51 protein-coding genes and 1 pseudogene are annotated in these 57,671 nt (G+C 60.0%); 2 read left to right on the top strand and 50 right to left on the bottom strand.

Translation table 11 applies throughout. The features are described from left to right. Window positions 1–2,282 (top strand): annotated as a pseudogene (locus CKW17_RS30435) (hypothetical protein); the annotation flags it as partial. A 564-nt stretch (window positions 2,283–2,846) separates the two neighbouring features. Next, complete coding sequence (locus tag CKW17_RS26160; protein WP_095122671.1) at window positions 2,847–3,206, top strand: DUF6124 family protein; 360 nt, start codon at window positions 2,847–2,849, stop codon at window positions 3,204–3,206. Between the two features lie 168 nt (window positions 3,207–3,374). On the opposite strand, the gene CKW17_RS26165 is transcribed toward CKW17_RS26160, so the two are convergent. The 50 genes from CKW17_RS26165 to flgH form a co-directional block, all read right to left on the bottom strand. Continuing rightward, complete coding sequence (locus CKW17_RS26165; protein ID WP_095122673.1) at window positions 3,375–3,611, bottom strand: hypothetical protein; 237 nt, start codon at window positions 3,609–3,611, stop codon at window positions 3,375–3,377. 139 nt (window positions 3,612–3,750) lie between these two features. Continuing rightward, the gene (flhB, locus tag CKW17_RS26170) at window positions 3,751–4,890 is read right to left on the bottom strand and encodes a flagellar biosynthesis protein FlhB (protein ID WP_095122675.1); all 1,140 of its coding nucleotides are present in this window, start codon (window positions 4,888–4,890) and stop codon (window positions 3,751–3,753) included. A 3-nt stretch (window positions 4,891–4,893) separates the two neighbouring features. Beyond that, window positions 4,894–5,679: a flagellar biosynthetic protein FliR gene (gene fliR / locus CKW17_RS26175; protein ID WP_038363857.1), complete on the bottom strand. Its 786-nt coding sequence runs from the start codon at window positions 5,677–5,679 to the stop codon at window positions 4,894–4,896. Window positions 5,680–5,682: 3 nt separating this feature from the next. Further along, entirely contained in the window at window positions 5,683–5,952 is a 270-nt protein-coding gene (fliQ, locus tag CKW17_RS26180) for a flagellar biosynthesis protein FliQ (RefSeq protein ID WP_041072975.1), read from the bottom strand. Continuing rightward, window positions 5,949–6,707, bottom strand: coding sequence for a flagellar type III secretion system pore protein FliP (fliP, locus tag CKW17_RS26185; RefSeq protein ID WP_095122677.1), 759 nt, complete (start codon window positions 6,705–6,707; stop codon window positions 5,949–5,951). The genes fliQ and fliP overlap by 4 nt, the downstream gene beginning before the upstream one ends. Then, window positions 6,707–7,159 carry a flagellar biosynthetic protein FliO gene (gene fliO / locus CKW17_RS26190; RefSeq protein ID WP_095122679.1) on the bottom strand — a complete coding sequence of 151 codons (453 nt, stop codon included), beginning with the start codon at window positions 7,157–7,159 and terminating at the stop codon, window positions 6,707–6,709. The genes fliP and fliO overlap by 1 nt, the downstream gene beginning before the upstream one ends. Continuing rightward, window positions 7,160–7,609, bottom strand: coding sequence for a flagellar motor switch protein FliN (fliN, locus tag CKW17_RS26195; RefSeq protein ID WP_095122682.1), 450 nt, complete (start codon window positions 7,607–7,609; stop codon window positions 7,160–7,162). Between the two features lie 57 nt (window positions 7,610–7,666). Continuing rightward, window positions 7,667–8,635, bottom strand: coding sequence for a flagellar motor switch protein FliM (fliM, locus tag CKW17_RS26200; protein WP_007920032.1), 969 nt, complete (start codon window positions 8,633–8,635; stop codon window positions 7,667–7,669). A 9-nt stretch (window positions 8,636–8,644) separates the two neighbouring features. Further along, complete coding sequence (gene fliL / locus CKW17_RS26205; protein ID WP_007920033.1) at window positions 8,645–9,148, bottom strand: flagellar basal body-associated protein FliL; 504 nt, start codon at window positions 9,146–9,148, stop codon at window positions 8,645–8,647. Window positions 9,149–9,833: 685 nt separating this feature from the next. Next, window positions 9,834–11,204, bottom strand: coding sequence for a flagellar hook-length control protein FliK (locus tag CKW17_RS26210; RefSeq protein ID WP_095122684.1), 1,371 nt, complete (start codon window positions 11,202–11,204; stop codon window positions 9,834–9,836). Between the two features lie 104 nt (window positions 11,205–11,308). Next, entirely contained in the window at window positions 11,309–11,656 is a 348-nt protein-coding gene (locus CKW17_RS26215) for an Hpt domain-containing protein (RefSeq protein ID WP_095122686.1), read from the bottom strand. 31 nt (window positions 11,657–11,687) lie between these two features. After that, window positions 11,688–13,391, bottom strand: a complete 1,704-nt coding sequence (locus CKW17_RS26220; protein ID WP_095122688.1) for a fused response regulator/phosphatase — start codon at window positions 13,389–13,391, stop codon at window positions 11,688–11,690. Between the two features lie 5 nt (window positions 13,392–13,396). Further along, window positions 13,397–13,702 (bottom strand): STAS domain-containing protein, encoded by a 306-nt coding sequence (locus CKW17_RS26225; protein ID WP_095122690.1) that lies wholly within the window; start codon window positions 13,700–13,702, stop codon window positions 13,397–13,399. Between the two features lie 158 nt (window positions 13,703–13,860). Further along, the gene (gene fliJ, locus CKW17_RS26230) at window positions 13,861–14,313 is read right to left on the bottom strand and encodes a flagellar export protein FliJ (RefSeq protein ID WP_034153294.1); all 453 of its coding nucleotides are present in this window, start codon (window positions 14,311–14,313) and stop codon (window positions 13,861–13,863) included. A gap of 6 nt (window positions 14,314–14,319) precedes the next feature. Then, window positions 14,320–15,678 (bottom strand): flagellar protein export ATPase FliI, encoded by a 1,359-nt coding sequence (gene fliI, locus CKW17_RS26235; protein ID WP_095122692.1) that lies wholly within the window; start codon window positions 15,676–15,678, stop codon window positions 14,320–14,322. Beyond that, complete coding sequence (gene fliH, locus CKW17_RS26240) at window positions 15,668–16,474, bottom strand: flagellar assembly protein FliH (RefSeq protein ID WP_095122693.1); 807 nt, start codon at window positions 16,472–16,474, stop codon at window positions 15,668–15,670. The genes fliI and fliH overlap by 11 nt, the downstream gene beginning before the upstream one ends. Window positions 16,475–16,478: 4 nt before the next feature. After that, a complete protein-coding gene (gene fliG, locus CKW17_RS26245; RefSeq protein WP_007920042.1) occupies window positions 16,479–17,498 on the bottom strand; it encodes a flagellar motor switch protein FliG in 1,020 nt (339 codons plus the stop codon). Continuing rightward, window positions 17,491–19,278, bottom strand: a complete 1,788-nt coding sequence (fliF, locus tag CKW17_RS26250) for a flagellar basal-body MS-ring/collar protein FliF (protein WP_095122694.1) — start codon at window positions 19,276–19,278, stop codon at window positions 17,491–17,493. The genes fliG and fliF overlap by 8 nt, the downstream gene beginning before the upstream one ends. Before the next feature lie 15 nt (window positions 19,279–19,293). Further along, entirely contained in the window at window positions 19,294–19,623 is a 330-nt protein-coding gene (gene fliE / locus CKW17_RS26255; protein ID WP_095122696.1) for a flagellar hook-basal body complex protein FliE, read from the bottom strand. 128 nt (window positions 19,624–19,751) lie between these two features. After that, window positions 19,752–21,143 carry a sigma-54 dependent transcriptional regulator gene (locus tag CKW17_RS26260; protein WP_095122697.1) on the bottom strand — a complete coding sequence of 464 codons (1,392 nt, stop codon included), beginning with the start codon at window positions 21,141–21,143 and terminating at the stop codon, window positions 19,752–19,754. 5 nt (window positions 21,144–21,148) lie between these two features. Then, window positions 21,149–22,342 carry a PAS domain-containing sensor histidine kinase gene (locus tag CKW17_RS26265; RefSeq protein WP_176470123.1) on the bottom strand — a complete coding sequence of 398 codons (1,194 nt, stop codon included), beginning with the start codon at window positions 22,340–22,342 and terminating at the stop codon, window positions 21,149–21,151. A 127-nt stretch (window positions 22,343–22,469) separates the two neighbouring features. After that, the gene (locus tag CKW17_RS26270) at window positions 22,470–23,945 is read right to left on the bottom strand and encodes a sigma-54 dependent transcriptional regulator (RefSeq protein ID WP_095122699.1); all 1,476 of its coding nucleotides are present in this window, start codon (window positions 23,943–23,945) and stop codon (window positions 22,470–22,472) included. 172 nt (window positions 23,946–24,117) lie between these two features. Continuing rightward, window positions 24,118–24,414, bottom strand: a complete 297-nt coding sequence (locus tag CKW17_RS26275) for a flagellar protein FliT (protein WP_095122700.1) — start codon at window positions 24,412–24,414, stop codon at window positions 24,118–24,120. Window positions 24,415–24,425: 11 nt separating this feature from the next. Then, window positions 24,426–24,824, bottom strand: coding sequence for a flagellar export chaperone FliS (gene fliS, locus CKW17_RS26280; protein ID WP_095122701.1), 399 nt, complete (start codon window positions 24,822–24,824; stop codon window positions 24,426–24,428). Between the two features lie 129 nt (window positions 24,825–24,953). Continuing rightward, window positions 24,954–26,396 carry a flagellar filament capping protein FliD gene (gene fliD / locus CKW17_RS26285; protein WP_095122703.1) on the bottom strand — a complete coding sequence of 481 codons (1,443 nt, stop codon included), beginning with the start codon at window positions 26,394–26,396 and terminating at the stop codon, window positions 24,954–24,956. A gap of 82 nt (window positions 26,397–26,478) precedes the next feature. After that, entirely contained in the window at window positions 26,479–26,835 is a 357-nt protein-coding gene (locus tag CKW17_RS26290) for a flagellar protein FlaG (RefSeq protein ID WP_007920057.1), read from the bottom strand. A 73-nt stretch (window positions 26,836–26,908) separates the two neighbouring features. Beyond that, window positions 26,909–27,760 carry a flagellin domain-containing protein gene (locus CKW17_RS26295; RefSeq protein WP_093439686.1) on the bottom strand — a complete coding sequence of 284 codons (852 nt, stop codon included), beginning with the start codon at window positions 27,758–27,760 and terminating at the stop codon, window positions 26,909–26,911. Window positions 27,761–28,002: 242 nt separating this feature from the next. Next, the gene (locus CKW17_RS26300; RefSeq protein WP_095122704.1) at window positions 28,003–28,269 is read right to left on the bottom strand and encodes a hypothetical protein; all 267 of its coding nucleotides are present in this window, start codon (window positions 28,267–28,269) and stop codon (window positions 28,003–28,005) included. Then, entirely contained in the window at window positions 28,266–29,555 is a 1,290-nt protein-coding gene (locus CKW17_RS26305; RefSeq protein WP_095122706.1) for a motility associated factor glycosyltransferase family protein, read from the bottom strand. The genes CKW17_RS26300 and CKW17_RS26305 overlap by 4 nt, the downstream gene beginning before the upstream one ends. 87 nt (window positions 29,556–29,642) lie before the next feature. Beyond that, window positions 29,643–30,569 (bottom strand): ketoacyl-ACP synthase III, encoded by a 927-nt coding sequence (locus tag CKW17_RS26310; RefSeq protein WP_095122707.1) that lies wholly within the window; start codon window positions 30,567–30,569, stop codon window positions 29,643–29,645. A gap of 226 nt (window positions 30,570–30,795) precedes the next feature. Next, complete coding sequence (pseI, locus tag CKW17_RS26315; protein ID WP_095122709.1) at window positions 30,796–31,848, bottom strand: pseudaminic acid synthase; 1,053 nt, start codon at window positions 31,846–31,848, stop codon at window positions 30,796–30,798. Beyond that, a complete protein-coding gene (gene pseG / locus CKW17_RS26320) occupies window positions 31,841–33,346 on the bottom strand; it encodes a UDP-2,4-diacetamido-2,4,6-trideoxy-beta-L-altropyranose hydrolase (protein WP_095122711.1) in 1,506 nt (501 codons plus the stop codon). The genes pseI and pseG overlap by 8 nt, the downstream gene beginning before the upstream one ends. Beyond that, entirely contained in the window at window positions 33,343–34,038 is a 696-nt protein-coding gene (gene pseF / locus CKW17_RS26325) for a pseudaminic acid cytidylyltransferase (protein WP_095122713.1), read from the bottom strand. The genes pseG and pseF overlap by 4 nt, the downstream gene beginning before the upstream one ends. Further along, window positions 34,035–34,655 (bottom strand): pseudaminic acid biosynthesis-associated methylase, encoded by a 621-nt coding sequence (locus tag CKW17_RS26330; protein WP_095122715.1) that lies wholly within the window; start codon window positions 34,653–34,655, stop codon window positions 34,035–34,037. Before CKW17_RS26330 ends, pseF begins: the two co-directional genes overlap by 4 nt. A gap of 31 nt (window positions 34,656–34,686) precedes the next feature. Next, a complete protein-coding gene (pseC, locus tag CKW17_RS26335; RefSeq protein WP_095122717.1) occupies window positions 34,687–35,844 on the bottom strand; it encodes a UDP-4-amino-4,6-dideoxy-N-acetyl-beta-L-altrosamine transaminase in 1,158 nt (385 codons plus the stop codon). Next, a complete protein-coding gene (gene pseB / locus CKW17_RS26340) occupies window positions 35,841–36,842 on the bottom strand; it encodes a UDP-N-acetylglucosamine 4,6-dehydratase (inverting) (protein WP_095122719.1) in 1,002 nt (333 codons plus the stop codon). Before pseB ends, pseC begins: the two co-directional genes overlap by 4 nt. 23 nt (window positions 36,843–36,865) lie before the next feature. Next, entirely contained in the window at window positions 36,866–39,781 is a 2,916-nt protein-coding gene (locus CKW17_RS26345; protein WP_095122721.1) for a TIGR00180 family glycosyltransferase, read from the bottom strand. Window positions 39,782–39,835: 54 nt separating this feature from the next. Beyond that, window positions 39,836–40,573 carry a cephalosporin hydroxylase family protein gene (locus CKW17_RS26350; RefSeq protein ID WP_093439633.1) on the bottom strand — a complete coding sequence of 246 codons (738 nt, stop codon included), beginning with the start codon at window positions 40,571–40,573 and terminating at the stop codon, window positions 39,836–39,838. 17 nt (window positions 40,574–40,590) lie between these two features. Then, window positions 40,591–41,661: a class I SAM-dependent methyltransferase gene (locus tag CKW17_RS26355; RefSeq protein WP_095122723.1), complete on the bottom strand. Its 1,071-nt coding sequence runs from the start codon at window positions 41,659–41,661 to the stop codon at window positions 40,591–40,593. After that, complete coding sequence (locus tag CKW17_RS26360; protein WP_095122725.1) at window positions 41,658–42,509, bottom strand: NAD(P)-dependent oxidoreductase; 852 nt, start codon at window positions 42,507–42,509, stop codon at window positions 41,658–41,660. The genes CKW17_RS26355 and CKW17_RS26360 overlap by 4 nt, the downstream gene beginning before the upstream one ends. Next, entirely contained in the window at window positions 42,506–43,732 is a 1,227-nt protein-coding gene (locus tag CKW17_RS26365) for a class I SAM-dependent methyltransferase (protein WP_095122727.1), read from the bottom strand. The genes CKW17_RS26360 and CKW17_RS26365 overlap by 4 nt, the downstream gene beginning before the upstream one ends. After that, entirely contained in the window at window positions 43,729–44,289 is a 561-nt protein-coding gene (gene rfbC / locus CKW17_RS26370; RefSeq protein ID WP_095122729.1) for a dTDP-4-dehydrorhamnose 3,5-epimerase, read from the bottom strand. The genes CKW17_RS26365 and rfbC overlap by 4 nt, the downstream gene beginning before the upstream one ends. Next, window positions 44,286–45,368: a CDP-glucose 4,6-dehydratase gene (gene rfbG / locus CKW17_RS26375; RefSeq protein WP_095122731.1), complete on the bottom strand. Its 1,083-nt coding sequence runs from the start codon at window positions 45,366–45,368 to the stop codon at window positions 44,286–44,288. Before rfbG ends, rfbC begins: the two co-directional genes overlap by 4 nt. After that, the gene (gene rfbF / locus CKW17_RS26380; RefSeq protein WP_095122733.1) at window positions 45,350–46,123 is read right to left on the bottom strand and encodes a glucose-1-phosphate cytidylyltransferase; all 774 of its coding nucleotides are present in this window, start codon (window positions 46,121–46,123) and stop codon (window positions 45,350–45,352) included. The genes rfbG and rfbF overlap by 19 nt, the downstream gene beginning before the upstream one ends. Before the next feature lie 1,057 nt (window positions 46,124–47,180). Beyond that, window positions 47,181–50,774 carry a glycosyltransferase gene (locus CKW17_RS26385; protein ID WP_095122735.1) on the bottom strand — a complete coding sequence of 1,198 codons (3,594 nt, stop codon included), beginning with the start codon at window positions 50,772–50,774 and terminating at the stop codon, window positions 47,181–47,183. Window positions 50,775–50,882: 108 nt separating this feature from the next. After that, window positions 50,883–52,451, bottom strand: a complete 1,569-nt coding sequence (locus CKW17_RS26390; RefSeq protein WP_095122737.1) for a flagellar hook-associated protein 3 — start codon at window positions 52,449–52,451, stop codon at window positions 50,883–50,885. A 13-nt stretch (window positions 52,452–52,464) separates the two neighbouring features. Continuing rightward, the gene (gene flgK / locus CKW17_RS26395) at window positions 52,465–54,510 is read right to left on the bottom strand and encodes a flagellar hook-associated protein FlgK (protein WP_095122739.1); all 2,046 of its coding nucleotides are present in this window, start codon (window positions 54,508–54,510) and stop codon (window positions 52,465–52,467) included. Between the two features lie 24 nt (window positions 54,511–54,534). Continuing rightward, on the bottom strand, window positions 54,535–55,827 hold the full coding sequence (gene flgJ, locus CKW17_RS26400; protein ID WP_095122741.1) for a flagellar assembly peptidoglycan hydrolase FlgJ: 1,293 nt from the start codon (window positions 55,825–55,827) through the stop codon (window positions 54,535–54,537). An 11-nt stretch (window positions 55,828–55,838) separates the two neighbouring features. Continuing rightward, entirely contained in the window at window positions 55,839–56,927 is a 1,089-nt protein-coding gene (locus CKW17_RS26405; RefSeq protein WP_163013628.1) for a flagellar basal body P-ring protein FlgI, read from the bottom strand. 27 nt (window positions 56,928–56,954) lie between these two features. Further along, a complete protein-coding gene (flgH, locus tag CKW17_RS26410) occupies window positions 56,955–57,650 on the bottom strand; it encodes a flagellar basal body L-ring protein FlgH (protein ID WP_007920116.1) in 696 nt (231 codons plus the stop codon). Between the last annotated feature and the right edge of the window lie 21 nt (window positions 57,651–57,671).

The following is a 57,671-nucleotide window of genomic DNA, read 5'->3' on the forward strand; positions in this document are numbered from 1 at the left end:
TGACGGTGGTGTACACCGAAACGGTCAAAGGCGATGAAGTCTTCATGTTCTGGCACGGTTCGATCACCGGCGAATATACCGACTCGATCAAGCTGAACGAATTCACCGCCGGACAACCGGTGCCCTTTCCCATCGGTGCCGTGCTGATCAAGGGCAATGAAGGCGGATCGGTGATCGCCCGGTACGAGATCAAACGCGCCGCCGGCGGGACGAGTTATGCCGAGCCGTTGAAGTTCGATGTCGGGGTGGCGTTTGAGCTGAAGCCACCGCAACTATTGAAGTCGACGCAAGGTGTTTTCGATCCGATGGATAACGTAAGTGGCGGCATCGGCCGGATCGAGGTGCGAGGGCATCGCGCGGGCGACACTGTTCGTTTGATCGTCAAAGGCGCCGCGGGGGATGGATCGCCGACCCTGCCCGCCAAAGCGCCCGATGCCAACGGCGTCGCCGATTTCACACTGAACATCGCCTTCATTACGGCAAACCTGGGTCGGGACATTGTGCTCGGCTGTGAACTGATTCGTGAAGGCAAGTCAACTCCCGGCCCGGATCAACCCTTCAAGATCCTCAAGCTGTCGCAACGAGCCCTCACCACCAAGCCCTGGATTGTTCAGGCCGGTAACGACACCCATCTGGACGTCAGCACGTTGACCACCAACCTGGAGTGTCGCATGGGCGACTGGCCGTTTATCAAAAGCGGCCAACCGGTATGGCTGGCGGTGCAAGGCACAAACAATAATGGCTCACCCTTCCTGAAACTATTGTGGAACGTTCCAGGTGCAGCGGTGAATCCGACGTGGATCAGTCAACGGTATTATTCGGCACCACCTTTGGCATTGAGCGATGTCCGCAATCTCAAGGATGGCTGTGAGCTGACCCTGACCTTCAAGGTGGGGTCGGACCTGAGTCAGGTGGAGGACGAGGCGACGGTGGCACCTGTGCGAACCTACACGATCAAAGCTGTGGAAGACGTGAAACCGGAAATCACCTCGGTGAAAGACTCCAAAGGCGCAGAAATTGTGCACGACGGTGGTACGGTCGATCCCGTTGTAACCTTGACCGGTACCGCCGCGCCCAATCAGCAGGTCGAGGTATTCGAAGGCGCCGCGTCAAGGGGCAAGCACCCGGTCGACGGCACTGGCATCTGGACATATACCGCCACGCTGACCGCAATTGGGACTCGTACGTTCAAGGCCAAAGCAGATTATGGGTCCGGCCAGGAATCAGCCGGCAGAATCCTCACGTATTCGAATGCAGTGATCCCTGCCATTACCTCGGTGAAGGACTCCAAAGGAGTGGAAATACCCAAAAACACCGTGACCCTCGATACCAGCATCAAGTTGACCGGCACCGGGACGCCACGCCTGAACGTAGAGATTTTTGACGGGGCGGCGTCGAAAGGCAAAGCGCTGGTGAATGCCACCACCGGCAAATGGGAACTGGAAGTGAAAAACCTGAGCCTGACAGTGCACAACTTCAAGGCCAGGGCCTTGTATGGCACGGGTGTCGAGTCGGCGGTCTGGACGCTGACCGTCACCGCCGCCACCGCTCCGACGTTGACATCGGTCAAAGGCTCTCCTAGCGGTGTTGAAATCCCTCAAGCTGGGGACACAGTGGAACCGGCTGTCACCCTGAGCGGCAGCGCCGCCAAGGGTCAGAAAGTCGAAATCTTTGACGGCGCTGTCACCAAAGGTCCGGCAACTGCAGATCCCACAACCGGTGTCTGGACGTTGCTCGTCAGTGGCCTGGCTCTGGCCGCGCACAGCTTCAAAGCCAAAGCGCTGTATGGTCCGGGCGAAGAATCGGCTTCCAGAACGCTGACTGTGAGAGCACCGGTATTAAGTGAGGATTTTGATGGCCAACCCCCCAGCAGCATTACCATTGGCCAGAGCATCAGCATCCCGAGCATGACCATCACACTCACTTCCGGAGCGGGTACAATCGGCATTGGAACTTACCATCTTCCTATAACAGGGATGCTCACCGGCCCAGCTATCTTCACAGGCTCCGCCAGCGGAGTTCCGGTAGGGCAACAACTGATCACTCTCAGTTTCAAATCAGCCTACTCTCGAGTCAGATTTGCATACACCTATCAAAACGAAGCTGTAGACATCATCTTTTCCGACAACGCTGGAAATGTGGGATCGAAAAACCTTCCTGCGCCCACTCCCAACCCCCATAACTGGGTTGATTTCTCTGCACCCTCCGGCAGGAAAATCACTTCAATGAAAATCGTCTCAAGGGACTGGGCTTACCTGGATCACTTTCAATTCTGGCTTTGAATCCTTGCCGGCGCGGAACTGGCGAGTAAGAAAAGGGGACGGTTTTATTTAACCAGTGAGTTAAACAGCGGGACTTGATCGAGGGTTTTTCTGCTGACCCAGATGGCCCTTTCGCGAGCAGGCTCGCTCCCACAGGGAAATGCATTCCAAGTGTGGGAGCGAGCCTGCTCGCGAAGGGGCCAGTGAAGTCAGCGCAAATCGCCTTTTAAACTCTGGCGTTTAAAAGACACCTTCAGACACGCCTTCCAGGCTACAAATTCTTGCGCCTTTGCCTACAGCTACGCCAGAATCCGCCGGCTTGTGCGCTTTGGGGTCGGGTTCTATTGTGGATCGGTCGCTGACGAATCAGCGATCGGGTTTCGCAGCCCGGATCAATCAAGGCGCACAGCGCTCCAGTGCATTGCCATCAAGATTAATGGCAATGATGCTTCATGGCGGCTGTGCGCGGGATACCTTTGGGTATGCCGGGTTCCTTGATTCCCGGTCTGCGAACCTGCGTACAGCTGCCACCTCTTTTCGTTTCGCAGCGAAATGTGGCAGCTCCAGCAATCAAGGAGCTTCACCATGATCAAACCAACACCCAACCCACCCGAAACCGACGCCACCTCCCCCTACGAATCCCTCGATTCAAAAAAACTCCACGAAGCCGCCGACCGCGCCCTCGATCACTACCTCTGCCCACCCGGCTCCACCCCACCGCCACGCAAAACCCGCCGGATGTACGCCGTCACCGCCGATTTCAAAAACGAGGAACTGCTGGCCGATGCCAGCGAAACGCTCGCCTCAGCCAGAACCATCGCCCATGACTTCGCCCATCTCATACCCGCGTCGCAACGCAGGACGCTGTTGGGGATCGCGCAATTGATCATGCTGGGGGAGCTGGCGGTGAATCGGGTGATGGATAATCTGGAGTTGCCGGAGTAGCGACACGCGATGATCGTTCCCACGCTCCTGCGTGGGAACGCCTCAACGGACGCTCCGCGTTCGGCTTTGGAAGGGACGCGGAGCGTCCCGGGCTGCATTCCTTTTCTGCGCGTGGGAACGATCATAAAAAACCGCCGCCCCGTTTTCAGCGGCTTAGCGATCAATTGCTCAATACCGGAGGATTTTTACTTTTCCATTCTTGCTCTTGGGCAATTCGAACTCGACCTCGTTGCCGACTTTGACGTTCGCCTGCAACGCATCGGGCAATGGAATGCTGAATCGGTATTCTTTGGCCGTCAGAAAAAAACCTGTGGCTTCGGCAAAGGAAAGGGATCGTCCCGATTGCTTCGGCGTGATGGTGCCTCTTCCGGTTTTTTCATCGTAGCTGCTGAAAATACCTTTCATTGCCTTGCTCCCATGCACTCGCCTGCCTGACCGCGTCAGTGCGCGGCCGCACCTTGCATCAAACTGCAAAATCACGGCGACTGCACCTGTCAGAGTTGACAGTCATGGGGGAGCGCAGACAAATGGCTTCGCCGCGACGTCAGGAATCGCGGCGCAGATCCGGCGGAATCGGCAAGTCGTCCTTGAGCGGATCCGGGCGTTTGCCCTTGCCCGCGCGGTACTGGCGGATCTGGTAGACGTAGGCAAGTACCTGAGCAACCGCCAGGTACAGGCCGCCGGGGATTTCCTGATCCAGTTCGGTGGAGTAGTAGATCGAACGCGCCAGCCCCGGCGATTCGAGGAGCATGACGTTGTTGGCCACGGCGATTTCGCGAATCTTCAGCGCGAGGAAATCGCTGCCCTTGGCCAGCAGTATCGGCGCGCCGCCCTTCTCCGAATCGTATTTGAGTGCGACGGCGTAGTGCGTCGGGTTGGTGATGACCACGTCGGCGTCGGGAATCGCCGCCATCATCCGCCGTTGCGACATTTCGCGCTGGGTCTGGCGGATGCGCTGTTTGACCTCCGGGCGACCTTCCTGATCCTTGTGCTCGTCGCGCACTTCCTGCTTGGTCATCAGCAGTTTCTTGTGGGCTTCCCAGAGCTGCACCGGCACGTCGACCGCGGCGATGATGATCAGGCCGCAGGCCAGCCACAACGTGCTCCAGCCGACCAGCGTGACGCTGTGAATGATCGCCATTTCAAGCGGCTCGTGGGCGATCCGCAAAAAGTCATCGACGTCTGCCGACAACACCGCCAACGCCACGCCCAAGGTGATCAGAAACTTGGCCAGGGCCTTGAGCAGTTCGACCACCGCTTTGAAGGAGAACATCCGTTTCAGGCCCGCCGCCGGGTTCATCCGGCTGAACTTGGGCGCCATGGAGCCGGCCGCAAACAGCCAGCCACCGAGGGAGATCGGCCCGATCAGGGCTGCCAGCAATAGCGTGATCATGAACGGCTGGATGGCCACCAGCGCCATCTGACCCGACTTCAACAAAAATGCGCCCATGGAACCCTGATCCATGATCACCTCACGCGACAGCGTAAAGTTCAGGCGCATCAGTTCCATCAGGTCTTCGGCCAGCATGCCGCCAAACACCAGCAGCGCACCGGCACCGGCCATGGTCACGACCAGGGTGTTGAGCTCTTTGGAGCGGGCAATTTCACCCTTCTCACGAGAGTCTTTTTTGCGTTTGTCCGTGGGGTCTTCTGTTTTGTCCTGACCGCTTTCGCTCTCTGCCATGACTCAGCGCGCCCGTGCCAGTTCGCGTAACAGCTGCAAGGCTTCAGTGGCCAGCGGCTGATACTGATTGAGAATGTCCGCCAGACCGACCCAGACGATGAACAGACCGAGCACCAGGGTCAGCGGAAAACCGATGGAGAAGATGTTCAGTTGCGGCGCGGCACGGGTCATCACGCCAAACGCGATGTTGACCACCAGCAGCGCAGTGACCGCCGGCAACACCAACAACAGCGCCGCCCCCAGTACCCAACCGAGTTTGCCGGCCAGTTCCCAGTAATGCGCGGTCATCAGACCGCTGCCGACCGGTAGCGTGGTGAAGCTTTCGGTAAGGACTTCGAAGACCACCAGATGGCCGTTCATCGACAGGAACAGCAACGTGACGAGCATGGTAAAGAACTGCCCGATCACCGCCACCGAGACACCGTTGGCCGGGTCGACCATCGAGGCGAAACCCATGCCCATCTGGATCGCGACGATTTGCCCGGCCACGGCAAAGGCCTGGAAAAACAGCTGCAGGGAAAACCCCAGCACCGCACCGACGAGGATCTGTTCGGCAATCAACATCAAGCCACTCAGATCCAGCGGACTGACCGCCGGCATCGGCGGCAGGCTCGGGGCAATGCACACGGTGATCGCCACGGCGAAATACAGGCGGATCCGGCGCGACACCAGGGTGGTGCCGAACACCGGCATGACCATCAGCATCGACGCCACGCGAAACAGCGGCAACATGAACGAGGCCACCCAGGTACTGATCTGGGTGTCGGTCAGCTGAAGCAGCGATTGCATGGCTTAGCCGATGACCATCGGGATGTTTTTGTACAACTGGATGATGTATTCCATGAAGGTCTGCACGATCCATGGACCGCCCACAATCAGGGTCACCAGCATCACCAGCAGACGCGGCAGGAAGCTCAAGGTCTGTTCGTTGATCTGCGTCGCGGCCTGGAACATCGCCACCAGCAAGCCGACCAACAGGCTCGGCACCACCAGAATCGCGACCATCAATGTGGTCAGCCAAAGGGCTTCACGAAAGATATCGACCGCAACTTCCGGCGTCATGGCGAGACACCTCCAAAACTGCTGGCCAGGGTGCCGATGATCAGCGCCCAGCCATCCACCAGCACGAACAGCATGATCTTGAACGGCAGCGAGATGATCAGCGGCGACAGCATCATCATACCCATTGCCATCAGCACACTGGCCACGACGAGGTCGATGATCAGGAACGGAATGAAGATCATGAAGCCGATCTGAAATGCGGTTTTAAGCTCGGAGGTGACGAACGCCGGCACCAGAATGGTCAGCGGCGCCTGATCCGGGGTGGCGATGTCGGTGCGCTTGGACAGGCGCATGAACAGCTCCAGATCGCTGGTGCGGGTCTGCGCGAGCATGAAGTCCTTGATTGGCACCTGGGCCTTCTCCACCGCTTGCTGGGCGGTAAGGGTTTCCGCCAGATACGGTTGCAGCGCGTCCTTGTTCACCCGGTCGAATACCGGGGCCATGATGAACAGGGTCAGGAACAGCGCCATGCCGGTGAGGATCTGGTTCGACGGCGTCTGTTGCAGGCCGAGGGCCTGACGCAGGATCGAGAAGACGATGATGATCCGGGTGAAGCTGGTCATCAGAATCACGGCCGCCGGGATGAAGCTCAGCGCGGTCATGATCAGCAGGATCTGCAGACTGACCGAATACTCCTGCGCGCCATCGGCGTTGGTGCCCAGCGTGATCGCCGGGATCGACAACGGATCGGCGGCGAACGCCAGCGGCGCGGCCAGCATCAGGGCCAGCGTCAAGACGATGCGTAACGCACCCATTACTTCGTATCCTTCTGATCCTTGCCGAGTATCTTCAGCAGATGCTGGGCAAATTCCGGGGTCGCTTTCTCGCTGGTACTCGGCACCTCGACCGGCTCCTTGAGCACGTGCAGCGCGGTGATGGTGCCGGGGCTCAGGCCGAGCAGAATCTGCTCGTTGCCGACCTGCACCAGCAGCAAGCGGTCACGCGGACTCAGTGCGCGTGAGCCGATCAGCTCGATCACTTGCCCTTTGCCTGCCGGCCCGGCCTGCTGCACCCGGCGCAACAGCCAGGCGAGGAAGAAGATCAACCCCAGCACCAGCAACAGGCCAAACACCAGTTGCGTCAGTTGCCCGGCCACGCCGCTGTTGACCATCGGCGCGGTAGCAGCAGGCACGGTAGTGGCTGTCGACGGCTCGGCAGCCAGCACGCTCAATGGCAATGCCAGCAGAGCCCAGAGAAACCGTTTCACTCAGCGCAGCTTCTTGATGCGTTCGCTTGGGCTGATCACGTCAGTCAGGCGGATGCCGAACTTCTCGTTGACCACCACCACTTCGCCATGCGCGATCAGCGTGCCGTTGACCAGCACGTCGAGCGGCTCGCCGGCCAGACGATCGAGTTCGATCACCGAACCCTGGTTCAGTTGCAGCAGGTTACGGATGTTGATGTCGGTGCTGCCCACTTCCATCGAGATCGATACCGGGATGTCGAGGATCACGTCCAGGTTCGGGCCGTCGAGGGTCACCGGATCGTTGTTCTTCGGCACGCTGCCGAACTCTTCCATCGGCAGACGCGAGCCGCCGGCTGCGTCGGCGGCCAGCAAGGCGTCGATGTCAGCTTGACCATCACCGGTTTCTTCCAGGGCAGCAGCCCATTCGTCAGCCAGTGCCTGGTCGTCCTGGGCGTTCATATCGTCGTTCATCATTTGTCCTCGGCGGGCAAAAATTCAGTTAAAGGCTTGGGGGGTTGGAGCGCCGCTTCAGCGACGCTCGATCGGCTCGATCACTTGCAACGCGAGGTTGCCTTTGTGCGAGCCCATCTTGACCTTGAAGGCCGGCACGCCGTTGGCGCGCATGATCATTTCGTCCGGCATCTCGACCGGGATCACATCGCCCGGCTGCATGTGCAGGATGTCGCGCAGTTTCAACTGGCGGCGAGCCACGGTGGCGCCGATCGGCACGTCGACATCGAGCACGTCCTGGCGCAGGGCGTTGACCCAGCGCTCGTCCTGATCGTCGAGGTCGGACTGGAAACCGGCGTCGAGCATTTCGCGCACCGGCTCGATCATCGAGTACGGCATGGTCACGTGCAGATCACCGCCACCGCCATCGAGTTCGATGTGGAAGGTGGAGACCACAATCGCTTCGCTCGGGCCGACGATGTTGGCCATGGCCGGGTTCACTTCCGAGTTGATGTACTCGAAATTGACTTCCATGATCGCTTGCCAGGCTTCCTTCAAATCGACGAAAGCCTGCTCCAGCACCATGCGCACTACGCGCAGTTCGGTCGGGGTGAATTCACGCCCTTCGATCTTGGCGTGACGGCCGTCGCCGCCGAAGAAGTTGTCCACCAGTTTGAACACCAGCTTGGCGTCGAGGATGAACAGCGCGGTGCCGCGCAACGGTTTGATCTTGACCAGGTTGAGGCTGGTCGGTACGTACAGCGAGTGCACGTATTCGCCGAACTTCATCACCTGCACGCCACCGACAGCAACGTCCGCCGAGCGGCGCAGCATGTTGAACATGCTGATGCGGGTGTAGCGGGCAAAACGCTCGTTGATCATTTCCAGAGTCGGCATGCGTCCGCGGACGATGCGATCCTGACTGGTCAGGTCGTAGCTTTTGACACTGCCGGGTTCGGCAGCGTTATCGGTCTGTACCAGACCATCGTCGACGCCATGCAACAGCGCGTCGATTTCATCCTGGGACAGCAGATCCTGCACGGCCATGTCGTGTTCCTACTGCAGTACGAAATTAGTGAAAAGCAACTGTTCGATCACCACTTTGCCGAGCTCTTTCTGCGCCACTTCCTGGACGCTGGCTGTGGCCTTCTGGCGCAACATCTCCTGGCCGACCGGGGTCGCCAAGGTGGCGAAATCCTGACCGGAGAAGAGCATCACCAGGTTGTTGCGGATTACCGGCATGTGCACTTTGAGCGCTTCCAGATCGGCCTGATTACGCGCCAGCATGGTGATGCTCACCTGCATATAGCGCTGACGGCCGTTCTGGTTGTAGTTGGCAACGAAGGCCGGCGCCATCGGCTCGAAGATCGCTGGCTGCTTGCCGACAGGCGCCGCATCGGCGGCCTCGGCGGGCTTGCTCTGGGCGCTGTGCATGAAGAACCAGGTCGCCCCCACGGATGCACCAATGGCCAACAGCAACGCCAGCACGATCACAATGATCAGCTTGAGTTTGCCTTTGGTTGCGGGGTCTTTCACTGCTGCTGTTTCGCTCTTCGCCATGCCAATAATCCGTCACTATTCGGGTTTTCACAGTCGCACGGCAAGGCAAGAGCAAGTGTTATGCCAGAAGTGTCGGTGATGGTGGAGACAACGCTAAAGTCAAAGGCACCCTCACCCCAGCCCTCTCCCGGAGGGAGAGGGAGCCGACCGAGGTGTTTTGTCGTGAAACGTCGACCTGAAAGACCGAGTCGACTATGGATTCACAGCAGAAGTATCCGGTCGGCGTACTTCACAAGCATCCCCCAATCAGTCCCCTCTCCCTCCGGGAGAGGGCTAGGGTGAGGGGCCCCGTCGTGATACGTCGACCTGAAATACCGAGTCGACTATGGATTCACAGCAGAATTATCAGGTCGGCGTACTTCACGAGCATCCCCCAATCAGTCCCCTCTCCCTCAGGGAGAGGGTGAGGTGCCCTGTCGCGAAACGTCGACCTGAAATACCGAGTCGATTATGGATTCCCAGCAGAATTATCAGGTCGGCGTACTTCACAAGCATCCCCCAATCAGTCCCCTCTCCCTCCGGGAGAGGGCTAGGGTGAGGGGCCCCGTCGTGATACGTCGACCTGAAAGACCGGATCGACTATGGATTCCCAGCAGAACTATCAGGTCGGCGTACTTCGCGAGCATCCCTCGATCAGTCCCCTCTCCCTCCGGGAGAGGGTTAGGGTGAGGGGCTGTTGATTTGATCAGGCGTAGTAGTCGACGGCGCTGCTGCCGATCACGCTGGTGGTTTGCGCAGCGGCTTCAGCAATGGCGGCAGGCGCCAATTCTTCATCCGCCGAATCGAGGCGACCGCCGGCAGCGCTGGTGCGACCGCTCTGGCCCTGCTGCGCTTGTTCCTGACCTTGCTGGCCCTGCCAGCCACGGCTCTGGTCGGAGACATTGACGTCAACCTGGCCCATGCCCTGCTGGTTGAACATATCGCGCAGACGATGCATCTGCCCGTCGAGCGCTTCACGCACGCTTGGATGCGCGCTCATGAACGTGACCTGGGTCTGCTGGTCAGGGACCATATTCACGCGGATGTCCAGACGGCCCAACTCGGCCGGCTGCAACTGAATGTCCGCCGCCTTCAGATTGGCGCTCGACAGATACATGACGCGGTTGACGATTTCTTCGGTCCAGCCGCTCTGATGCATGGCGATCGGCTGATTCACCGGCACCGCGTTCGCGGTCTTCGGCGTGGCGGCCTGCGTCAGTGCCGCCAGACGGTTGGCGAAGTCATCCACGCGGGTATCACTGGTCGCCGTCTTGAGGTCTTTGAGGCCATCGTCGATCAAACCGCTGAAGGCTTTCTCGCCACCCTGGCTGGTGCTGTCCTTGTCGGCTTGCACGTCAAGCATGCTGGCCATGCCGGCGGCGAAGTTCTGCGCCGCAGTCAATTCACCGTCGGCCTGAGCCTGAGCAGGCGTCGTTTTCGGTTGCGCCTGGCTGGCGGCGGAAATGTGCCCGCCCTGCTCCATGGCCATGCGCACGGCCGGCAGCGAGTCGAGCGGATCGGCCGAAGGGTCGAAATCGCTGTCGGTGGTCGGTGCCGGATCTTTGACCATACCCGGCAATGCGGCGAGCGCAGGTGTTTCAGCTTCAGGCTGGGCGGTGGCGACAACAGCCGGGGCTTGCGCCACTGGCGCCGTGACCACTGGCTGCACAGCGGCGACCAATGCCGGATCAAGCGTCGGGTCAACCGGCGCAGCATCCACCACTGGGGTCTGGGCGCTGTCCGCGCTGTCGTCGCTGCTGGCGGCGGTGTCATCGGTCGCTACGGTTTTATCAGCAGGCAAGTCGTTGCCGCTGTCGGCAACTGCCGGTTGTGCAGCGGCAGACTGATCCTTGCCGATATCCTTTTTGCCGCTGTTGTCGGCGACCTTGTCGCGCAACGACTTTGGCGAATTTTCGGTGCTGGCGACAGGCTTGCCCGATCCCTGATCGGCGAACACTTTAGCGAAGCTTGAGGCTTTATCCCCAGTGTCTACGGCCATCGCCGACGTTTTGGCCGAGGCGGCTTGCGCCTTGGCCTGAGCGGCATTCTGAAGAAGGATGTTGGGGGTCGCAGGCATGAAACGGTCTCCGCTGCACTGGGATCGTAGGTACAGTTACGGAGATAGCTGCAAGTGCCGGGCCAGTTTCGCCCGACGCTTGAGAAAAGCGCCGGACGGCGGGATCAGTGCGTGTGAGCGGGATGTTTTTCGCTTTCGTAAACCGGGCGAACTTCAGCAAATTCGCCACTGATCTCAGCGACCAGTTTGACTATTTCCGCCGGGCTCTTGTCTTTTGCGTCCGATTCGAGTTCCTGGCAGAGCGCCGCCAAGCGGACAGCGCCCATGTTGCTGGCGCTGCCCTTGAAACTATGGGCAACTTCCGACAACACCTTGGCATCGGAGGTCTTTTGCAACTCGCCCAAGCGACTTTCGGAATCCGCCAGAAAGGTATCCAGAAGCTCCGGATAACCCTCCTCCATGACTTCGCGCAGTACGCTCAGCGCCTCGCGATCAATATGTGTGTCAGTCACTTGTTCACTCCTTGATCAAGAATTGCGCGGATTATGCCTCAACCTCCCAGGAAAACTCCACGCGGGCACTACGACCTTCGTCCGACCAACTGGCGTTGCGCCCCAATTGCCGGACCAGACTGACGCCGCGCCCCGACAAACGGACGCCGTCCAGCGGTCGCTCCATGACTCGCGCCACATCAAATCCCTTGCCGCTGTCTTCAACCCGAATCACCAGACAACCGCCCTCGCCTTGTGGCTGCACCTGCAAATGCACGCGAACAAAGCCATCCTGCAGTGCCTCGAGACGATCATTGCGCTGCTGATAGTAGCGAGCGAAACCCGCCGCATCGCGCTTGAGACTGGAATCCAGACCGAGCACGCCATGCTCCAGCGCATTGGAATACAACTCGGCGAGCACGCTATACAAAGCACCACTCTGCGCCCGCAACCCATGCACCTCAAGCAGCAACTGCAGCAGGTACGGCAACGGATTGAAACGCTTGAGCGTGGCGCCACGGAATTCGAAACTCACCGACCAGTCGAGCGGACACGACTGGCCGCTGTCGGAATACACCGGCGCCGACGGCTTGACCTGCGCCGTTTCCAGCAGGCTGACCTCGACCATGCTGACATCGTCGCGCGCCTCGCCGCGAAAATCCCGCAGCGCCAGTTCGATATCCTCAAACAAGCGGTCCGGCTCGCGATTGGCAGCGAACACCTGCTGCAAGCGCTCGACGCCGAACAACTGATCGTTGGCATCACTGGTGTCGATGACGCCGTCAGACAGCAGAAAAACCCGATCCCCGACCGTCATCGAATGCACTTCAGTACGGTCATCGAACGCTTGCGGGCTCAGCACACCGAGCGGCAAATGACGCGCGCTCAGTGGCTCGCGCTCGCCCGTGGCGATCCGGTGCAAATACCCGTCGGGCATGCCGCCATTCCATACTTCTACAGAACGTCGCTGAAAGCTCAGGCACAGCAGCGTCGCACAGCAAAACATGTCCACCGGGAGGATACGTTTGAGCTTTGCGTTCATTTCACGCAGGGTTTCGGCCAAGCCATATCCCTTGGCGGTCATGCCATAAAAGACTTCGGCGAGCGGCATCGCGCCCACTGCTGCCGGCAAGCCGTGACCGGTGAAATCGCCGAGCAACACATGCATGTCGCCCGCCGGCGTGTACGCCGCCAGCAGCAAGTCGCCGTTGAACAGCGCGTACGGCGATTGCAGGTAGCGAATATTCAGCGCGCTGAGACAACCGGAGTGCGCCACCTTGTCGAACACCGCTTTGGCCACACGTTGCTCGTTTAGCAGGTAATCGTGGTGTTTGGCGATCAGGTCGCGCTGTTGCAGCACGGTCGCCTGCAAGCGGCGCAGGCGATCCATCGCCTTGATTTTGGCGGCAAGGATCACCTGGTTGTAAGGCTTCGCCAGAAAGTCGTCACCACCCGCCTCCAGACAACGGGCCAGCGCCTCGCTTTCGGTCAGCGAGGTGAGGAAGATGATCGGCACCAACGTTTCGCCGGCCAGTGCCTTGATCTGCCGCGCAGCCTCGAAGCCGTCCATGACCGGCATCATCGCGTCCATCAGCACCAGATCGGGTTGCTGACGGCGAAACAGATCGAGCGCTTCGGCACCGTTGGCCGCCGTCAGGACCTGGTGACCCTGGCGGCGGACGATGGTCGACAGCAATAAGCGATCGGCGGCGCTGTCTTCGGCGATCAGAATGGTCAGCGGCTCTTGCACCTGCATGGCCGTCAACTGATGTCGAAGAGCTTGTCGAAATTGGAGATGGCGAGGATCTTGCGCACATCGGAGTTGCTGTTGACCACCCGCACGTCCGAGTTATCGCCGCCGGCGTGATCGCGCAACAGGAGCAGCATGCCCAGCGCGGAACTGTCGAGATAGGTGGCTTCTTTCAGATCGACCACGATGGATTCAGGCTTGGTGTCGAGCCGCTCATAGGACTCGCGAAATTCCTGATGGCGACCGAAATCAAACCGCCCCTTGACCAAAATCGTCAGTTTTTGACCATCTGGAGAGACTTCTGTAACGACTGACATTGACTGGCTTCCTTGTCATTGACGAACCTGTACAAGGTTTAGCACTTGGACAGGGTTGCAGCAAGGTTAGAAGCCAGATCAAAAGATCGCAGCCTTCGGCAGCTCCTACACTGATCCCCTGTAGGAGCTGCCGAAGGCTGCGATCTCTTGATCTTGTTTCAGAAGGGATTCTGTCGCGGCAAACGCTGCGACAATTCATCAAGCAACTTCTGCTCACGCTTGTCTTCGAGGCGTTGCGCCTCTTCGCGATAACGTTGCACCAGTTTGCGCAGCCCTTCGACCTTGGCGAACGCCTGTTGCCATTCCTCGCGAGCCTTGTCGAGCTTGTTCTGGTGCCAGACCAGGCTCTGCCGCTGCTGATCAACCGCCGTGTCGAGTTGCGCCAGAAAGCCCTGAAAACCGAGCAGCCATTGCCCGCTTACGCCGGTGCTGCCGCGCACGATCCATTGCTGCGAGTAATCCAGCCGGAAGGCATTGAGGTCAGCCAGTTTGCTTTCCGCGACTTTCACCTGGCCCTGAAAATAGCCCAGCCGTTGCACGGCAGTTTTCTCGGCCTGCTCGGCCATGTCCACCACCGGCGCCAGACGCGCGGCTCGACTGACAGTGGCCATGACCGGTTAGCCGCCCGCCGCAGGGGCGAACAGGGTTTCGAGATAGGCCTGGCTTTCGCCCATGTTGATTTTGTCGTTGAGGCCCTGACGCTGATACCGGACCAACTGCGGTTGCAGGGAAATCGCCATGTCGGTTTCGCGGTCGCCACCGGCAACATAAGCGCCGACGCTGATCAGGTCGCGGCTCTGCTGATAACGCGACCACAACTGTTTGAAGTATTGAGCGCGCTGCATGTGTTCCGCCGAGACCACGGCCGGCATTACCCGGCTGATCGAGGCTTCGATGTCGATGGCCGGATAGTGCCCCTCTTCGGCCAGACGCCGGGACAGCACGATGTGGCCGTCGAGTACGCCTCGGGCCGAGTCGGCAATCGGGTCTTGCTGGTCATCGCCTTCGGACAGCACGGTGTAGAACGCGGTGATCGAACCACCGCCCTTCTCCGCGTTACCAGCGCGCTCCACCAGTTTCGGCAACTTGGCGAACACCGAAGGCGGATAACCCTTGGTCGCCGGCGGCTCGCCGATGGCCAGGGCGATTTCCCGCTGGGCCTGGGCGAAACGGGTCAGCGAATCCATCAGCAACAGGACGTTCTTGCCCTTGTCGCGGAAATATTCGGCGATGCGTGTGCAGTACATCGCTGCGCGCAGACGCATCAGCGGCGCATCGTCCGCCGGCGAAGCAACCACGACGGAACGCTTGAGGCCTTCTTCACCGAGGCTGTGCTCGATGAACTCTTTAACTTCTCGACCCCGCTCACCGATCAGGCCAACGACAATAATGTCGGCCTCGGTGAAGCGCGTCATCATGCCCAGCAACACCGATTTACCGACACCGGTACCGGCGAACAGACCCAGACGCTGGCCACGACCGACCGTCAACAAACCGTTGATGCAGCGGATGCCGACGTCGAGCGGCACGCTGATCGGGTCACGGTTGAGCGGGTTGATCGTCGGGCCATCCATCGGCACCCAGTCTTCGGCTTTCATGCCGCCCTTGCCGTCCAGCGCACGTCCGGCGCCATCGAGCACGCGCCCGAGCATGCTCATGCCCATCGGCAAACGACCGGTATCAGCCAGTGGCACCACACGGGCGCCGGGGGCGATGCCGGCGACGCTGCCGACCGGCATCAGAAAGACTTTGCTGCCGGAAAACCCCATGACTTCCGCTTCCACCTGCGACGGGTGATAGCTGTCGTCATTGATCACCAGGCAGCGCGTGCCCATGGCCGCACGCAGGCCTTCGGCTTCGAGGGTGAGGCCAACCATGCGCAGCAGGCGACCTTCAAGAATCGGCGCGCCGGCAATCTCGGTGGCCTCAGCGTAAGTGCTCAGGCGCTTGGCGAAACTGGTGCGTTCAAGGCGCATCGGATTGGTCCGCGAGCGGCTCTTCAGGCGTGGCCGCCGGTTTTACGTCTTCGGGAATATCCAGGCTCAGATCCGCATCGGCCGGATGCAAGGCCTGCTCGTGTAACTGATCGAGCAGTTTCGCCATGACCTGAGCCACGCGGGTTTCGATGCTGGCATCGATGCGGCTGTGCTCGGTTTCAACCCGGCAGCCGCCCGGCAACAGCGATTCGTCTTCGACGATGCGCCAGGTTTCCTCATGGCGCTCGCGCAGAGCCTTGGCTTGCTCGAAGTCCTGCGGATTGACGTACAGACGCACGTTGTCGACGCCCAGCGGCAACAGCTTGAGCGCATCGCGCATGACGTGTTCGATCTGGCTGGAATCGATGGCCAGTTCGCGCTTGATCACCTGTTTGGTGATGTGTTGCACGAGGTCGACCAGCGATTTTTCAATCTGCGTGTCCTGTTCGGCGATGGGCTCGAACAGGTTCACCATCAGTTGCTCGAGGCTGGCGAGTTTGGCGCTGAGCGCCACCTCGGCTTCCTGACGGACCTTGAGCGTGGCGCTGTGAAAACCTTCCTTTTCGCCGATGCCGAAGCCCTCGTTGTAAGCCTCCTGACGGATGCTTTCGAGTTCTTCCAGGGTCAGTGGCTGGACTTCCTCCAGCGGCACTTCTTCCATTTCCGGCGGTTCTGGCTCCGGCTCTGGCTCGGGTTCCGGCTTCGGCGGGTCGAAGCTGGGCATGGCCCAGGATTCGAAACCACGGACATCGCGGGCACGGATCAGATCCGTCACATCGTCGTCGTGCTTGTCCATGGGCTTAGATCATTTCCTCGCCACCTTTGCCACCGAGGACGATTTCGCCGGCTTCGGCCATACGACGGGCAATGGTGAGGATTTCTTTCTGTGCCGTTTCGACGTCGCTGACGCGCACCGGGCCTTTGGCCTCGAGGTCGTCGCGCAACAGTTCGGCAGCACGCTTGGACATGTTCTTGAAGATCTTCTCTTTGACGCCTTCGTCCGAACCCTTGAGGGCCAGCACCAGCACGTCGGAAGACACTTCGCGCAGCAACGCCTGAATGCCACGGTCGTCGACGTCGGCGAGGTTGTTGAACACGAACATGAGGTCTTCGATCTGACCGGACAGGTCTTCGTCGACTTCGCGGATCGAGTCCATGAGCTGGCCTTCGATCGAGCTGTCGAGGAAGTTCATGATGTCCGCCGCACGCTTGATGCCACCCAGGGTGGTGCGCGAGGCATTCGAGTTGCCGGAGAACTGCTTCTCGAGAATCTGGTTCAGCTCTTTCAGTGCCGCTGGCTGCACGGTGTTCAACGACGAGACGCGCAGGATGATGTCCAGACGCACCTTGTGGTCGAAGTTACCCAGCACTTCACCGGCCTGATCCGGATCGAGGTACGCCACCACGATCGCCTGAATCTGCGGGTGTTCGTAGCGGATCACGTCGGCAACGGCGCGCGGCTCCATCCATTTCAGGCTGTCGAGGCCACTGGTGTTGCCACCGAGCAGGATGCGGTCGATCAGGCCGTTGGCCTTGTCTTCACCCAGGGCCTGGGTGAGCATTTTGCGCACGTAGTCGTCGGAACCGACGCCCAGGCTGGTCTGGTCGCCGACGATGTCGACGAACTCGCTCATGACCTGCTCGACCTGTTCGCGATGGACGTTGCCCATCTGCGCCATGGCCACGCCGACGCGCTGAACCTCTTTCGGGCCCATGTGGCGCAGCACTTGTGCGGCATCGGTCGAACCCAGGGACAGCAGCAGAATCGCGGCTTTGTCGACCTTGTTCAGTTTGACGGTTGCGGCTCGGTTATCACTCATCTGCGTTAATCCACTCTTTCACGACCTGAGCCACGCGACCCGGATCCTCGGCCACCAGACTCTTGATTGCATTCAGTTGCGCGTCATAACCCTCACTCGGGCTCGGCAACAGAATGCTCTGCGGACCACCGAGGCTCACGCGGTCGTTGGAAAGTTCGCCATCCAGGCCGCCCATCCCGCCGAGTTCCACGTCGCTGCCAAGACCGGCCAGCTCCTTGCCTTTGCCGCCGCCGGTGATGTTGTTGAGCACCGGACGCAGCACACCAAACACCAGCACCAGGATGAACAACACACCCAGCACTTGTTTGACGATGTCCCAGAACCATGGCTGGGAGTAGAACGGAATATCGGCAATCACTTCACCGCGCTCGGCGGAGAACGGCATGTTGATCACGCTGACGCTGTCGCCACGGCTGGCGTCGAAACCGACCGCGTCCTGGACCAGACGGGTGAAGCGCGCCAATTCGTCGGCGCTCCACGGCGCACGGCTGATTTCGCCGTTGGCCGCGTTGACCTTGACCTGATCGTCGACAACCACCGACACCGACAGGCGATTCAGGCGACCCTGCTGCTGTTTGGTGTGGCTGATGGAACGGTCGAGCTCGAAGTTCTTGGTCGATTGCTGACGCTTGTCGGCCGGGTACGGCGCGAGCATTGGCTGGCCGGTGGCCGGGTCCATGATCTGCTGACCGTTGGCGTCAACCAATGGCTGACCTGGCTGCACCATCGCGGCTGGCGCTGCGGCACCACCGGTGGTTTGCGGCGCCGAGGCTGGCGACGGCGGCTGGTTGCTCAGGGCACCCGGCACGCCTTGCGGGCCATTGCTGGCGGTGCGTTGTTCGTTGACCGACTGCTCGCTGCGCAACGCCGGTTGATCCGGGTTGAACTGCTCGGCGGTCGACTCGACAGCGTTGAAATCGATGTCAGCCGAAACTTCCGCCTTGTAGCGATCGTTGCCCAATACCGGTTGCAGAATGTTGTGCACGCGCTGGGTGAGCATGCTTTCCATGCGGCGGCTGTAATCGAACTGCTTGCCGGCCATGGTCATTTCGGAGTTCTCCGCCTGATCGGAGAGCAGGTTGCCCTTCTGATCGACGACGGTGATCTGCGATTTGCTCAGCTCGGGAACGGAGGTCGCCACCAGGTTGATGATCGCGATGACCTGACCTGGCTCCAGCGAACGACCGGAGTACAACTCGACCAATACCGAAGCACTTGGCTTGCGCTCATCACGCACAAACACCGAACTCTTCGGAATTGCCAGGTGCACGCGGGCACCCTTGACGTTGTTCAGGCTGGAAATGGTCCGCGCCAGCTCACCTTCGAGGCCACGACGGTAACGCGTCGCCTCCATGAACTGGCTGGTGCCCAGCCCCTGTTCCTTGTCGAGGATTTCGAAACCGATATTGCCGTCGCTGGGAGTGACACCAGCAGCAGCGAGTTTCATCCGCGCACGGGACAGGTCGTCGGCCTTGACCAGCAAGGCGCCGGAGTTCGGTTCAACGGTGTAAGGGATGTCGGCGGAGGCCAGGGTGTCCATGACCTGCTTGGCGTCCATGCCGGCAAGGCTGCCGTACAACGGACGGTAATCCGGCTGCTGCGACCACAGCACCACGGCAAAGCCAATCGCCACGCTCGCAGCCAGGCCGACCAACAGGCCCACCTGACGCAGCATGGTCATCTCGGAGAGGTTTTCCAGGAAGGACAGGCCGAACAGCGGCGGTTTGCCGTCTATCGGGGTGGCCTTGGCCGGAACGTTATCGGCGACTGCTTCTGCCATGACTCAATCTCGTCCTTAAACCGGCATCTGCATGATGTCTTGATAAGCCTGAACCAGCTTGTTACGCACCTGGGTCAGAGCCTGGAACGACACGCTGGCTTTTTGCGAAGCGACCATCACGTCCGTCAGGTCGACGCCGCTTTTGCCCACTTCAAATGCGTTGGCCAACTGAGTCGACGCGGTCTGGGTATCGCTGACCTTGTTGATCGCCTGACCGAGCATGTCGGAAAAGCTGCTGCCTCCCAGCTCAGGGACAGCGGTCGTCGATTTCGGTGCAGACATGGCGTCCAATTTCATGGCCTTCATGTCCATCATCAACCGATTAAATTCAATACCTTGGCTCATGGTCTACTCTCTTGGGCGGCCCGCAATTTTTTGACACTCACTCGGCGGGTACACAGGTATTAGCAACAAGGGTGCCAGCTCATGGGCACCCCTTTCAGAAAAGCGTTTTCAAATCGTTGCACCAGACGTCAGGTGGCAAACAGATAACCTTCGACGTCCATCCCGGCATCGCGCATTTGCGCCAGTTTGTAGCGCAGGGTGCGCGGGCTGATGCCGAGCTTTTCTGCGGCTTCCTTGCGGCGGCCACGCTCGGCACGCAGGGTGTCGATGATCATCTGAAACTCCCGGCGGCGCAGGTCATCGCCCAGGGCGCCGGCCGAATCCGCTTCGATTTCCACCTCGCGAAGCACCGCTGACACCGGCGCGGTGACACACATCGCGGTGTACGTCACGGGACCGGCCAGACAGAAATCCTGCGGCTGAATCAAACCGCCCTGCTGCAGGATCAACGCACGCTGAATGGCGTTATCCAGCTCACGCACATTGCCCGGCCATGGGTAAGCGGTCAGGCACGCTTGCGCGTCAGGCGAGAGTTTCGCCGCCGCATGCTTCATTTTATTGACGTGTTTGGCCAACAACCTTTCGGCCAGCGGCAGGATATCGGCAGTGCGCTCGCGAAGTGGACGCCAGGCCAGGGGGAAAACCGACAGACGGTAAAAAAGGTCTTCGCGGAAACGCCCCGCCGCTACTTCGCCGGCCAGATCACGGTTGGTGGTGGCGACCACGCGAATATCCAGAGCAATCGGTTTACGCGCACCGACGCGCTCGACCTCGCGCTCCTGCAACACACGCAGCAGTTTGGCTTGCAGACCGAGGGGCATTTCCGAGATTTCGTCGAGCAACAGCGTGCCGCCATCGGCCTGCTCGAACTTGCCGGCCTGCGCCGCGATGGCTCCCGTGAACGAGCCCTTCTCGTGGCCGAACAACGTGGCCTCGAGCATGTTGTCCGGGATCGCCGCGCAGTTGATCGCAATGAACGGCTGACTGGCGCGGTGGGATTGCTGGTGAATGTAGCGCGCCAACACTTCCTTACCGGTACCGGACTCGCCGGAAATCAGCACCGTGGAGTCGCTGCGTGCAACGCGCGCGGCCAACTCGAGCAGTTGCGCGCTCGCCGGCTCGACCGCGATCGGGCCTTCGCTTTCGCTCGCGCCAATATTGCCCAGCGCATGCCGCGCCACCAGATCGAGCAAGGCTTTAGGTTCGAAAGGTTTGACCAGATAGTCCGCTGCACCTTGTCGCATCGCATCGACCGCGCGCTCAACGGCGCCATGGGCAGTCATCAGCAACACCGGCAACTGCGGCTGACGAGCGCGCAACAATGAGAGCAATTGATGTCCGTCCATGCCTGGCATGTTGACGTCGCTGACCACCAGGCTGAATGCTTCGCGAGCGACTGCCGTCAACGCCTCCTCAGCGCTACCGACCGCATGGTAGTCATGGCCGGCCAACAACAACGTATCGGTCAGCGCTTCGCGCAACGAACGGTCATCCTCGACCAGCAAAACCTTGATGCCCATGGCGTTTACTCAGCTCCCTGTGCAGCGGAAAACAGCGGCAGGATGACCTGCGCGCACGTGCCGCGGCCGACCCGCGAACGCAGCAGCAATTGTCCCTGATGCGCACGGGCCACCGCTTTGACCACGGTCAGCCCGAGGCCAGTGCCGGTCACTTTGGTGGTGAAAAACGGCTCGCCCAGACGCTCCAGCACCAAGGGCTCGATTCCGCTGCCACTGTCGCTGACGCTGATGCGCAAGGCGTTGTCGCGGGTGTAGCAATGCACTTTCAGGCGCACGTCTGCGGCACTGGCCTGAATCGCATTTTCGATCAAATTCAAAAGCGCACCGACCAGCGTATCGCGATTGCACAACAGCTCTCCGACATGACTGTCGCACTGCCAGCGGATGGGCAGATCCTGCACATGGGTCAGCGCCGCCGCCTGCAACGCCTGCATCAAAGCGTTCGGAGTGAGGCGATCAGTCAACGGCAATTCACCGCGAGCGAACACCAGCATGTCGCGCACCTGGTGCTCCAATTCATGCAGGCGCTCTTTCAGCCGCCCGGCGAAACGCTGCTGAGTGGCGACCGGCAGTTCCTGCTCAGTCAAATGACTGGCGTAGAGCAAAGCGGCGGACAGCGGCGTGCGGATCTGGTGGGCCAGCGAAGCGACCATCCGCCCCAACGAAGACAATCGTTCGTGGCGCGCCAACTGGTCTTGCAAATGGCGGGTTTCCGTCAGGTCGTTGAGCAACACCAATTGCCCAGGCTCGGCGTCCAGCGAACGGGTAGCAATCGACAGGCGTCGGCCGTTTTTCAAGGAAATTTCGTGACCGTCGTCCTCACGCGGGGCAAAGCAGCGAGCAATCACGTGGCGCCACAGCTCGCCTTCCAACGGCAGACCCAACAGTTCGATTGCCGCCGGATTGGCTTCGACGACGATACCGTGGCCATCGATCACGATGACGCCACCAGGCAACAGGTCGAGGAGGTTTTGCAGACGGTTGGCCAGACGCTCTTTTTCCGCCAGCTCCTGCATTCGCTGGGCGCTGACCACAGCCAGTTCACCCTTGAGCTCGGTGACCCGCGCTTCAAGCATGCTGTAGGAGTCCGTCAGTTGACTGGACATTTGGCTGAACAGCTCGAAGGCCTGCTCAAGACCCTGTCGGCTTGCCTGTTCTACGGAGGACGGTTGCCCCTCGGGACTGGAGGCAGAAGACATCTGGGCGGCTTGGGGCATTGTGCTTCTCGCTTGGCTGACCGTCAGTTAAACGGAACGTTGCGAGGGCTGTAGCAATACCCGTGCCTAAAAAAAACTGCTTATAAATGAAGCAGTTGAAAAACAGGCGTCAATCCTCCGCCTGTTCATCTCCATCGCGCCGGCTCATGCCGTATTTGCGCATCTTCTCGACCAGGGTGGTACGACGGATGCGCAGGCGCTCAGCGGCACGCGCCACAATGCCATTGGCATCGTCCAGTGCCTGCTGGATCAAGCCCTGTTCCAGACCACCCAGGTAGTCTTTCAGGTCCAGGCCTTCCGGCGGCAGCATGGCGTTGGCGGTGAAGTCCGGGGTGTGGCCGTTAATCGCCACGCGCTCTTCAAGATCGCTGCGCAGGCTGTCGACCATTTGCTCGTCTTCGTCGTCGACGTAGCGGAATTTCTTCGGCAACTCGACCACGCCAATCACCCCGTACGGGTGCATGATCGCCATGCGCTCGACCAGGTTGGCCAGCTCGCGAACGTTACCTGGCCAGGCGTGACGGCACAGGGACATGATCGCCGCCGAGTTGAAGCGGATCGAACCGCGCTTCTCGTGCTCCATGCGCGAGATCAGTTCGTTCATCAGCAACGGAATGTCTTCGACACGCTCACGCAACGGCGCCATCTCGATCGGGAACACGTTCAGGCGATAGTAGAGGTCTTCGCGGAAGGTGCCGATCTCGATCATGCTTTCGAGATTCTTGTGCGTTGCCGCGATGATGCGCACATCGACGCTCTGGGTCTTGTTGCTGCCCACGCGCTCGAAGGTGCGTTCCTGCAAGACGCGCAGCAGTTTGACCTGCATTGGCAGCGGCATGTCGCCGATTTCGTCGAGGAACAGCGTACCGCCATTGGCCAGCTCGAAACGACCGGCACGGCTGGTGATTGCACCGGTGAAGGCGCCCTTCTCGTGACCGAACAATTCGCTTTCGAGCAGCTCTGCCGGGATCGCCCCGCAGTTGACTGGCACGAACGGCGCATCGCGGCGCTTGGAGTGGTAATGCAGGTTTCGCGCAACCACTTCCTTGCCGGTCCCCGACTCGCCGAGGATCAACACACTGGCGTCGGTGTCGGCGACTTGCTGCATCATCTGGCGCACGTGCTGGATCGCACGGCTGGTGCCGACAAGGCTGCGGAACAGGTTGGGTTCGCGATGACGACCGCGCTCGCGGGCCTGGTCATACATCTCGCGGTAGACCTGGGCACGGTGCAGCGAATCGAGCAATTTGCTGTAGCTGGGCGGCATTTCGAGGGTCGAAAGCACACGACGACGCTGGTCTTCAGGCAAGTCAACGGAAGAATTATCGCCCATCAACAAAACCGGAAGGAACTCATCCCAGGTTGAGAGTGTCTTTAGCAAGCCCAAAAGCGCGCCAGGAGCATTAACCGTCCCGATCAGTACGCAAATGACCTCACGACTAGACGACAAAGAGCCGACTGCCTGCTGCCAGTCATGGCTGCCGCAGGGTAAATTTTCTTCGCCAAGAAAATTTAGAATCACCGCCAGGTCGCGGCGGCGGACGCTATCGTCATCGATCAGCAGAATTTTGGTTTCACGCCACATGCAATAGCAACTTCCCTAGTCAACTCAATGCCCGAAATTAGGGGCAAGCGAGACGCTTGCAGGACACCATGTGCCTGTAGACGCCTGAAATCTGAAAACAGCCACTAGTTAAGTCAAAAAACCGTGCACAGTCAAATTTATGGCGCACATGTCTGGATTAACTGAGTGTTAATTAACCAAACAGATGGTAAACCTTTGCCGCGTTCTGCGCTTGGGTGATCTGCGACATCTCGTTGGCAATTGCTTGCCGCTCACCCATGGCCACCTCAAGAAGCTCCTTGTAGACATGGAGCAACTCTTCAAGATTGTCGCGCAACGCGACCTCGTCCAGCGAAGCCTCAGCCATGACGTCTTCCATGCAGGAACGGCAAGCCAGATCCAGCTCGCCAATGGCTTCCCAATTACGCTCGGCCAAAGCTGTGACCAACGCTTCACGGGTATCGGCGATTCGCTGCAATACAAGACTCATGACGATCTCCTTCAGAACTGCGGAGCTGGCGTAGGCGCGATGGCGTCCCAGCCTTCTTTTACCGTACTCAGCAGACCTGCAACCTCGTCGAGAATGCGCAGATCACTGCTGATGTTCGCCTCGGCGAGGCGCTTCATCATGTAGATATACAGCCCATCCAGGTCCGCCAGCGTATCCGCACTGTTTTCCAGATCCAGACCTTCGCGCAGACCACTGACAATGCCGATCGCCTTGCTGATCGAAGTGCATTTGCCTGGAATATCCTTGCGCTCGATGGCGCCTTTGGCCTGAGCGATACGCGCCAGTCCACCTTCCATCAACATTTGCACCAGACGGTGCGGGCTCGCTTCGGATGTCTGAGCGTGTGCGCCGACTTTCTGATACTGCCGAAGGGCTAACATCGGATTCATGTTCTACCTCATTGCCACAATGACTCGTATAACCAGTGTATCGCCAACGAATCACAAAACTTTAGAGCAGAAGACAAAAACCCGGCACACGCCGATAAAGCGTAGCCGGGTTTTTGTCGTTCCTGCCTGTTACTTCGCGGATTGCTGCGCGTTCAGCGAGCTGAAGAACGACGTGATATTGCTTGCCGTAGCCTTCATCTGCCCTACCAGCAAGTCCATGGCGTTGTACTTGGCAGTCAGCGTCTTGGTCAGGTTGGCCACACGCAGGTCCAGCGCCAATTGCTGCGACGTGAGGCTGCGGGTGTTGTTGTTCAGAATGGTCATGCGCTGATCAAGCAAACCGGTGGTGGTTTTACCATCAGCAGAAGCTTTGAGGTAAGGATCGACCGCTTTGCTCATGCGCGCCAACAGACCGTTTTTGTCGTCGGTGCCGGAGAACAGCTGCTGCACCTGGCCCGTCATGCCTGGCTGAGACATAGCCTTGTTGAAGGCAGTAGCGTCCAACGTCAGCTTACCGGTGTCACGATCAGTCATGACACCAATCTGCGACAGCACACCCAGTTCGCCTGGCGACGAAGTGGTCAACTGAGCTCGAATATCGGCAATCAACGTACGCGGCAGAGAATCACCGGTAAACGCCGCCTGCACCGTCAACTTGCCATCTTCGTCCGTCGTTGCCTTGGACAGGCTGTCGATAGTGGTCTTGAGCGTGTTGAAGGCATCGACGAACTGCTGAACCGAAGCCTGCAAACCCTTGGTGTTGGTATCGACAGAGACCTTCACCGCCGTAGGGCTGGCTTCCACCAGGTTCATGGTCAGGCCACTGATGGCGCCGCTCACGGTGTTGCTCTTGCTGGTAACGGCAAGACCATCAATGGTCAGCTTCGCATCCTTGGCAATATCGCCCACAGACCCGGAATCACCCGCGGTCGGGGTGGCAGACATGACCTTGGTGCCATCGATTTCCAGGCCGGCAATACCACTGACGCTCAGGTCGGAGCCCGCGCCAGTCTTGCTGGAGCTGATCACCAGACGCGAAGCACCCGAGCTGTCGGTCACAATGTTGGCGGAAATACCGTTGACACCCTGCGCCTTGTTGATGGCGTCACGGGTGGTCTGCAAGGTGGCATTGGCCGGAATATCGACATTGTAATCAGTGCCATTCTGACTGATTTTCAGGGTACCACTCGGAATGGCACTGGCCGCACCGCCGGCAAACGATGCACTGGCTACTTTCGAGCCGGTGGCCAGGTTATTCACCACGACACTGTATGTACCCGAAACAGCCGTGTTATCGGAGGTAGCGGTCAGTGTTGTCGGGGTAGCCGAGGTCGCCGTGTAGCCGGCAAACGCAGGGTTGGTCTTGCTGCCCAGATCGGTCATTGCCTTCTGGTAGGCGGCCAATGCGCTTTTCAGCGTACCGACACCGGAAATCTTCAGGGTGTTGGTTTTGGTCGCATTATCGATCTGCGTCTGCTTCGGCGACTTGTCGGCGTTGACCAGCGCGGTCACGATCGCGCCGATGTCCAGGCCGGAACCCAGTCCGGAACCCGGTAGAATTGGACTTGCCATGTGCATCTCCCTTCAGATTGTTGCCATTCTTTTGACCGTTACATGCGTCTTGAGAACGGACAAACACTATTCATGCCAGCTATCAGACTTTCGCGTCGAACAACACGTGACTGGCGTTGGCCAGACTGTCTGCCAGCTTCAAGGCTTCTGCGGAGGGAATCTGTCGAACGACCTCACCCGTCTCGCTTGCGATCACTTTGACAATGACCTTGCCGGAATGCTCGTCAATCGAGAACTCCAGATTGCGCTTGATCGACTGTACAAACTTTTCGATCTCCTGCACCGCCAGTTTCAGTTTGGCGTCGTCCGAATCCTGACTCTTCGCAGCGACCGGCGCTTCAGTCTTGGCAACTTTAGGCGTCTCTGACGGTTTGTCAGCAACCGGCGTTACTGGCTTGGGAGCCGGATAAGACACGTTAAGCTTTACGCTCATGTCCATGCCCATCACCTCTTAACGTAAAAAGGCGAGAGAGCGCGACCAGCGCACTCCCCCGCCCAAACTCGATCCGAAATTACTGAAGCAGCTTCAGTACAGCGGAAGGCAGTTGGTTGGCTTGAGCCAGAACAGAGGTCGAAGCCTGTTGCAGGGTTTGCTGCTTGGTCAGGTTAGCAGTCTCTGCGGCGAAGTCGGTATCTTGTACGCGACCTTGTGCAGCAGTGGTGTTCTCGGTAATGTTCTGCAAGTTCTGGATGGTGCTGGTCAGACGGTTTTGCGAAGCACCCAGGCTGGCACGAGTTGCACCGATGGCAGCGATTGCAGCGTCGATCGCGGTGATCGCGTTGTCGATGTTCTGCGAAGCGCCAGTTACGTTAGCACCGGTCAGGGACAGAGTACCGCTACCTACCGACAGGCTTACTGCGTCGAACTTGGAGCTCAGTACCAGGTCGATGTGGTTAGCCGAACCGGTGTTTGCGCCCACTTGCAGGGTCACAGTACCAGCCGAACCGTCCAGCAGGTTTTTGCCGTTCAGGTTGGTCGAAGCCGAGATACGGGTGATCTCGTCGGACATCTGAGCGAATTCAGCGTTGGTAGCGGTCTGGTCAGCAGTGCCGTTGGTACCGTTACGTGCTTTAACAGCCAGTTCACGCATACGCTGCAGGATGTCGGTAGTAGCTTGCAGAGCGCCTTCAGCGGTCTGGGCAACGGAGATACCGTCGTTGGCGTTCTGGATGGCTTGGGTGTTACCACGGATCTGCGAGGACATACGGTTCGAGATCTGCAGGCCAGCGGCGTCGTCTTTAGCGCTGTTGATTTTCAGGCCGGAAGACAGGCGCTGCATCGAAGTCGACAGAGCGTCGGAAGCGCGGTTCAGGTTTTTCTGAACGTTCAACGACGTGGTGTTGGTGTTTACTGTTAAAGCCATGACGAATTCCTCGTTGGTTGGGTACTGCGGCTTCCGGCCCTGGCAACCGCCGGGTATGGCCTAGAGAACCTTCGTAATAGTTATCGTCGGGATTGCAGGTTGCTTGAGGGCTTTTTGAAAAAATTTTGCCATCACCCTGCCACCCCCGCGAAAACAAAGACTTAGCAGCACATCACCCGCGAAAAAATGACGTCATAAAACCGACTGCCGTGCAAACCTGCGGGCCAGTGCTGTCGGCGTGTTCAGGCCGGAACACTTCCCAGCAAATCCACCAGCTCGTACTCCATAGAGTCAGCCAGCCCCAACCAGTCCTGGCGCTCCTGGCATTCGAGCATTTGCAATAACAGCTGCGCCCACACCTGCTGAACCTCTGTCGGGGCAGAAGCTAAACATTGCTGGGCCTTTTCAAACACATCGACCATCGTCAGCGCCGCCTCGACGTCGCGCCCGAGGCGAAACAAACCCGCACACTGGCGACATTCATCCTTGCAGAGACTCAACGCACTCATTGCACAAACTCCGGGTTGAAACCGGTTCCGGCGATCAGCGCCCCGGAGCGGCTGCTGTTGAGAAACTCGACCTGTGGATGCGCAGCGATATAGCGCTCCAGCACGCACAGATAACCGCGAAAGTTGAGCTGTGTGCTGACCCGCTGACCATGCCCATCGCGTACCCAATGCCGCGCCTGATTCACCGGTGGCCCCAGCTCGCCGTCGTTCCAGCCGGCATGGGTCTTGTTCATCGGGAAGGCGAAGTCAGCACCAAACAGCGTGATGCCGGTGGCGCCCATCTTTACCGCCAGATCCACCGCTGGGTGAATCACACTGCCGCCCACGTGCAACTGCGCTCGCGGGTGCTGCTCACGCAGGTTCGCGTAGATCGGGCTCGCGGAATAACCACCGTAACGCTTGCCCTTCCACGCCTTCAACACCGACGGATCGCTCATCGGCAGATACACCAGCGGAATGCCGTCGGACTCCTCGAATGGCAAATGGCGAAAGCTGATGCGCTGATCAATGCTCACCACCAGGTCGGGCACAATCCCGTGTTCGCGCAGCGGTCGATACGCAGTGTCGACACAGATGAACAACGGGCGTTCGGCGCGTTGACGGATTGCCGCCAGACGCTGGTAATGCTGCTCCAGCGTCGGCCCGGTGGCGATCACGTAGATTTCCCGGCCGGCACAGGTGCCGAACAACTGCGCCACATCCGCATCAGCGAGCAGCACTGGCAGGCATTCCTGCAGACGCTGTTGAATCTCCATTGACTGCGGATCGAAATCCCGATTGTTGAAACTCAGGTGGACTTCGCTGACCAAGCGATCACGGACTTTCGCGTTGAAATCGTCGGCCAGCAGCATCTCGGCAGGCAGGGCAAAAAACGGCGTAAAAAAGTCTGGGTGATCGCCGGCATAAAACAACTCGACGCGCGGATCTTCCAGCCACTGGCGCTGATCGAGCAGTTGCACCACCAGCGCGAACAATGCGCCATTGAGGATGTGCACGTACAACCGCTCAAGCCCTTCGCGCTCCAGTAGCACGCTGGGCAAATCGCCGAGGCCAGTACCGTAGACATGCAATTGCGGCTTGTCCGCCAGGCTTACCGCCTGAATCCGGGCTTCATGGATGCGGTCATGGCGGCTGGTGAGCTGAACTCCATTGACGCTGAGCGTCGAACCCAACCCCTGCACCAGTTCGGCCTGGACGGCCGCAGTATCTTCCGCCATCAGTCGTTCGAACAGCGCCGGCCAACGCCGTTGCAACACCTCGGCATTGGCTTGAAAAAACTCGCTCATGGCGCCTCGCGCTCCGTTTCAGGCAAAAAAATAGCGTTCAAGGTTAACCTTGAACGCTATTTTTGTATCCGCCGTTTTTGATCAGACTCAAGGACGATAGATGATCGCCGAGCCCCACGACAGACCGACACCAAAACCGCTCAGGGCAATACGCTGCCAGTCGGAATCGATGACGTGTTTTTCCAGCAGCAACGGAATGCTCGACGACACGGTATTGCCGGTCTCGACCATGTCCTTGATGAACTTCTCCGGCTCGCCTTCGAAGCGCCGCGCCACGGCATCGACAATCGCCGCACTGCCCTGGTGTATGCAGAAGGCATCAATGTCATCCGCCTTCAGACCAGAGTCATCGAGCAACTCGTGCAAGTGTGCCGGCACCTTCAGCAGAGCAAAGTTGAACACCTGACGACCGTTCATGAAGAACACGCCATCGGTGACTTTCAGGTGCGGCGCACCGGAACCGTCAGTACCGAACTTGGCCTTGCCCAGCGCCCAGGTCGGATCTTCGCCCATCCATGTAGCGGTGGCGGCATCGCCGAACAGCATGGTGGTGTTGCGGTCTTCCGGATCGACGATTTTCGAATACGGGTCAGCGGTGATCAGCAGGCCGTTCTTCAGGCCGGCGGCTTCCATGAAGCCCTTGATAGCGTAGATGCCGTAGACATAACCGGAGCAGCCCAGGGAAATGTCGAACGCGGCAACGTTGGTGGGCAGACCGAGTTTGTCCTGCACGATCGCTGCGGTGTGCGGCAGGCCTTCTTCGTCACCGTTCTGGGTGACGACGATCAAGGCGTCGATCGATTCACGCTTCAGTTCAGGGTTGCTGGCAAACAGCGCATTGGCCGCTTCCACGCACAGATCGGAGGTTTCCTGTTCAGCGTCTTTGCGTGGCAGAAACGCCGAACCGATCTTGCCAAGGATGAATTCTTCATCCTTCTCGAATTTTGCACCTTGTGCGTAATTGTCCACGCCGGCTACAGGAACGTAGCTCGCAATGCTTTTTATGCCAATCATTACGGCTTCCCAATAAAAAACAGCCCAAGACCACCGCTCGCAAGGATTTCGAGGGGCGCCGACAAACAGAAAACGGCCGCCACAACGGGCAGCCACGGGGAGCGCAAAGGGCTATCACTGGAATCGAAAACGAGCCAGGCGCCATCTCCCCGATCAATACAATACAGTGAAGATGCGCGTTATGACTCGCAGGTCACGCTATTTTGCCGAATCGGTGCAGATCAGGTTATTCGACCAACGACCAGTCCAGCGGCGTGCCGCGCTTGATTGGCGCGCGTGCGCGGCGGCCGAGGACGGCGTCGGTGTGCTTGGGCGGCAGACCAAGACCCGGGCGAATGGCGCGCAGATTGTCCCCGCTAAAGGTGTCACCGGCGGCCATGTCGGCCGTGACATACAGCGAGCGGCGATAGACCAGCGACTTGCGCTCAGCCTCCGTGACGCCGTAATGCACCTGCCCCATGGCCTGCCAGGCGCGCTCGGTTTCCACCACCAGACTGGCCATTTCTGCCGGCTCCAGCGAGAAACTGGCATCGACGCCACCTGCTGAACGGTCGAGGGTGAAGTGTTTTTCCACCACCGTCGCGCCCAGCGCCACCGCCGCTACCGACACGCCGACGCCCATCGAGTGATCTGACAGCCCCACTTCGCAAGCGAACAAATCACGCAGGTGAGGAATCGTTCGCACGTTGCTGTTGAGTGGCGTCGCCGGATAGGTGCTGGTGCATTTGAGCAGCACCAGATCCTTGCAGCCGGCTTCGCGGGCAGCGCGCACGGCTTCATCCAGTTCAGCGATGCTGGCCATGCCGGTGGAGATGATCAGCGGCTTGCCGGTGGCGGCCACACGGCGAATCAACGGCAAGTCAGTGTTTTCGAAACTGGCGATCTTGTAGGCCGGCACATCGAGGCTTTCGAGAAAGTCCACGGCGCTGTCATCGAACGGTGTCGAGAACGCGAGCATCCCCAGTTCCTTGGCACGAGCAAAAATCGGTGCATGCCATTCCCACGGTGTATGGGCTTTTTCATACAAATCGTAGAGCGAAGTACCCGCCCACAGACTGCCCGGATCCTTGATGAAGAATTCGCCTTCAGACAAATCCAGCGTCATGGTTTCGGCGGTGTAGGTTTGCAGCTTCAAGGCATGCGCGCCGGCCTTGGCCGCCGCTTCGACGATTTGCAGGGCGACGTCCAGTGACTGGTTATGGTTGCCGCTCATCTCGGCAATGATGAAGGGTGGCGCGTCGGCACCGATCAAGCGGTTGCCGATCTTGAAACTAGTCATGCGGGTAATCCTTCAAAACACGGGTGAACGCACAGGCACTCTGAGTGAACCCGGCGTCACGAAACACATTCAACGAGGGACGATTGTCCGGCAACACCCGAGCGGTGATGACCGTCAGTTGCGGCCAGTGCGCGGCAACAAACGCCTCGCCACGGGCCAATAGCGCCCTGCCCCACCCCAGACCCATCCGTCGTTCGAGCAGGTAGATCGAGACTTCGGCTTCAAACCCGCGCAGGTCATACCGCACAACGCCGACCGCACCGTCATCCGCCTCGGCGATCAACAACAGACGCTGTGGATTGCGCAAACTCGCCGTCAACCAGTTCAGGTGCTGCGGCCAATCGATCACGCCGCTGTCCAGCGACCAGCGCCGTACCGTTTCGGCATTACGCCCATCGAACAGCAACTGCGCATCATCCAGGGTCGCCGCACGCACCTTCAGCACCGCACCGGCCAGTGCCACCGCGACACGCTCGGCACCGCGCCCGTCGACCAGTTGTCGCGAGCGCTCGGCCAGGCTTTGGCGCAAATAATGATTGCCGGTGACAAAGCCGATGGCGTCGCGCAACTGCTCGACACTGACTTGCTCACGAGCGCCCATGAACACATGCGCGCCCGCCGCGGCCATGACTTCGCCGTTGCTCTGCTGGTTGTTTGACACGGCAATGCAAATCGTCGGCAACCCCATCGCCGCCCGTTCCCAACTGGTGCCGCCGCCGGCGCCGATAAACAGATCCGCTTCCGTCATGCGCTGATGGAAATCGCTGACGAAGCTGTGCAGGCGCCAGTTCGGCCGCGTCTCGGCCAAGGCCTGCATCAGCGTCCACGCCGGGTTGTCGGCACCGGCGACAAAGTCCACTTGCAGCTCGCTGTAATCGGCCAGGGCGAGCATCGCGTGATGGGTCTGCATGGCCGCATCGAAGCCGCCGAAATTGACCAGCACGCGGCGAGCCCTGGGTTTGATTTCGATGGCCGGGCAACAGAACTCTTCGCGCAACATGGCATAGCGCGGGCCGAGCAAGGTGCGACAGCCGTCGGGCAACAGCGGCTGATAATTTTCATGCAGACCGGACAAGTTCTGATTGAGCAAAAGATCTGCGCTGTAGCGCCGGGTAGCCAGATCGTCGACTGCCGCTATGCGCTGCGCCCAGCGCCGGGCGGCGGTTTGCCAGTGATGATCGAGGCCGTAATGATCGACGATGATCCAGTCGAACCCGGCATGGCCGGCCAACAACAGATCCAGCGCGTCGATGTCGGCCTGCCACGGCAGCATTGATTCGATGGCTTGCTGTGGGTCTTCATCACAATAGAGATCCGGCAACGCGAATGTCTCGAACCCTTCGGCGCTGAGCATATCAAGCCGATGCCCGGGCAATTTTCTGCAGGCAAACGCGACATGGCTGCCCTGCCCGCGCAACACTCGCGCCAGCGTCAGGCAGCGGGCAATGTGGCCGCTGCCGATGGTTGGCGAGGCGTCGGCACGAATCAGCACTCTCATTGCAGCTCTCCACCCGCCTTGAGCGCGGCGTATAGGTATTCGGCACGCTTCCAGTCTTCAAGGGTGTCGATGTCCTGCACCAGATGCCGGGGCAGAATCACCGGCAGGCTGGCTGGCGAATAGAGCACCTCGCCGCGCAACCACGCCTCAGTGCGCCCCCAGTAAAACTGACCGGCGTCCTGAAATGCTTCGGGCAAATCCTGCGAACGTGTATTGCGAAATTCCGGATACAAAGCGCTCAACCCACCCTGCCCGTCCAGCGTCAACGCACGCTGCACCGGAAAACCGAAACTGCACACGGAGAACGCGAAAGACTTGTCCAGGTGCTGCTCCAGCAACCCGATGCCCTGGCGCAGATAGCGCGCCTGCAACAGCGGCGCCGTGGCATACACGCAACAGGCGTAATCGAACGCCGGCAACTGCTGCAAGGCATGCACGATCACTGCCGCCGTGCCGGTGAAATCATCGGCGAGGTCTGCCGGGCGCAAAAATGGCACCTGCGCGCCATGGGCTCGCGCCACATCGGCAATTTCGCCATCGTCGGTGCTGACCACGACCTGATCGAACAAACCCGATTCCAGCGCAGTGCGGATCGAACGGACAATCATCGGCACGCCGTCGAATGGCAAGAGATTCTTGCGCGGGATGCGTTTGCTGCCGCCTCGGGCCGGGATGATTGCAACGTTGCTCAAGGACGTTTTTCCAACAGGAACCAGGTGACATCGTCTGCCGGGAATTGCGGATCGCGGTGATAGACGAAACCGTAATCGAGCAGGTGCAGATCGGCATAGCGATCGAGCATCTCACCGGCAAAATCGCGCTTGAACAGCTTGCCGCTGTTGCCACGATAGGACACTTCCACCGGTGCCGGATTGTAATACTCGGCGATCAGGATGTAGCGCTGGCTCAACTCGTATAACTGCGCATAAGCGGTCGGCAACAGCTCCGGGGCCAAGTGAATCAGCACGCCTTTACTCAGTGTCAGGTCGTAGCGGCGCTCGCGCGGGAAATCGAACAGCGAGCCATGCCAGATCTGTGCGATGTCCAACGCCCGAGCCTGAGCACAGGCGCTGTCATTGATCTCGACGCCGAACAGCTGGCAACGGGGCAGCAGTTGATGCAACGCCTGCAAATTGTTGCCGGCGTTAGTGCCCAGTTCGACCAGGCTCTCGATGCCTGCGGCACGGCTCAGCGCTTTGGCAAACAACGCCAGATTCGTCGCCACCAGCGGTTGGCCGACATTGCGCTCGACGTACTGGTTACCGAAGTCGCCCTGCCAGAACTTTTCCTGCTCACTCAAATGACGCATTGCAGATACTCATCCTTTGCCTCAGCGGCAATTATTCGGTCAGCCGACGCAATTGCTCGACCACGTAATCCTGTTGCGCATCGCTCAACAGCGGAAACAGCGGCAGGCTGATCGCCTCGGCGTAATAACGCTCGGCTTCGGGGAAATCGCCCTCGGCGAAACCCAGGTCGCGATAGTACGGCTGCAAGTGCACGGGAATGTAATGCAGATTCACGCCAACACCGGCAGCACGCAAGCCTTCAAACACCTGACGATGACTGAGGCCGATGCGATCGGTCTGCAGCCGAATCACATATAGATGCCAAGCCGATCGCGCCTCGGGCTGAGGGCTGGGCAGCGTCACCGGCAGATACGCCAGCAAGCGATCGTAGCGCGCCGCGAGTTCACGACGCCGGGCGATGAAGTCGTCGAGCTTGCTCAGTTGCGACAAACCCAGCGCGGCTTGCAGATCGGTGATGCGGTAATTGAAGCCCAGCTCGATCTGCTGGTAGTACCACGGGCCATGACTGGCCTCGGTCATTTGCTGCGGATCGCGGGTCATGCCGTGGCTGCGCAAACGTTGCAGGCGCTCGGCCAGCTCCGGACGATTGGTCAACACCATGCCGCCCTCGGCGCTGGTGATGATCTTCACCGGGTGAAAACTGAACACCGTCATTGCTGCGAATTGACCGCAGCCAACCGGACGTCCTGCGTAGGACGCACCCACCGCGTGAGACGCATCTTCGATCACGGTGAAGTTGTAGCGCTCGGCCAGTTCGGCAATCTTGCGCATGTCGCAGCTCTGCCCGGAGAACGCCACCGCCACCAGCACCTTCGGCAAAGTGCCGTCCTGCTCGGCCTGATCGAGTTTCGCTGCAAGAGCGAAGGCGTCGAGGTTCCAGGTCAACGGATCGATGTCGACGAAATCAACCTCGGCACCGCAATAACGTCCACAGTTGGCCGAGGCAAGAAAGGTGTTCGGCGTTGTCCATAAACGCTCACCCGGCCCCAGACCTGCGGCCAGACAGGCAATGTGCAGCGCCGCCGTGGCGTTGCACACCGCGACGGCGAAGTCAGCCTGGCAACGCTCGGCCATTGCCTGCTCGAAACGCTCGATGCTCGGCCCTTGGGTCAGCCAGTCCGACTGCAGCACTTCGACGACGGCGTCGATGTCTGCCTGATCGAGGCTTTGCCGACCGTAGGGAATCATACCGAGAGCTTCGCGTGCAGATCGGCGATCTGCCCGACCGAGAGAAAATGCGGGTTGGTGTCGGAGCGGTACTCGAAATCTTCGCTGACGACACGCCCCTGCTCACCGAGTCTGTCGACGGCGAAATCGACATCGACACTGGTGAAGCGAATCGACGGCTGGATGGTGTAGTGATCTTCGAACTCAAGGGTCATCCGCGCATCGTCCAGCGGCACCATCAACTCATGCAGCTTTTCACCGGGTCGAATGCCGACGTGCTTGTGCGGCAGATGTTCAGCCATGCCGCGCGCCAGATCGACGATGCGGATCGACGGGATCTTCGGCACGAACACTTCGCCGCCGTGCATCCGCGCAAAGCTGTCGAGGACGAATTGCACGCCGTGGTCGAGGGTGATCCAGAACCGCGTCATGCGTTCGTCAGTGATCGGCAGTTCCTGTGCGCCATCGGCGATCAGTTTGCTGAAGAACGGCACCACCGAACCACGGGAACCGGCAACATTGCCGTAGCGCACCACGGCAAAACGGGTTTCCTGCTCGCCGGCAATATTGTTGGCGGCGACGAACAATTTGTCCGAAAGCAACTTGGTTGCGCCGTACAGATTGATCGGGCTGGCCGCCTTGTCGGTGGACAGCGCGACAACTTTTTTCACGCCGTTATCAATGGCGGCGGCGATGATGTTCTCCGCGCCGTTGACGTTGGTGCGGATGCATTCGGTCGGGTTGTATTCCGCCGCCGGCACTTGCTTCAACGCCGCGGCATGCACCACGTAGTCGATGCCGCGCATGGCCTGACGCAGGCGATCGGCGTCACGCACATCACCAATGAAGTAACGCATGCATGGCGCGTTGAACGTCTGCTGCATTTCATACTGCTTCAGCTCGTCACGGGAGAACACCACCACGCGCTTGGGCTGGTATTGCTCGAGCAGACGCGCAATGAATTTGCGCCCGAACGAACCGGTGCCGCCGGAGATGAAAATCGATTTACCGTTGAACATATGCTGATTCCTGTCCGGCGCGCTTAAGCGAGCAACTGTGCCCAGTTGATCGAGGCATTTTCACCCAGGGTGAAACCTTTGCCGCTCAGCGCCAGGTTGGCGTTGTAAGCCGGATCCTGCGCGAAGACATCGCTCCATTTTTCACGCAGTGCCGCCAGTGCTTGCGGTGCCTGCGGCAGCTCACCGGTATGCAGCACCTGCACCAACGGCGTCCACACGGTGAGGTAACCGGCCTGACCGGCCTTGAGGCACAGATCGACATCGGCATAACCCTCGACGAAGGTCACTTCGTCCAGCCCGCCAAGGACGTTGAACAGTTCTTTGCGCACCATCAGGCAGACCTTCGACACGGCCGAGTAATTCTGCTCGACGGCCAGACGATGCATATAGCCGGCTGCCGCGTGTTTATCACCGATGAAGGCCGATCCCACGCCATCGTTGAGGCCAAGAATCAGACCGGCCTGAGCGATGTTGCCGTCACGGTCGACCAATTTCGCACCGACGATGCCCACTTCCGGACGCTGGGCGTGGTTGAGCAGCGAATCGATCCAGTTTGGATTGACGATTTCACTGTCTGCGGCCAGCAGTACCAGATACTCACCCTGAGCCTGCTCGCTGGCAGCGTTGTACAGCGCGACTTCGCTCAGCGGCTGATCGGCACGCAACACATTGACTTTGGCGTGGCGAAGCGTGCCCAGCCAGTCGTTGACCGCTGCCGACTGATTGGCGTTTGCCGCCAGCAACACTTCATAACGACTGTAACGGGTTCTGAGCAACACGCCTTCCAGGCAGCGGCGCAACACTGGCAGATCATCGATGACCGGCACAATGATCGAAACCAGTGGCTGTTCGGTGTGACGGTAATCGATCTGCCAGGTGCCCGGCGCCGTCGACGTGACCTTGGCCTTGTAGCCGCGATTACCCAGATGACGCAACAATGCCTGACGCTCGTGGACGTTCTCTTCAAGCTCTGCCGCCTGAGTGATCAGCAACGGCTCGTCGAGGTGCGCGAGGCCATCGAGGCCACCCTGCTCAATAATGCGCAGCAGCAGGTCGAATTCCAGCGCCTTGCTGAAATCGGCCTGATAACCGCCGGCGTCGAGCAACACTTCGCGACGGATCAACCAATGGCGCGCCATCAGTGCCGGCACGCTTTGCAGTAGATCCAGATTGAAACCGGGGCGGAACACGTCAACCAGCGCGCCATTGTCCTTGCGCTGGATCTCGTCGGTGGCGACGGCACGTACACCCTCTGCCGACATCAGTTCCAGGCTGGCGCGCAACAGGCCGCTGGCGGTGAACTGGTCACCCGCCTCTCCCAGCAGTAACCAATCGCTTGGCGACTGCTGAGCGCTCTGGTTGAGCTTGTCGACAAAGTTGCTTTGGGTAACACGGACAAAGTGCAGAGTGTTTTGTGCCGTCGTCGCCGCCGGTGCTTCGCCGGTGGTGAACACGACAATCCTGAACGCTTTGCAGTGACCTTCCAGCAGGCTGTCGAGCGACACCTGCAACTTGTCGATGTCGTTGTCCAGATCGAGCAGGAAAATGCCGAATTGCGGGCCACCGCCTTCAGTCGCCAGATGTTGGCCAATCGACTCGAGTTGTTCGATCGCCGGCGTGCGAGCCGCCAGCCACTGCAACAGGCGACCGGACTTCATTTTGCCGAAGACTGGCTGATGATCGTCGACCGTCAGCGCTTCAAGACGGGCGATCCACTCGCGCATGGCTTGCGCGGCGCTTTCGTCACCGACAACGTCCAGCTGCGCCGCCAGGCGTTTGACCACAGTCTGGTTGAAGGCGTTGAGATCATGGGCCTGCCACAACCGGTCAACCACACTTTCCGCCGTGTCGTTGTTGCGCGCCTGCAACAGATGCGCCTGACGGGCCCACACGCCTTCCAGTCCTTCCAGTTGCATGCGACCGGCCGGCAGCGTGTGCAAGATGAATTCGAACTGCTCCAGACGCTCAAAGAATGCCTGGTTGTAAAACGGCATCTCGACATACTGCAGCGGGCCAAACCGACGATCCGGCGCCTTCAGTTCCTGGCTCCAGGTCGACTCGATAATCAGCTCGGCGGTCAGCGCCCGCCCGGACTTCAGGCTGTCGGCCATTGCCTCGAAACTCTCCAGGGCAAAGGCCTTGGCCTGCCCGGCATCCAGCCCTTCGATAGCGGTAGGCAGCGAGACGAGGAACTCGGCAAACGCCTCGCGTTCGGCGACCGATTTGGCGTCGACGTAGGTCAGCGAGTGATACACATCGGTATTGTGCTCGGAGACACCGTAGTTGATCTCGCGCACCACGTACGGAATCGGCAGGATGCGCGCCTTGGCACTGGCCAGCAGGTAGTAGACGTGGCCAATTTCCTGCCACTGGAAATTGGTCCCCGGCGGCAGCGCCGCATGCCAGTTTTTCATCAGGTCAGTACGGGTTACCGCGTAGAACGGCGGGATGTACTGGCTCATGTAATCGAGGACGCGATCCTGCGCCCGCTCGGACGCATAGTCTTCCTGGACTTTCTTGTCACGGCGGTAGTAGTTCACGCCATGGGCCAATGACAGATACATCAGGCAGTAGCCGTGGCACATACCGTAATCAGGGTTGGCATGCAGGAAGCCAACGGACGCTGCCAGTGAATCATGCAGGATGAAGTCGTCGTCGGCCGCCAGCACCATGTACGGCGTGGTCAGATGCTCGACACCATAGGCCAGTTTGGCCTGCATGCCCCAGTAGGCGAACTGCGGCACATGGTGGTAATCGACGGCGGAGAAGTCGCCTTCAGGTCGTTCGAGTGTCGAATCGAGCACCATGATTCTGCAGGGCAAGCTGCTGTAATACTTCACCGCCCGGCGCAGAAACGCCGGCCGATTGTGAGTAATCAGGACGACGGTCAATAGCTCTTCGAGCGGTAGCGCCAGTTCAGTACTGTACTTGCCTTGCATAACTTCTCTCCACAACCGGCGACTCGCCGAAACAACGCTTGGTGATGTTGCGAATTAACGGACGCGACGCAGATAGCCGTCCGGCGCCACGGTGATCAGCAGCTTGTTCTGCAACTGCTGGTCGATCTCGAAATCCTGGTTCTCTTCGAGGTATTTCCACACGGCGGTTTTCGGGTTGTCGCCCGGGCCCCATGGGCGATCCGGGAAGAAATCGGCCGGCATGTCTTCGACCACGGTGTCCATCACCACGCAGTAGCTGTCGACCGACACCAGTGGAGCGTACAGACGCAGTTCTTCGAGGACGTGATCGTGGGTGTGGTTGGAGTCGAGCACCAGAATGACTTTCTTGCCTTTGGCCGCAGCCTGCACCTGGGCGGCAATGCCGGCGTCGATGCTCGAACCTTCGATCATCTTGATGCGCTTGGCCATCGGGTGGCTTTCGATCGCTTCGCGGTTGTGCGGGCGAATGTCGAGGTCGATGCCCAGCACTTCGCCGTGGCCTTGCAGCTCCAGCAACGAGGCGTAGTAGATGATCGAACCGCCGTGAGCGATGCCGCACTCGATGACCAGATCCGGTTTGACCTGCCAGATGATCTCCTGCATGGCCATCATGTCTTGTGGCAGCTGGATGATCGGACGGCCCATCCACGAGAAGTGGTAGCTGTATTTGTGCTTGGCCGATTCATTGAAGAAATCGCGGGCCAGGCCGGTGAGTTTCTGGTCGTCACCCTGCTGGGCAATCTGTTCCCGGCACTCGGCTTCGAAGGCTTGGTTGATGCTGTTGTCGGTCATTTTAATAATCTCAAGGGTCACTGAAACGAAGCGCTGTCGACGGCGTGATAGACGTAGCGTCCACCGGTCATCCGCTTGATCTCTTCGAGGTAATTGGAATTCATCACAAACAGGTTGGCGCCCTCGGGCAGCGCGTCCATCGCCTCTTGCGGCGAGGACACCCGTGCGCCGCTCAATGGCAGATAACGCCCCTGCTTGGCCGGGTTGATATCCACCACACGATCCACTGCCACCCCGGCGCGTTGCAGGAACAGCGAATAGATCACGCCTTTGGACGAGGCGCCCCAGATCGCCGAACCCTGCTCGGGGGCGGATTGAATGATCTGCACGGCGCGATCGAGGCTGGCGGTGAACCCGTCAGGCAGCGCAAGGCGCGGCACCGGTTGCTCCGGGGTCAGGCGCAATGTCCCAAGGTCGGCGACGATGTACAGGTATTGGCCACCGAACAGGTGACCGGCCTCGTGCACCGTGCCGAACATCCGCCGCAGGTCATCGAGGCGGAAATAATTGACGTGTTCGTAGAACAGATCGAACCAGGCTTTGTGCTCGAGAATCCAGTCGAAGCACGGCACTTCGATGTAGATCTGCCCGCCCTGATTGGCATTGGCGATTTCGGCGAGGAAGCTCACTGGGTCCTGGATATGTTCCAGCACATGGCGCAATACGATGGCATCGGCCGCCAGACCAAGACCGCGAGTGAACGGCGCCTTGATCACGTCGGCGTTTTCGCCTTCGTACGCCGGGTCGATGCCGGTGATCGAATAACCGAGGCCCTTGAGCAACTCCAGGAAATAGCCTTTGCCGCAGCCGACTTCGATCAGCTCCTGGCCCTTGAAGTGCTTGGCGATGATGCCTTCGACGTCGCTCAAGTGCTTCTGGAACTGGCCGGAATGCGCCTGTTCGTTCTGGTAATCGGCGTCGTAGCTGAGTTTGTCGGCGTCGAACGCGGCGTTGAAGATCAAACCGCTGCGCTCGTCCTGCACCAACAGCATGTCGGCACTGGCCGAGGCCTGTGCCGATGCGGCATCGGCAAAGGTGCGGTTCTGCAGCACCGGCAGGTCGGTGACCCGGTACAACTCGTGCTTCATTGCGGCTCTCCCAGTAACTGTTGCAAACGCTCGGTCACCGCCCAGAACGCCAGGGGTTCGTGGGTTGGGTATGGGTAGTGGCCGAGGTTCAGATGCAGTGTCGCGCCGCGTTCGCGCAGGCGTTGTTCGACCAATGAACGGACTGAGACCGGTTGGCCACTGGCGCAATTGATCACGCCGTTGAAGTCGGTTTTTTGCAGGATCGCGGCGAGGTAACCGGCAGCGTTTTCAATCGGCAGAAAATCACGCAGTTGCTCGCCGGCGGACATGTTGAACGACGGCTCACCGGCATCGATCGCCCGGTCCAGTGCGGCCAACAGACTGTTGGGGTTCTGACCTTCGCCATGCAGATAGAACAGGCGCGCCCACTGCAAGGTGAACGGTTGTTCCTGCTGCAGATTTTGCAAAAACAGCTGTAGCGTATGCTTGGCCAGACCGTAAGGATTGCTCGGCTGCGGCTCGGTGCTTTCGCTGAGTGGCCCGCTTTGCATGCCGTATTCGAAACAGGTGCCAGTCACCAGCACCTGCTGCACGCCCGCCTCGACCGCGCTTTTGATAAAGCGGTAATCAGCCATCAGGTTGTGCTCGAAATGGAACAGCGCCCGATAGTTCGGCAAACCCGGCCAGGCCAGATGCGCCAGCGCGTCGATGCCATCGGTCAACGCGTGGATATCGAGATCGGCGGCGTGAATATCCGCGGCGATGAACTCGACGTTGTTGATCCACGGCATGCCTTGCGCGGTTTCTGCGTTGCGCGCCACGGCGCGAACATTGCAGCCGCGCGCAAGCAACGCCGCGACCAGATGCCGACCGACAAACCCTGTGGCGCCAGTGACCAGAACCTTCACAGCACGCTCAACTCAGGCACGGCGATCACGAAGCGGCCATCCCACTGACGCACTTGCACCAGTTGCTGGCTGACTTCGTGGAGCAGGTTCCACGGCAGCACCAGCACGTAATCCGGTTTTTCGAGATCAATCTGCGCCGGCGCCACAATCGGAATGCGGCTGCCCGGCAGGCATTTGCCCTGCTTGTGCGGATTGGCATCAGCCACCCAGGCCAGCAGGTCGGGTTTGACCCCGGCGTAATTGAGCAAGGTGTTGCCCTTGGCCGCCGCGCCATAACCGACCACGCGTTTGCCGTCGGCCTTGGCCTGCAACAGGAAGCGCAGCAAGTCATGCTTGATACGTTCGGCAGCAGGCGCGAGGGTGGCGTAGTACTCGGCGGTTTTTACCCCGGCATCCAGTTCGGCTTGCAATTGTTGCTGCACCGCAGGTTGAACCGCACGGCGCTGGCCGTCCTTGCGCTGGACGAATACGCGCAGCGAACCGCCGTGGGTGGTCAGTTGGCTGACGTCGAACACTTCCAGACCATTGCGCTCGCACAGGGTCTGCACGGCGGTCAGCGACAGATAGGAATAGTGCTCGTGATACAGCGTGTCGAACTGCGCGCCCGCCATCAGCGTCAGCAGTTGCGGGAATTCGAAGGTGGCCACGCCGGTTGGCTTGAGCAGGGTCGCGAAGCCGCCGAGGAAATCGTTGATGTCCGGCACATGCGCGAGCACGTTGTTGGCCGCCATCAGGTCGGCGCCCCAGCCTTCGCTGTGCAACTGCGCAGCGGTGTCGCGACCGAAGAACAGTTCGCGGATTTCCAGGCCCTTTTCGCGCGCCGCTTGTGCAGTGCTGCGGGTCGGCTCGACGCCCAGGCACGCAATGCCGCGAGCGGCGACGTACTGCAGCAGATAACCGTCGTTGGCGGCGACTTCCACCACACGGCTATCGGCGCTCAGGCCGAAGCGCTCGACCATCTCGGCGACATAGCGCTCGGCATGGGCCAGCCAGGTGCTGGAGAACGAACTGAAGTAGGCGTACTCGGCGTCGAACAGGCTGTCGGCGCTGGTGTAATCCTCGGTCTGTACCAGCCAGCATTGCTGGCACACCGCGACCTTCAGCGGCACCCACTGCTCGGCCTGTTCCAGGCGATCAGCGTGGACGTAGGCGTTGGACGGCGGCGAGGTACCAAGGTCAATCAGCGGCAGGCTCAGCGGTGCGGCGCACCCACGGCAGTTCATAGACGCACTCCAGCAAAGTGTTGATCGAGCGCGGGATGGCTGGAATCACGCGCTGACAAATTATTGACAGGCAACGGCCAGGCAATCGCCAGCCGTGGATCGTTCACCGACAGTCCGCCCTCATGCTCCGGCGCGTAATCAGCGCTGTGCAGGTAGAGCAATTCGGCGTCTTCGCTGAGCGTCTGGAAACCATGAGCGAAACCAGCCGGGATCAACAGGCTGCGGCCATCGCCGGCCTTGAGGTGCTCGGCGTGCCAGTGCAGAAACGTTTCGGAGTCCGGACGCAGGTCTACCGCCACGTCCCACACTTCACCGCGCAGGCAGGTGATCAGTTTGGCTTCCGGGGCGTTGGCGTTCTGATAATGCAGACCGCGCACACTGCCCTTCTCGCGAGTGCAGGAATGGTTGATCTGACGGATATGGAATTCACTGCCGAACGCACTCAGGCTGCCTTCGCAGAACAGCCGGGCGAAGTGCCCACGCTGATCTTCGAAGCGTTTGTGCTGGACGCTGAACAACCCGGCCAGCGGCAACGCCTTCAGGGAAAACTCGCTCACAGCGCGCCTCGGTACAGGTTCAATTGGCCGAGGGTGACGGTGCGCATGTCATCGCCGTTCTGCCACGCCAAGTGCCAGTCGAGGGTCTGGGTCAGGCAGGCCTGCAAGGTCCAACGTGGTTGCCAGCCGAGCAGTTGGCGCGCGCGGCTGCTGTCCAGACGCAACAGACCCGCTTCGTGCAGTTCGCTTTTTTCGATGCGCAGACCACGCGCTTGCGGCCAGCGGCTGGCGAGCAATTCGACGACTTCGCCAACGCTGCACATGTCCGCCTCGCCCGGGCCGAAGTTCCACGCCCCAGCGTATTCCGGGCCTTGCTCGTAGAGGCCGGCGGCCAGTTGCAGGTAACCGGCCAACGGCTCCAGCGCGTGCTGCCACGGGCGTACGGCTTGCGGATAGCGCAGGGTCACCGGCTCGTCGGCGGTCCAGGCTTTGAGCACGTCGGGAATCAGTCGCTCTGGGGCAAAATCACCGCCGCCGAGGACGTTACCGGCACGTGCAGTGGCCAAGGCCAGACCGTGTTCGGCGTATTTGTCGGCCGGGAAGAACGACGCGGCATAGGATTGCGCGAGCAATTCACAGCAGGCCTTGCTGCTGCTGTAAGGATCGTGGCCACCGAGGGCTTCGTCTTCGCGGTACGGCCACAGCCATTCTTTGTTGGCGTAGACCTTGTCGGTGGTCACCAGCACACAGGCGCGCACGCAGCCGACCTGACGAATCGCTTCGAGCAGGTTTAGCGTACCCATGACGTTACTGGAGTAAGTGCCGAGCGGATCGCGATAGCCTTCGCGCACCAACGGCTGCGCGGCCAGGTGCAGCACGATCTCCGGCTCGGTATCAGCGATGACTTCCAGCAAGGCGCCGAGATCACGCAGATCACCGCGCTGATCGTTGATGCCTTCATGCACGCGCGCCAGTTCGAACAGGCTCGGTTCAGTCGACGGATCCAGGGAAAAACCGCTGACTTGCGCGCCGAGGCTTTGCAGCCACAGGGTCAGCCAACTGCCTTTGAAACCGGTATGTCCGGTGACGAGGACGCGTTTGCCGCGCCAGAAATCCGCACTCAGGCCCATTGCTTCCATGGGGCCTCCCCGCTCTGCCACAGCGCTTCGAGATGGTTCTTGTCGCGCAGGGTGTCCATCGGATGCCAGAAGCCTTCGTGCTCGAAGGCTTTCAACTGTTCGTCAGCGGCCAGACGCGCCAGCGGTTCGGCTTCCCAAGTGGTGGCGTCATCGGCGATGTACGGCAGCACTTTGGGCGACAACACGAAAAAGCCACCGTTGATCCAGCCACCGTCACCACGAGGTTTTTCGGTAAAGCCCAGCACCTGATCGCCTTGACGCTCAAGCGCGCCGTAACGACCCGGCGGTTGCACGGCAGTGACCGTCGCGAGACGACCGTGGCCTTTATGGAAATCCACAAGTTGCGCAATGTTGATATCGGAAACGCCGTCGCCGTAGGTGAAGCAGAACGCCTCTTCATCCTGCAGATAACGGCCAGCGCGCAGCAGACGGCCACCGGTCATGGTTTCCTCACCGGTGTCGATGAGCGTGACGCTCCACGGCTCGCTGTAATTCTGGTGCACGTCCATGCGGTTCTCGCGCATGTTGAAGGTGACGTCGGAGGTGTGCAGGAAGTAGTTGGCGAAGAAGTCCTTGATCGCATAGCCCTTGTAGCCGAGGCAGATCACGAAGTCATGAATCCCATGGGCGGAATACTGCTTCATGATGTGCCAGAGAATTGGCTTGCCGCCGATCTCGATCATCGGCTTGGGCTTGAGGTGCGACTCTTCACTGATGCGCGTGCCGAGGCCACCCGCCAAAATAACTGCCTTCATCGTCTCCCCTCTTGTTCTTCACCGGGCTGCGCGCCGCTTTCTTGAGCTTTGCGGGCCTTCTGGCTAAACCTTTTGCCGATCCGGGCGCCGCTGGAGTGACCGCGAACGCTCGTTTTATGGCGATTTACAGGGGACTTGCAGGAAACGCGCCAGCTCCACAAGCCCCTCACCCTAACCCTCTCCCAAAGGGAGAGGGGACTGATCGAGTAGTTTGCGAGAAGTACGCCGACGTGAAATACCGAGTCGAACTCAGATTCTGAAACAGATCAAAAGCCCCTCACCCTAGCCCTCTCCCAAAGGGAGAGGAGACTGATCGAGGAGTTTGGGCGAGGCACGCCGACGTGCGATACCGAGTCGAACTCAGATTCTGAAACAGATCAAAAGCCCCTCACCCTAGCCCTCTCCCAAAGGGAGAGGGGACTGATCGAGGTGTTTGGGCGAGGTACACCGACGTGCGATACCGAGTCGAACTCAGATTCTGAAACAGATCAAAAGCCCCTCACCCTAGCCCTCTCCCGGAGGGAGAGGGAAATGATCGCGGTGTTTGGTAGAGGTACGCCGACGTGCGATACCGAGTCGAACTCAGGTTTTGAAATGCCCGAAAATCGGCCCCCTCTCCCTCGGGAGAGGGCTGGGGTGAGGGGCAAATCCAACACAAAACCAAAGCCGACCACGCCCCGCTCTTCACCACTCAATAGGCCGAGTGTCAGCTCGCCTGCTTTTGATCTTGATCCACGGGCGACGTCGGAAGGCTGAGTGGAGGGATTGATCCGGGCGTGGGAGCGCAGCGACCGTTTGGCGCAGCCAAACACAGCGAGAGGAGGTGCAGCGAAGCAAACCGTAGGCGCTGCGCCCGGATCGATCCCGCAGCGAAGGAACCCCGAGCCCCAGCGAGCGGGCCGCACGTAGGAGCAAGCCTTTTTGGTTACTTTTTCGGCGTCTGGAAAAAGTGACCCGCCGTAAGGGCGGAACCCTAATCAGCAACCCCCACAGCAACGGATATACCCCCAAAACCCCAAGAGCCTGGTCGGCCCAAAGGCCGCCAAGCCCCGCTCGATCAATCCGCCAGCCAGCCGTATTCCCAGTAGCGCAGGTTATCGCCGCGCAACACGTAATCGCGCAACACCACCTCACGCAATTCATCCCCCATGCGATAACTGGCATCCGGATCCGCCAGGTGCATGCGGATCGCTTGCAGCCATTCATCCGTGCTGTTGGTCTTGATCCGCGTGCACGGCAAATAACCGCGATAGGCCTCAGTATCCGTGCAGATCACCGGGTAACCGCAGGCGCCGTATTCCAGCAGCCGCAAGTTGCTCTTGCAGTCGTTGAAGATATGAAACTCCAACGGCGCCAACGCGAGATCGAGGTTGAGGCTGGCCAGTTTCGCCGGGTACACGTCCAGGCCGATGACGCCATGGAACTCATGCATGTAGGGACGCAGGTCATCCGGGCACATGCCGAAAAACACCCAGTCGACTTCATTGGCCAACTCGCGCACGACATCGGCGATGACCGCGAGGTCGCCGTGGTGACTGGTGCCGCCGCCCCAGCCGACCCGTGGTTTCTTCGAGGTCCGACGCTGGCTGCGCAGGTGGCCCCACAAGTCCTTGGCCAACATGTTAGGGACGACACGAATGTCGTGGTGCATGTCCGACAGCACGTTGGCCAGCGGCGCGGTGGATACGACCGCGCGATCACACAGGCCGATCGCGCGGCGCACCATGCGCTCCATGTCCTGCTTGCTCGGCATGTTGCGAATGTGTGCATTGCGGTGGGGAACGTCGATGACATAGTCGTCGAGCTCGAAGATCCGTCGAGCGTTGAAGTACTTTTTCAGCGGAGGAATTTCATCGATGGCGTGCTCCGAGTAGCGTCCTTGCAGAACAATCACGTCGGGCGACTGACGCTCGATGTCGATGATCGACGGCAAGCCGTAGCAAATGCGCCCTTCTGCCCGATTGGCCGCTTCCAGCTCGATCATCGGCTGGCTCATGCGGTAATGGCCGATGGCGGAAGCGTTGATCGGCACCACCAGCAGATTGGGCAGCTGTGCCTTGGAGAATGCACTCCACCCGGTGCGCAGGCCCGGCTCCAGACTGAAGTTGGTGGCGCCCACGCCCTGCAACGTCAGGTTGACGTTGTAGGCCGGGTCACGCGCAACCAGCGGCAGCCAGCGCTGGTAGAAGGTGTCCCTCTCCTCGATGTGCTGCGCTTCTTCCTCGGGTGTCGCCATCGCACTTGGCCGTGCACCCACGGCCAGGATGGCATGGGGGTTCAACACCACCAGATAACCGTCGCGGCCAACCCGCAGACACAGGTCCACGACATTGAGCGTTTGCTTGAGGTCCTGCTCGTCCAGCCCGCCGGCAGCTTCGAACACCGACTTGCGAATCATCAGGCAATCGCCGCCGACGGCACTCAGGTCATGCACCGCCTGCAGGCGATGCATGTACCCTTCCGACTGCACCGGTTGGCCATAGAACGGCAACCCGACCGGTCCGTTCAAGCCAAGAATCAGACCCGCGTGCAGCACGCCACCGTCCGGGTTGAACAGCTTGGCGCCGACCACCCCGACCTCCGGACGCTGCGCATGATTGAGCAGTTCGTCGAGCCAATCGTTCTGGGTAATCACCGCAAAGGCATTGAGCATCAACACATACTCACCGCGCGCCTGGCTGACGGCAAAGTTGTGCACCGCTGCCGCGTTACCCTTTTGCGGGTAGCTGAGCACGCGAATCCGCTCGCTGCCCATCTGCGCCATACCGTCCAGCCACGCCAACGCTTCGGCGCTTTTGCAGCCGTTGTCGACCAAGAGCAATTCGTACTCGGTGTAGGCGGTCTTCTCCAGCAGTGTCTCGACACAGCGCTGCAACGCGGCAGTCTGGTCCTGCGTGACAATGACCACCGACACCAGTGGGCGCCGGGCATGGTGATAGTCGACGCGATTGAGCAGCCCGCTGTTACCGTCGCGGATTTCATGAGCGATGCCCAAGCGTTGCAGATGCGCTGCGAGAATGCGCGGGCTTTGCTGCGCAACACCAGGATCAGTGAGCCATTGCGAGAGATCGAATTTCGACTCCAGCAACACCTCAGCAATGTGCCCGACCACTTGCAGGCCATCGCTTTCAACCATACGCCACAGCACATCGTGGGGTGCGAGTTCGGCGAACGTCGAGGTAAAACCGCCAAGGGCCAGAAAACGTTCACGCTGGAACGCCAAGGCACGCCCGACGTAAGGGTAACTGCGCATCAGGTCAAGGTTGAAATCAGGTTTGAACGCAGGCTCTGCCGACTCACCATCGCGCAGGCTGCCTTCGTCGCTGTACAGGCACGTCAACGCACTTGCGTGCGCAATGCGATCAGCCATCACCAGCAACGCTGGCGCCACCGGGCAGTCACCTGGCTGCAGCAGATAAAACCAGTCGGCGCCTTCCAGTTGCGGCAGCAGAGCGTTGATCTGCTCCAGGCCGTCACCCTGCAACGGCATGTGGAACACCCGACCATCCAGCTTCGCTTCGCTGCAAGCTGTGGACAGCACCAGAACCAGCTCTGGCGGATAATCCTGAGCGCCGAGCGCATCAAGCGTACGTTCCAGACCATCGCGGCTGCCTTGGCCATCAATGATGATCGGCACGATGCGCGGCTGATGCGGCCAGCCTGCGAGGGTTTCCGGCAGCCATTGGCGCTGCGCCTCGGTCAACACCCGAACCGCCAGCCATTGTGCATAGAGTTCGCCGAAACTGAAGCTGTCGACACCGACCCCCAGCTCCTGACGGCTCTGCTTGGTGCCGAGCGTACGGCTCAGCGGCAGCTCTTCCCAGACCCGAGGCGACTCATCGGCCTTGGTCAACGGCACATAACGAACCCAGCCCGGCGCCGGTGCCGACTCGCCGCTGCGGACCTTGAGCATTTGCGAGACCCACTCGCGCTCGATCTCCGCCGCGTCTTTCATCGGTTGCTGCGCGCTCAGACGCTCGGGGTAGAGACGTTCGGCACTCAGCACGTTGTTGGAGACCAACAGGTTGCCGCGCCGCAGCAAACAGATGTACAAGGCAAAATCCAGCGTCGCGACGAAGCAGGCTCCGTCCTCGGTCAGGGCCGGCAGCAGTTCGGCGACGTCGGCGCGCCGGAACATTGCGCTGCTGAAACCGCCGAGCACATTGACTGGAAATTTTTCGAAGATGCTTAGTACATCGTCACCTTTGAGCAAACCACTGGCCGGCGATAACGAGCTGTTTTCCAGACGCCCGGGCAGGATGATGTCGTTGGCATCCCACAACAACCTTTGCGCGACCACCAGACTGACTTCTTCGCGCCGCAGCTCGTGGGCTTGCTGTTCGATACAGGCCGAATACAGCAGGTCATCGTCACACAGGAATTTGATGAACTCGCCCCGGGCTTGCTCAAGGCAGGCCTTCAGGTTGCCGACCAGCCCCAGCGTTCGCGGGTTGCGCACGTAACGCACGGCAAAGCCGGTCTGCTCTGTCACCTGCGTAACAACGTCTTCGATCTCGTGGCCACGATTGTCATCGCATACGATGATTTCAAGATTGGCGTAATTCTGGCTGACGGCGCTGTTCAGCGTCCGCTCGAAAAAGCGCGGATTGAAGGCGGGAATGACGAGGCTGACAAGAGGAAGTGAATTCACGGCGGGCTCACAGGCGGTACGAGCCCGCTCGAAAAAGCGAGCCCTTGAAACCGCTAAAAAACATAACTGAGGGGCAGGCCAAACGGGCGCTTACACGCCCGCTGACGGTCAGATCTTGTTGAACAGACCCAACTGGCTGATCTTGCTGAACGCCAGTTGCGAAGCTTGCAACATGGTTTGCTGCAAGGTCAGACGAGTCATCACTTCGGCCGGATCCGAATCACGGATCGAACCTTGGGTGGTGGTGTTTGCGGTGCTCAGGCTGTCATTGGTGATGGCTTGCATATCCAGAGCCTGACCACGGGCACCGATCTCGGTGACTGCGTTGCCGATTTGATTGTTGGCCGCATCGATGTTGCCGATACCCGCCTCCATCGCGCCCTGGAATTTCTGCTTGGCCACCGGATCACCATCGATCGGTGTGTTCAACGCGGTGATCATCTGGCCCAGGGTGTCGAGCACGTTCTGGGTCTGGTGGTCGTTCGGCTGGATCGAAAACTGATCACCGGCAGCCGGGGCAGCGCCGAGTGCGAACGTGACGCCCGCCGCGGTAGCGTTGTTACCGACGATAGTGCCCGAGGACACGGGTTTGCTGTCGGCAGTGACCGGCGCTGCGTACAGATCGAACGCGGTGGCGCTGGTGAACTTGAGGACGGCGCCGCCCTGCGGGAATGCCGCAGTGTAGGCCGCCTGATCAGTGATGCTGGAACCGGTGATCACCGCGCTCGACGGGTTGCCCGGGCTGCGCGTGGTGGTGAACGAGTCGGGTGCGGTCGACAACTGGAAGCTGTGGCCGGCAATCACCGCGTCCGGGTTGGTGTCACCGGTCTTCAGGTTGATATTCAACTTCATGTCGACGCCACGGAAGCTGACCGTCTGGTTGGCGCCGCTGCTGTTGCTGACCAGACCGTTCTGGCTCGCTTCAGCGGTCACGTCGTTGCCCAAGGCATCAGTGATTTTCAGCTGGGTGCTGCTGAGGAAGCTGACGGTGTACGGCTGGCCGGCAGTGAATTTGGAATCATAGGTGGCGGCAGTGCCGACCGTACCGTTGGACAACACAACGCGGCCGTCATCCACGGCCGGCGCAGTCATGGTGACGTTGGTGCGCGCGGTATTGATGGTCTGCTGGAAAGCCGCCCAACCGGTGGTGTTGGTGCCAACCGTCATGCCGTCGCCAATGCCCAGATTGATCGTGGTCTGGTCACCGTTGTAGGTGTAGGTGCCGTCGGCATTCTGCGAGTACGGCGCGGTATCGGTTTTCGAACCGGAGAACAGGTAATTACCGCTGGCATCCTTGGAGTTCATCAGGCCCAGCACTTGTTGCTGGATCTGGCCGAGCTCCGACGCGTAAGCTTGGCGGTCCTTGTCGGTGGCCGTGCCGTTGTTGGCCGCCAGGGCAAGTTCCTTGGCGCGTGCCAGTGCGGTAGTGATGGAGTCCAGCGTGGACTCCTGCACGGTCAACGCACTTTTGGTGGTATCAACGTTGGTCTTGTACTGATCCAGCATCGCCGCCTGCTGACCCAGTTGCAGCAAACGACCGGCACCGACCGGATCATCCGCGGCAGTGTTGATGCGCGTCAGGCTGCTCGCCTCGCTGGCGCTGGCAACAGCCTTGTTGAAGTTACGCTGATAGTCCGACGCTTGCGTGCCGTAATACTGGGCGGTGGAAATGCGCATGAATTACGACTCCTTAAAGGCTGTTGATCAGCGTGGCGAAAGTTTCCTGCGCAGCTTTGATGATCTGCGAAGACGCTGTGTAGTACTGCTGGTATTTGACCAGGTTGCCGGTTTCTTCATCCAGGTTGACCCCGGACAGCGAATCGCGGGCGCCTTTGGCATTGTCCAGAATCGCTGTGGTCGCGGTGCTGTCGGACTTGCCTTGAGCGGTCTTGGTACCGACATTGGTCACCAGCTTGTTGTAGCCGTCAGTCAGGCTGATGCCCTTGCTGGCCGAACCGGTGTCGATGGTCTGCTTGGTTTGCAGGGCGACCAGCGATTGCGCGTTGCGGTTGTCCGAAGACGCCGCACCGGTCAGATTCATGGTGAAGGACTCGCCCGACTTCGGCGTGCCGCCGACGGTGGTCTGCACGGTGAAGGTTTTCTGCACGTTCGGCGTGACGCTGGTGTCCAGCACCGGGTTGCCGCTGGCATCGACGATGCCGACTTTCAGGTCCAGCGTGTTCGATTGACCGGGAACGATAGTGCCGCTGCTGATGAGGCCGCCCTTGGCATCTACAAATTTGTAAGACTGGCTGCCACCGGTGACATCACCAAACACCAGTTTGACCGGCGTCGAATTCTTCAGTGCCGCCTGCATGTCAGCCTGGGCAGTCGGGTTGTAGATATCGATCTTGTCGCTGAGCGTCGGCTGCGTGTAAGTCCCCAGGCCGGCAGCGCTGGCCACACCGGTCAACGGACCGGCCGCAGCGATTTTCTTCGGATCGGTGAGCACCGTCTGGATGCTCGCGGCGGCATTGCGGGTCGGCGTCACTTTGAAGCTGTCACCGGCGCTCAACGCCCCACCTTTGAGCGCGAGGGTGAAACCGTCGATCACTGGCGGTGGATTGGTGGTGGTGCTGAAGGTGCCCAGATCGGTGCCGTCGGAACGCTTGACCGAGTAGTCGGTGGCGCTGGTGAACGTCACCTGATAATCGCTGGTGGTCAGCTTGCCGCTGTCCTTGATGGTGACATCGAGGTTGCCCGAGCCTGCGCTGTTGCCATCCTTCGCGATGCTGCGCTGGCTGATCAGCGCGGCACTGTTGATGTTGTTGAAAATCGCGGCGCCGAAGTCACCGTTCTTGTCGATGCCCTGGGCTTGCTGGCTGTTGATCTGATCGGCGATCACCAGCGCCACTCGGCCCAGTTCGTTGAGCGACGGATCGAGAACTTCTTTGCGATAGGTCAGCAGACCACCGATTTCGCCACCGCTGATCACCGAGGTGATGTCGATGGTGCTCGAACCGCGATCCATCTGGATGCCCATGCGCGATGGGTCATCCTTGAGCGGCACAGTGCTCAGGGAATTGGCGGAGTTGCCAATGACCAGTGGCTGGCCGCTGCCGACGTAGATGTCGAAGCTGGTGCCACGTTCAACGACCTGCGCGCCGGTCAGCTCGGACAACTGGCGCACGGCTTCGTTACGGCTGTCGAGCAGATCGTTCGGCGCCCCACCACTGGTGGAGATCTCGCCGATCTTCTGGTTCAGGTTGGCAATCGAGGTGGCCAGTTTGTTCACCTGGGCTGCCATGTCGCCAAGGCTGCCATTGATGGTGGTGTTCTGGTCGTTGAGCTGTTTGGCGATCGAGTTGAAACGGCTGGTCAGCGCCTGCGCACCGGTCAGCACCGATTGACGTGAGGTGTCATCGGTCGCAGACGTCGAAACGCCCTGCATCGAGGTGAAGAATTTTTGCAGTACACCGGTGAGGCCGGTGTTGGTGTCGGACAGCATGGAGTCCAGCGGCGTGGCCTGAGCCAGGTACGAGGCCGCTTCGCTGTTGAGCGAGGTCGCCGTGTGCAGTTGGGATTCCAGGTAGGAGTTGTACACCCGACGCACGTCAGCCAGGGTTGTACCCGTACCGATGAAAACGCTGCCGTACTGTTGCGAGGATTTGGTGCCCTGCACGGTTTGCTGACGTGAATAACCGGCGGTGTCGACGTTGGCAATGTTGTTGCCTGTCGTAGCCAAAGAGGACTGGCTGGCCGACAGTCCCGACATCCCGATATTGAGCAAACTCATGGTTCAGACCTTATACCTTGTGCCTTATAAAGGCGTGGTGGAGACACCCGCCGCAGCGTAGTTTTGGAAACTGTTCATCTGCCTGGCAATCTGCGAAATCTTGCTTGCGTAGTTAGGGTCGGTGGCGTAACCGGCCTTTTGCAACTCGCGTACAAACTGTTCTGGGTTATCGGCAGACTTCACGACATCTTGATAGCGATTATTGGACTGCAGCAAAGTCACCAGATCGTGGAAGCTGTCCTTGTACGAGGCGTAGGAACGGAACTCGGCCGTCTCCTTGACCATCTCGCCATTGCGGAACTCGCTGGTGATCGCCCGGGCCGAATCGCCCTTCCAGTTGCTGCTCGCCTTGATGCCGAACAGGTTGTGGCTGCTACTGCCATCCTGGGCGCGCATGACCGACTTGCCCCAACCGGTTTCCAACGCAGCCTGCGCCACCAGATAACGCGGATCGACGCCGATGCGGTCGGCAGCTTCCTTGGCCATCGGCAGCATGGTGTTGACGAACTCGTCGGCGGAACTGAAGGCTTTCTTCGCCGGCGCGAGCGGAATCTGCGCCATGGCGCGACCGTAGACCTGCATCTGGCCGCCAGAGGCTTTTTCGCCCTCGGCGCGCGCCAGCCAGTCGCCGTTGTACAGCGGCCCGGCACCGGTCGTGGCTGCGGTCGTGGCGCGCTGCGGCAATTGCGTTGCGACTGCCGGTGTGGCCGACGGCACTAGCCCGGCGAGCAAACGATCAGCCAGTTTCGGCGGCAAGGCCAGACGACGCTGGTTGATCATTTCCATGTCATTGCGATGAGCGAGTTGCGTGTTCGGTGCGTTTACCGAACGCGACGCCCACAACGGACGCTCGCCATTGAGGCGCGACAACGGGCCGTTGGTGGCAACGGTGCCAGCGGCAACCGGTGTGACCACGGCCGCGGCTTTTGCCTTGGCCTCTTCCTGCTTGGCCGCGGACGCAGCAGCGGCTTCGCCCGGCGCCAGCGGTTTGTTCTTCGACATCTGCCGCATCAGCACGTCGGCAAGGCCAATACCACCGCCCTCGCGGGACATGGAAACGGCCAGTTGCTGGTCGTACATTTCCTGATACTGCTTGGCCGCCGGCGTGTTGAGCGGGTTGTCTTCACCCAAGGCATTGGTCGCCGAGCGCATCGATTTGAGCATTTCGCCGAGGAACAGCGACTCGAATTCCTGCGCCACTTTGCGCAGGTTCGCATCGCTGTTCTTGTCGCCGACCTTGAGCTGATTCAGGCGATTGAGGTCCGAGTAGGAACCCGAATCGCTGCTGCTGACCAGACCGCTCTTGCGCATATCCATAACGGTCGGCCTCAGATCACGATCAGGTCGGCTTGCAACGCGCCGGCCTGCTTCAAGGCTTCGAGAATCGCCATCAAGTCACCCGGTGCCGCGCCGACCTGGTTCACCGCACGCACAATCTCGTCGAGGGTGGTGCCCGGGCCGAACTTGAACATCGGTTTGGCTTCCTGCTCGGCATTCACCCGCGAGCGCGGCACAACAGCCGTCTGACCGTTGGACAGCGGACCCGGCTGGCTGACGATCGGATCTTCGGTGATGGTCACAGTCAGGCTGCCGTGGGTCACGGCGGCTGGCGACACTTTCACGTTCTGGCCGATGACGATGGTACCGGTACGCGAGTTGATGATGACTTTCGCCACCGCCTGACCCGGATCGACTTCGAGGTTTTCCAGGATCGACAAGTAGTCGACGCGCTGACTCGGATCGAGCGGCGCAGTGACACGGATCGAACCGCCGTCGATGGCTTGCGCAACGCCAGGGCCGAGCATGTCGTTGATCTTGTCGACGATACGTTTGGCGGTGGTGAAGTCGGAGCGATTGAGGTTCAGCGTCAGGCTGTTGCCCTGGTTGAAACCGCTCGGCACCGAGCGCTCCACCGAGGCACCGCCCGGGATACGACCGGCCGACGGAACGTTGACGGTGATCTTCGAACCGTCTCGCCCTTCGGCATCGAAACCGCCAACCACCAGGTTGCCCTGAGCGACCGCGTAGACGTTGCCGTCGATACCCTTGAGCGGGGTCAGCAACAAGGTGCCGCCGCGCAAGCTCTTGGAGTTACCGATCGAGGACACCGTAATGTCGACCTGCTGACCTGGCTTGGCGAACGCCGGCAAATCGGCACTGATCGACACCGCCGCGACGTTTTTCAACTGCACGTTGCCCGATCCCGGCGGCACCTTGATGCCGAACTGCGAGAGCATATTGTTGAAGGTCTGCAGGGTGAACGGGGTTTGCGTCGTCTGGTCGCCGGTGCCGTTAAGCCCGACCACCAGGCCGTAACCGATCAACTGGTTGGAACGCACGCCGGAAATGCTGGCGATATCTTTCAGCCGCTCGGCATGGGCAGCAAAAGCGGCGGACATCAGGGTCGCCGCCAGCATGAAGCTTTTCAGATTCAACGTAGCCACCTAGAAAGGGAACAGCGGGCTGAGGAAGAAACGGTCGAACCAGCCTGGCTGACTCGTATCGGCAAACGCGCCGGTACCCGAGTAGGTGATGCGTGCATCGGCGACCCGGGTCGACGACACGGTGTTGTCCGTGGCGATGTCATCGGCGCGTACCAGGCCGGCGATGCGTACCAGTTCGTCACCGGTGTTCAGCGTCAGCCACTTCTCGCCCCGCACGGCGATGATGCCGTTGGGCAGCACGTCAGCGACGGTCACGGTGATCGAACCGGTCAGGCTGTTGCTCTGCCCGGACTTGGCGTCGCCCTTGGTCGAACGGTCAGCGCTATAGCCGGCGTTCAGACTCAGGTCACCGCCACCAATCGGATTGTTGGTGGTCAGGCTGGAGCCGAACAACGAAGTCAGACCGACACTGTTATCGCTGTTCTTGTCCATCTGCGAGTTGGCGTTCTTGCTCGCCTGTGTGCGCTCGTTCAGGGTGATGGTGATGATGTCACCGACCCGGAAAGCCTTGCGGTCGCTGTACAGGTTCTGCTCGAAACCGGCCTGATAGATCGAGCCGTTATTGGCCGCTGCCGGCAACGGCGTGCGCGGCAACACCGGGGCGTAGTAAGGGTCATTGGGCTTGGGCGTCGGGGCGACGCAGCCCGCGAGCGAGACGACCCCACTCAATGCCAGAACAGATACAAAGCGATTCATGACCCTACCTCACGGTGTTGC

Origin of the sequence: Pseudomonas sp. Irchel s3f10, from assembly GCF_900187515.1 — a bacterium.
Classification (GTDB): domain Bacteria; phylum Pseudomonadota; class Gammaproteobacteria; order Pseudomonadales; family Pseudomonadaceae; genus Aquipseudomonas; species Aquipseudomonas tensinigenes.

Bases quoted from the DNA above. Each gene is read 5' to 3' on its own strand.
- fliE (WP_095122696.1), bottom strand. From the start codon at position 19,623: ATGAGCCAAGGTATTGAATTTAATCGGTTGATGATGGACATGAAGGCC.
- CKW17_RS26405 (WP_163013628.1), bottom strand. From the start codon at position 56,927: ATGCTGGCGGCGACCCTGATGTCCGCCGCTTTTGCTGCCCATGCCGAG.
- fliS (WP_095122701.1), bottom strand. From the start codon at position 24,824: ATGAATCCGATGTTAGCCCTTCGGCAGTATCAGAAAGTCGGCGCACAC.
- fliG (WP_007920042.1), bottom strand. From the start codon at position 17,498: ATGAGTGATAACCGAGCCGCAACCGTCAAACTGAACAAGGTCGACAAA.
- CKW17_RS26295 (WP_093439686.1), bottom strand. From the start codon at position 27,760: ATGGCTTTAACAGTAAACACCAACACCACGTCGTTGAACGTTCAGAAA.
- flgJ (WP_095122741.1), bottom strand. From the start codon at position 55,827: ATGGATATGCGCAAGAGCGGTCTGGTCAGCAGCAGCGATTCGGGTTCC.
- pseI (WP_095122709.1), bottom strand. From the start codon at position 31,848: ATGACTAGTTTCAAGATCGGCAACCGCTTGATCGGTGCCGACGCGCCA.
- fliD (WP_095122703.1), bottom strand. From the start codon at position 26,396: ATGGCAAGTCCAATTCTACCGGGTTCCGGACTGGGTTCCGGCCTGGAC.
- fliL (WP_007920033.1), bottom strand. From the start codon at position 9,148: ATGGCGAAGAGCGAAACAGCAGCAGTGAAAGACCCCGCAACCAAAGGC.
- CKW17_RS26305 (WP_095122706.1), bottom strand. From the start codon at position 29,555: ATGAGCGAGTTTTTTCAAGCCAATGCCGAGGTGTTGCAACGGCGTTGG.
- CKW17_RS26310 (WP_095122707.1), bottom strand. From the start codon at position 30,569: ATGATTGGCATAAAAAGCATTGCGAGCTACGTTCCTGTAGCCGGCGTG.
- flgH (WP_007920116.1), bottom strand. From the start codon at position 57,650: ATGAATCGCTTTGTATCTGTTCTGGCATTGAGTGGGGTCGTCTCGCTC.
- rfbG (WP_095122731.1), bottom strand. From the start codon at position 45,368: ATGGAAGCAATGGGCCTGAGTGCGGATTTCTGGCGCGGCAAACGCGTC.
- fliI (WP_095122692.1), bottom strand. From the start codon at position 15,678: ATGCGCCTTGAACGCACCAGTTTCGCCAAGCGCCTGAGCACTTACGCT.
- CKW17_RS26350 (WP_093439633.1), bottom strand. From the start codon at position 40,573: ATGACCGACAACAGCATCAACCAAGCCTTCGAAGCCGAGTGCCGGGAA.
- fliQ (WP_041072975.1), bottom strand. From the start codon at position 5,952: ATGACGCCGGAAGTTGCGGTCGATATCTTTCGTGAAGCCCTTTGGCTG.
- CKW17_RS26210 (WP_095122684.1), bottom strand. From the start codon at position 11,204: ATGCCTGCGACCCCCAACATCCTTCTTCAGAATGCCGCTCAGGCCAAG.
- CKW17_RS26345 (WP_095122721.1), bottom strand. From the start codon at position 39,781: ATGCAAGGCAAGTACAGTACTGAACTGGCGCTACCGCTCGAAGAGCTA.
- CKW17_RS26390 (WP_095122737.1), bottom strand. From the start codon at position 52,451: ATGCGCATTTCCACCGCCCAGTATTACGGCACGCAAGCGTCGGACTAT.
- fliM (WP_007920032.1), bottom strand. From the start codon at position 8,635: ATGGCCGTGCAGGATCTGCTGTCCCAGGATGAAATCGACGCGCTGTTG.
- fliP (WP_095122677.1), bottom strand. From the start codon at position 6,707: ATGGGTGCGTTACGCATCGTCTTGACGCTGGCCCTGATGCTGGCCGCG.
- pseC (WP_095122717.1), bottom strand. From the start codon at position 35,844: ATGATTCCCTACGGTCGGCAAAGCCTCGATCAGGCAGACATCGACGCC.
- CKW17_RS26260 (WP_095122697.1), bottom strand. From the start codon at position 21,143: ATGGGCATCAAGGTTTTGCTGGTCGAGGATGACCGTTCGTTGCGCGAA.
- CKW17_RS26275 (WP_095122700.1), bottom strand. From the start codon at position 24,414: ATGAGTCTTGTATTGCAGCGAATCGCCGATACCCGTGAAGCGTTGGTC.
- CKW17_RS26220 (WP_095122688.1), bottom strand. From the start codon at position 13,391: ATGCAGGTGCAAGAGCCGCTGACCATTCTGATCGCCGAAGACAGCGCC.
- pseG (WP_095122711.1), bottom strand. From the start codon at position 33,346: ATGAGAGTGCTGATTCGTGCCGACGCCTCGCCAACCATCGGCAGCGGC.
- CKW17_RS26265 (WP_176470123.1), bottom strand. From the start codon at position 22,342: ATGTCTTCTGCCTCCAGTCCCGAGGGGCAACCGTCCTCCGTAGAACAG.
- CKW17_RS26160 (WP_095122671.1), top strand. From the start codon at position 2,847: ATGATCAAACCAACACCCAACCCACCCGAAACCGACGCCACCTCCCCC.
- flhB (WP_095122675.1), bottom strand. From the start codon at position 4,890: ATGGCAGAGAGCGAAAGCGGTCAGGACAAAACAGAAGACCCCACGGAC.
- CKW17_RS26225 (WP_095122690.1), bottom strand. From the start codon at position 13,702: ATGTCAGTCGTTACAGAAGTCTCTCCAGATGGTCAAAAACTGACGATT.
- flgK (WP_095122739.1), bottom strand. From the start codon at position 54,510: ATGAGTTTGCTCAATATCGGGATGTCGGGACTGTCGGCCAGCCAGTCC.
- pseB (WP_095122719.1), bottom strand. From the start codon at position 36,842: ATGTTCAACGGTAAATCGATTTTCATCTCCGGCGGCACCGGTTCGTTC.
- CKW17_RS26165 (WP_095122673.1), bottom strand. From the start codon at position 3,611: ATGAAAGGTATTTTCAGCAGCTACGATGAAAAAACCGGAAGAGGCACC.
- fliJ (WP_034153294.1), bottom strand. From the start codon at position 14,313: ATGGCCACTGTCAGTCGAGCCGCGCGTCTGGCGCCGGTGGTGGACATG.
- CKW17_RS26270 (WP_095122699.1), bottom strand. From the start codon at position 23,945: ATGTGGCGTGAAACCAAAATTCTGCTGATCGATGACGATAGCGTCCGC.
- CKW17_RS26330 (WP_095122715.1), bottom strand. From the start codon at position 34,655: ATGCGTCATTTGAGTGAGCAGGAAAAGTTCTGGCAGGGCGACTTCGGT.
- fliF (WP_095122694.1), bottom strand. From the start codon at position 19,278: ATGGCAGAAGCAGTCGCCGATAACGTTCCGGCCAAGGCCACCCCGATA.
- fliR (WP_038363857.1), bottom strand. From the start codon at position 5,679: ATGCAATCGCTGCTTCAGCTGACCGACACCCAGATCAGTACCTGGGTG.
- fliH (WP_095122693.1), bottom strand. From the start codon at position 16,474: ATGGACAAGCACGACGACGATGTGACGGATCTGATCCGTGCCCGCGAT.
- CKW17_RS26355 (WP_095122723.1), bottom strand. From the start codon at position 41,661: ATGAAGCACGAGTTGTACCGGGTCACCGACCTGCCGGTGCTGCAGAAC.
- CKW17_RS26290 (WP_007920057.1), bottom strand. From the start codon at position 26,835: ATGGACATGAGCGTAAAGCTTAACGTGTCTTATCCGGCTCCCAAGCCA.
- fliN (WP_095122682.1), bottom strand. From the start codon at position 7,609: ATGAACGACGATATGAACGCCCAGGACGACCAGGCACTGGCTGACGAA.
- rfbF (WP_095122733.1), bottom strand. From the start codon at position 46,123: ATGAAGGCAGTTATTTTGGCGGGTGGCCTCGGCACGCGCATCAGTGAA.
- CKW17_RS26300 (WP_095122704.1), bottom strand. From the start codon at position 28,269: ATGAGTGCGTTGAGTCTCTGCAAGGATGAATGTCGCCAGTGTGCGGGT.
- CKW17_RS26365 (WP_095122727.1), bottom strand. From the start codon at position 43,732: ATGAACTGCCGTGGGTGCGCCGCACCGCTGAGCCTGCCGCTGATTGAC.